The organism is Kitasatospora sp. Ki12, from assembly GCF_054601375.1.
This window is the reverse complement of sequence record NZ_BAAIHT010000002.1, coordinates 626,007-682,943: the sequence shown is the minus strand read 5'-3', so window position 1 is coordinate 682,943 and position 56,937 is coordinate 626,007. Positions and strand designations below refer to the sequence as shown.

Annotated in this window: 48 protein-coding genes and 1 pseudogene; 35 read left to right on the top strand and 14 right to left on the bottom strand. The window is 72.7% G+C overall.

Going from position 1 to position 56,937, the window contains the following annotated elements:
* Nucleotides 1-231: 231 nt before the first annotated feature.
* The 9 genes from ACYP53_RS20550 (at nt 232) to ACYP53_RS20510 (ending at nt 6,376) form a co-directional block, all read left to right on the top strand.
* On the top strand, nt 232-555 hold the full coding sequence (locus ACYP53_RS20550) for a plasmid stabilization protein (protein ID WP_459648429.1): 324 nt from the start codon (nt 232-234) through the stop codon (nt 553-555).
* A gap of 417 nt (nt 556-972) precedes the next feature.
* Entirely contained in the window at nt 973-1,446 is a 474-nt protein-coding gene (locus tag ACYP53_RS20545) for a hypothetical protein (RefSeq protein WP_189914376.1), read from the top strand.
* Nucleotides 1,443-1,733 (top strand): monovalent cation/H+ antiporter complex subunit F, encoded by a 291-nt coding sequence (locus tag ACYP53_RS20540; protein ID WP_189914375.1) that lies wholly within the window; start codon nt 1,443-1,445, stop codon nt 1,731-1,733. The genes ACYP53_RS20545 and ACYP53_RS20540 overlap by 4 nt, the downstream gene beginning before the upstream one ends.
* A 74-nt stretch (nt 1,734-1,807) precedes the next feature.
* Nucleotides 1,808-2,110: a cation:proton antiporter gene (locus tag ACYP53_RS20535; protein ID WP_189914374.1), complete on the top strand. Its 303-nt coding sequence runs from the start codon at nt 1,808-1,810 to the stop codon at nt 2,108-2,110.
* Nucleotides 2,107-2,415 carry a Na(+)/H(+) antiporter subunit B gene (locus tag ACYP53_RS20530; protein WP_189914373.1) on the top strand — a complete coding sequence of 103 codons (309 nt, stop codon included), beginning with the start codon at nt 2,107-2,109 and terminating at the stop codon, nt 2,413-2,415. Before ACYP53_RS20535 ends, ACYP53_RS20530 begins: the two co-directional genes overlap by 4 nt.
* Nucleotides 2,412-3,164, top strand: a complete 753-nt coding sequence (locus tag ACYP53_RS20525) for an MnhB domain-containing protein (RefSeq protein WP_189914372.1) — start codon at nt 2,412-2,414, stop codon at nt 3,162-3,164. The genes ACYP53_RS20530 and ACYP53_RS20525 overlap by 4 nt, the downstream gene beginning before the upstream one ends.
* Complete coding sequence (locus tag ACYP53_RS20520) at nt 3,164-3,511, top strand: sodium:proton antiporter (protein WP_459648428.1); 348 nt, start codon at nt 3,164-3,166, stop codon at nt 3,509-3,511. Before ACYP53_RS20525 ends, ACYP53_RS20520 begins: the two co-directional genes overlap by 1 nt.
* A 374-nt stretch (nt 3,512-3,885) precedes the next feature.
* Entirely contained in the window at nt 3,886-5,331 is a 1,446-nt protein-coding gene (locus ACYP53_RS20515; protein WP_459649798.1) for a complex I subunit 5 family protein, read from the top strand.
* A 250-nt stretch (nt 5,332-5,581) separates the two neighbouring features.
* Nucleotides 5,582-6,376 (top strand): SDR family NAD(P)-dependent oxidoreductase, encoded by a 795-nt coding sequence (locus ACYP53_RS20510; protein ID WP_459648427.1) that lies wholly within the window; start codon nt 5,582-5,584, stop codon nt 6,374-6,376.
* A 305-nt stretch (nt 6,377-6,681) separates the two neighbouring features.
* Here the strand turns inward: ACYP53_RS20510 and ACYP53_RS20505 are convergent, their stop codons facing one another.
* The 3 genes from ACYP53_RS20505 to ACYP53_RS20495 all read right to left on the bottom strand — a co-directional run bounded on the left by ACYP53_RS20505 (nt 6,682) and on the right by ACYP53_RS20495 (nt 9,466).
* Nucleotides 6,682-7,164 (bottom strand): hypothetical protein, encoded by a 483-nt coding sequence (locus ACYP53_RS20505; RefSeq protein ID WP_373313683.1) that lies wholly within the window; start codon nt 7,162-7,164, stop codon nt 6,682-6,684.
* A 176-nt stretch (nt 7,165-7,340) separates the two neighbouring features.
* Nucleotides 7,341-8,372 (bottom strand): FecCD family ABC transporter permease, encoded by a 1,032-nt coding sequence (locus tag ACYP53_RS20500; RefSeq protein WP_459648426.1) that lies wholly within the window; start codon nt 8,370-8,372, stop codon nt 7,341-7,343.
* Complete coding sequence (locus tag ACYP53_RS20495; RefSeq protein ID WP_459648425.1) at nt 8,369-9,466, bottom strand: FecCD family ABC transporter permease; 1,098 nt, start codon at nt 9,464-9,466, stop codon at nt 8,369-8,371. Before ACYP53_RS20495 ends, ACYP53_RS20500 begins: the two co-directional genes overlap by 4 nt.
* Nucleotides 9,467-9,664: 198 nt before the next feature.
* Between ACYP53_RS20495 and ACYP53_RS20490 the strand changes: the two genes are divergently transcribed.
* From ACYP53_RS20490 to ACYP53_RS20480, 3 genes are all read left to right on the top strand, one after another.
* Nucleotides 9,665-10,714, top strand: a complete 1,050-nt coding sequence (locus ACYP53_RS20490; protein ID WP_189914365.1) for an ABC transporter substrate-binding protein — start codon at nt 9,665-9,667, stop codon at nt 10,712-10,714.
* Between the two features lie 7 nt (nt 10,715-10,721).
* The gene (locus tag ACYP53_RS20485; RefSeq protein ID WP_459648424.1) at nt 10,722-11,639 is read left to right on the top strand and encodes a siderophore-interacting protein; all 918 of its coding nucleotides are present in this window, start codon (nt 10,722-10,724) and stop codon (nt 11,637-11,639) included.
* Nucleotides 11,640-11,933: 294 nt separating this feature from the next.
* Nucleotides 11,934-15,065, top strand: coding sequence for an SdiA-regulated/phytase-like domain-containing protein (locus tag ACYP53_RS20480; RefSeq protein ID WP_459648423.1), 3,132 nt, complete (start codon nt 11,934-11,936; stop codon nt 15,063-15,065).
* 164 nt (nt 15,066-15,229) lie between these two features.
* Here the strand turns inward: ACYP53_RS20480 and ACYP53_RS20475 are convergent, their stop codons facing one another.
* Nucleotides 15,230-16,219 carry a helix-turn-helix transcriptional regulator gene (locus ACYP53_RS20475; RefSeq protein ID WP_459648422.1) on the bottom strand — a complete coding sequence of 330 codons (990 nt, stop codon included), beginning with the start codon at nt 16,217-16,219 and terminating at the stop codon, nt 15,230-15,232.
* Nucleotides 16,220-16,313: 94 nt separating this feature from the next.
* On the opposite strand from ACYP53_RS20475, the gene ACYP53_RS20470 reads away from it, so the two are divergent.
* On the top strand, nt 16,314-16,712 hold the full coding sequence (locus tag ACYP53_RS20470; protein ID WP_189914362.1) for a VOC family protein: 399 nt from the start codon (nt 16,314-16,316) through the stop codon (nt 16,710-16,712).
* Between the two features lie 161 nt (nt 16,713-16,873).
* Complete coding sequence (locus ACYP53_RS20465) at nt 16,874-17,479, top strand: DUF1326 domain-containing protein (RefSeq protein ID WP_459648421.1); 606 nt, start codon at nt 16,874-16,876, stop codon at nt 17,477-17,479.
* 55 nt (nt 17,480-17,534) lie between these two features.
* Here ACYP53_RS20465 and ACYP53_RS20460 read toward each other — a convergent pair whose 3' ends face one another.
* On the bottom strand, nt 17,535-18,995 hold the full coding sequence (locus ACYP53_RS20460) for an MFS transporter (protein ID WP_459648420.1): 1,461 nt from the start codon (nt 18,993-18,995) through the stop codon (nt 17,535-17,537).
* 195 nt (nt 18,996-19,190) lie between these two features.
* On the opposite strand from ACYP53_RS20460, the gene ACYP53_RS20455 reads away from it, so the two are divergent.
* The 4 genes from ACYP53_RS20455 to ACYP53_RS20440 all read left to right on the top strand — a co-directional run bounded on the left by ACYP53_RS20455 (nt 19,191) and on the right by ACYP53_RS20440 (nt 22,643).
* Entirely contained in the window at nt 19,191-19,565 is a 375-nt protein-coding gene (locus ACYP53_RS20455) for a YciI family protein (RefSeq protein ID WP_459648419.1), read from the top strand.
* Nucleotides 19,566-19,645: 80 nt separating this feature from the next.
* Nucleotides 19,646-20,917, top strand: coding sequence for an RNA polymerase sigma factor (locus tag ACYP53_RS20450; protein ID WP_459648418.1), 1,272 nt, complete (start codon nt 19,646-19,648; stop codon nt 20,915-20,917).
* Nucleotides 20,918-21,007: 90 nt separating this feature from the next.
* Nucleotides 21,008-21,586, top strand: a complete 579-nt coding sequence (locus tag ACYP53_RS20445) for a TetR/AcrR family transcriptional regulator (protein ID WP_229928404.1) — start codon at nt 21,008-21,010, stop codon at nt 21,584-21,586.
* Nucleotides 21,587-21,761: 175 nt separating this feature from the next.
* Nucleotides 21,762-22,643, top strand: a complete 882-nt coding sequence (locus ACYP53_RS20440) for an SDR family NAD(P)-dependent oxidoreductase (protein WP_459648417.1) — start codon at nt 21,762-21,764, stop codon at nt 22,641-22,643.
* A gap of 87 nt (nt 22,644-22,730) precedes the next feature.
* On the opposite strand, the gene ACYP53_RS20435 is transcribed toward ACYP53_RS20440, so the two are convergent.
* Nucleotides 22,731-23,735 carry a LacI family DNA-binding transcriptional regulator gene (locus ACYP53_RS20435; protein ID WP_459648416.1) on the bottom strand — a complete coding sequence of 335 codons (1,005 nt, stop codon included), beginning with the start codon at nt 23,733-23,735 and terminating at the stop codon, nt 22,731-22,733.
* A 506-nt stretch (nt 23,736-24,241) separates the two neighbouring features.
* Here ACYP53_RS20435 and ACYP53_RS20430 point away from each other — a divergent pair.
* The 3 genes from ACYP53_RS20430 (at nt 24,242) to ACYP53_RS20420 (ending at nt 31,887) form a co-directional block, all read left to right on the top strand.
* A complete protein-coding gene (locus tag ACYP53_RS20430) occupies nt 24,242-27,229 on the top strand; it encodes a glycoside hydrolase family 48 protein (RefSeq protein WP_459648415.1) in 2,988 nt (995 codons plus the stop codon).
* Between the two features lie 463 nt (nt 27,230-27,692).
* Nucleotides 27,693-29,156, top strand: coding sequence for an arabinofuranosidase catalytic domain-containing protein (locus ACYP53_RS20425; RefSeq protein WP_459648414.1), 1,464 nt, complete (start codon nt 27,693-27,695; stop codon nt 29,154-29,156).
* Nucleotides 29,157-29,466: 310 nt separating this feature from the next.
* The gene (locus ACYP53_RS20420) at nt 29,467-31,887 is read left to right on the top strand and encodes a ricin-type beta-trefoil lectin domain protein (RefSeq protein WP_459648413.1); all 2,421 of its coding nucleotides are present in this window, start codon (nt 29,467-29,469) and stop codon (nt 31,885-31,887) included.
* Nucleotides 31,888-32,013: 126 nt separating this feature from the next.
* On the opposite strand, the gene ACYP53_RS20415 is transcribed toward ACYP53_RS20420, so the two are convergent.
* Complete coding sequence (locus ACYP53_RS20415) at nt 32,014-33,381, bottom strand: ricin-type beta-trefoil lectin domain protein (protein WP_459648412.1); 1,368 nt, start codon at nt 33,379-33,381, stop codon at nt 32,014-32,016.
* A 332-nt stretch (nt 33,382-33,713) separates the two neighbouring features.
* Nucleotides 33,714-34,667 carry an AraC family transcriptional regulator gene (locus ACYP53_RS20410; protein ID WP_459648411.1) on the bottom strand — a complete coding sequence of 318 codons (954 nt, stop codon included), beginning with the start codon at nt 34,665-34,667 and terminating at the stop codon, nt 33,714-33,716.
* Nucleotides 34,668-34,809: 142 nt separating this feature from the next.
* Between ACYP53_RS20410 and ACYP53_RS20405 the strand changes: the two genes are divergently transcribed.
* Nucleotides 34,810-35,526, top strand: a complete 717-nt coding sequence (locus tag ACYP53_RS20405) for an SDR family oxidoreductase (protein WP_189914354.1) — start codon at nt 34,810-34,812, stop codon at nt 35,524-35,526.
* 50 nt (nt 35,527-35,576) lie between these two features.
* Here ACYP53_RS20405 and ACYP53_RS20400 read toward each other — a convergent pair whose 3' ends face one another.
* From ACYP53_RS20400 to ACYP53_RS20390, 3 genes are all read right to left on the bottom strand, one after another.
* On the bottom strand, nt 35,577-36,281 hold the full coding sequence (locus ACYP53_RS20400; RefSeq protein ID WP_459648410.1) for an alpha/beta fold hydrolase: 705 nt from the start codon (nt 36,279-36,281) through the stop codon (nt 35,577-35,579).
* Nucleotides 36,278-36,925, bottom strand: a complete 648-nt coding sequence (locus ACYP53_RS20395; protein ID WP_229928399.1) for a TMEM175 family protein — start codon at nt 36,923-36,925, stop codon at nt 36,278-36,280. Before ACYP53_RS20395 ends, ACYP53_RS20400 begins: the two co-directional genes overlap by 4 nt.
* Nucleotides 36,926-37,040: 115 nt before the next feature.
* The gene (locus tag ACYP53_RS20390) at nt 37,041-37,823 is read right to left on the bottom strand and encodes a DUF6328 family protein (RefSeq protein WP_459648409.1); all 783 of its coding nucleotides are present in this window, start codon (nt 37,821-37,823) and stop codon (nt 37,041-37,043) included.
* Nucleotides 37,824-38,033: 210 nt separating this feature from the next.
* Here ACYP53_RS20390 and ACYP53_RS20385 point away from each other — a divergent pair, with 210 nt between their 5' ends.
* From ACYP53_RS20385 to ACYP53_RS20350, 8 genes are all read left to right on the top strand, one after another.
* The gene (locus tag ACYP53_RS20385; protein ID WP_459648408.1) at nt 38,034-38,177 is read left to right on the top strand and encodes a hypothetical protein; all 144 of its coding nucleotides are present in this window, start codon (nt 38,034-38,036) and stop codon (nt 38,175-38,177) included.
* 35 nt (nt 38,178-38,212) lie between these two features.
* Entirely contained in the window at nt 38,213-38,686 is a 474-nt protein-coding gene (locus ACYP53_RS20380) for an ATP-binding protein (RefSeq protein ID WP_459648407.1), read from the top strand.
* 228 nt (nt 38,687-38,914) lie between these two features.
* Nucleotides 38,915-39,886, top strand: a complete 972-nt coding sequence (locus tag ACYP53_RS20375) for a SigB/SigF/SigG family RNA polymerase sigma factor (RefSeq protein WP_459648406.1) — start codon at nt 38,915-38,917, stop codon at nt 39,884-39,886.
* Between the two features lie 73 nt (nt 39,887-39,959).
* The gene (locus ACYP53_RS20370; protein WP_189914349.1) at nt 39,960-40,316 is read left to right on the top strand and encodes an STAS domain-containing protein; all 357 of its coding nucleotides are present in this window, start codon (nt 39,960-39,962) and stop codon (nt 40,314-40,316) included.
* Between the two features lie 152 nt (nt 40,317-40,468).
* Nucleotides 40,469-44,302, top strand: a complete 3,834-nt coding sequence (locus tag ACYP53_RS20365; protein WP_459648405.1) for a HAMP domain-containing protein — start codon at nt 40,469-40,471, stop codon at nt 44,300-44,302.
* Nucleotides 44,299-46,620 carry a PP2C family protein-serine/threonine phosphatase gene (locus ACYP53_RS20360; RefSeq protein WP_459648404.1) on the top strand — a complete coding sequence of 774 codons (2,322 nt, stop codon included), beginning with the start codon at nt 44,299-44,301 and terminating at the stop codon, nt 46,618-46,620. Before ACYP53_RS20365 ends, ACYP53_RS20360 begins: the two co-directional genes overlap by 4 nt.
* A 143-nt stretch (nt 46,621-46,763) precedes the next feature.
* Nucleotides 46,764-47,540, top strand: coding sequence for a YhjD/YihY/BrkB family envelope integrity protein (locus ACYP53_RS20355; RefSeq protein ID WP_459648403.1), 777 nt, complete (start codon nt 46,764-46,766; stop codon nt 47,538-47,540).
* 171 nt (nt 47,541-47,711) lie between these two features.
* Nucleotides 47,712-48,134, top strand: coding sequence for an SsgA family sporulation/cell division regulator (locus tag ACYP53_RS20350; RefSeq protein ID WP_459648402.1), 423 nt, complete (start codon nt 47,712-47,714; stop codon nt 48,132-48,134).
* A gap of 13 nt (nt 48,135-48,147) precedes the next feature.
* On the opposite strand, the gene ACYP53_RS20345 is transcribed toward ACYP53_RS20350, so the two are convergent.
* Nucleotides 48,148-48,495, bottom strand: a complete 348-nt coding sequence (locus tag ACYP53_RS20345; protein WP_189914345.1) for a helix-turn-helix transcriptional regulator — start codon at nt 48,493-48,495, stop codon at nt 48,148-48,150.
* A gap of 119 nt (nt 48,496-48,614) precedes the next feature.
* Here ACYP53_RS20345 and ACYP53_RS20340 point away from each other — a divergent pair, with 119 nt between their 5' ends.
* Entirely contained in the window at nt 48,615-48,983 is a 369-nt protein-coding gene (locus tag ACYP53_RS20340; protein WP_459648401.1) for an STAS domain-containing protein, read from the top strand.
* A gap of 97 nt (nt 48,984-49,080) precedes the next feature.
* Nucleotides 49,081-49,614 (top strand): ATP-binding protein, encoded by a 534-nt coding sequence (locus tag ACYP53_RS20335; protein WP_459648400.1) that lies wholly within the window; start codon nt 49,081-49,083, stop codon nt 49,612-49,614.
* A 75-nt stretch (nt 49,615-49,689) separates the two neighbouring features.
* Here ACYP53_RS20335 and ACYP53_RS20330 read toward each other — a convergent pair whose 3' ends face one another.
* Nucleotides 49,690-50,238, bottom strand: coding sequence for a DUF1259 domain-containing protein (locus ACYP53_RS20330; RefSeq protein ID WP_459648399.1), 549 nt, complete (start codon nt 50,236-50,238; stop codon nt 49,690-49,692).
* Between the two features lie 173 nt (nt 50,239-50,411).
* Nucleotides 50,412-53,192 carry a tetratricopeptide repeat protein gene (locus ACYP53_RS20325; RefSeq protein WP_459648398.1) on the bottom strand — a complete coding sequence of 927 codons (2,781 nt, stop codon included), beginning with the start codon at nt 53,190-53,192 and terminating at the stop codon, nt 50,412-50,414.
* Nucleotides 53,193-53,585: 393 nt separating this feature from the next.
* Here ACYP53_RS20325 and ACYP53_RS20320 point away from each other — a divergent pair, with 393 nt between their 5' ends.
* From ACYP53_RS20320 to ACYP53_RS20310, 3 genes and pseudogenes are all read left to right on the top strand, one after another.
* A complete protein-coding gene (locus ACYP53_RS20320; RefSeq protein ID WP_459648397.1) occupies nt 53,586-54,650 on the top strand; it encodes a phophatidylserine decarboxylase associated domain-containing protein in 1,065 nt (354 codons plus the stop codon).
* Nucleotides 54,651-54,977: 327 nt separating this feature from the next.
* Nucleotides 54,978-55,304: pseudogene (locus tag ACYP53_RS20315) on the top strand (FAD-dependent oxidoreductase); the annotation flags it as partial.
* 35 nt (nt 55,305-55,339) lie between these two features.
* Nucleotides 55,340-56,914, top strand: coding sequence for an FAD-dependent oxidoreductase (locus tag ACYP53_RS20310; RefSeq protein ID WP_459648396.1), 1,575 nt, complete (start codon nt 55,340-55,342; stop codon nt 56,912-56,914).
* Nucleotides 56,915-56,937 lie beyond the last annotated feature (23 nt).

Here is a 56,937-nt window from a genome sequence, read left to right as displayed (position 1 = left end):
TGCCGCACCGTCGTCATCACCGGGGCCGGCGGCTGCATCGGCCGCGCCTGCGCCGAGGCGCTCGCCGCCCGCGGGGACCGGCTCGCGCTGATCGCCCGCGGCCGCGCAAGTCTGGAGGGCGCGGTGCGCGGCCGGACGGGTGCAAGCCGGTTTGCCCGGAGCGGGCAGCGGGTTCCTCTCACGGATGCGGGCGACACGGGTCCCGCAGTCATCGGACAGGAGTGTGTGATCATGCCTCGCGGATCGACTCCCAAGCGGGAGCGGCAGTACGAGCACATCAAGGAAAGCGCGCTGGAGCGCGGTGAGAGCGAGAAGCGCGCCAAGGAGATCGCGGCCCGCACCGTGAACAAGGAGCGGGCCCGGCACGGCGAGTCGAAGACCGCCAGCCGCAGCTCGGTGCAGGACATCTCCTCCTCCCGCCGCGGCGGGCTGCGCTCGCACAGCGGCGCCCAGGGGCCGACGAAGGAGCAGCTGTACAACGAGGCCAGGCAGCGCGACATCCACGGCCGTTCGAAGATGAACAAGAAGGAACTCGAACACGCCTTGGGCCGATAGGAGCTGGTGACCGTGGGTACCGTTCCCGTGCCGCCCGACCCCGACACCAACCCCCTGCCGCCGACCGAGCCGTCGCAGCCGCCCGGCCCGCCGGAGTCCGTACGGCCGCCCGGCCCGCCGGAGCCCGTACGGCCGCCCGCCCCGCCGGAGCCGGTGGAGCCCCCCCCTGTCGCCGGATCCGCCCGCGCCTCCCGGCTCGCCCGAACCGCCACCCGAACCGCCCGCCCCGCTCGGCCCGCGTGAGCCCACGGAGCCGGCCCCGCCGGAACCCGGGCACCCCCGCCCGCCGGAGCCTCCCGACTGAGCGGGGCCGGCGGCGCCACTGGGTCGTGGGTGAATCCCGGGCGGCGCCGGACGCACGGGGTGTCCGCGTACGGCCCCGAGGACGAGCAGGCAATCGGGACAGGAGGAGGCCGGGTGCTCGCCAGGACGGCTGAGATCGTGGTGTGGGGTGCTGTGCTGATCGGCCTGACGGTGGTCTTCATCGGCACGGTGTCGCCCGTCGAGATGCTGGTGGCCGGTGTGGCCGCGCTCGGCGGAGCTTTCGTGGCGCAGCGCATGCGCCTGGCCGCAGGCGTCCGCGTCGCGGGCGGCCGGGGCGCGGTGCGGGCGCTCGTCGCGCTCGCGCCCGCGGTCCTGCGGGGGCTCGCCGTACTGGCGGCCGCCGTGGCCGCCGGTCCGGCCGGGGCGGGTGTGCGGCGGGTTCGGATGCGGCGCGGGGCGGGAGCCGGGTGGGCCGGCGTGCTGATCGCCGCGTCACCGGACACCTGCGTGATCGACGTCCCGAACGATGACGAGGTGATCGTGCACGCCCTGCGTCCAGAAAGCGGTCCGGTCGAAGAGGCCGTGTCGCGCGAAGAGGCCGTGTCGCGAACGGACACGGCGCGGTGAACGCCTGGGCCGCGGCCTCGCTGGTCCTGCTGGCCGGAGCGGCACCCGCGTGCCTGTGGGTGGTGGCGCGCGGTCTGACGATCCGCCGCCTGGTGGGGGCGTCGCTGCTGTCGACCGTGGTCGGCGCGGTGTTCCTGCTGCTCCCGATGGCATACGAGCGGTCCTCCTACCAGGACCTCGCGCTGGTGCTGGCCGTACTGGCCCCCGCCGGCACCCTCGTCTTCACGCGCTTCGTCGCCGGTCAACGCCACGACGCCCACCCGCACGGTTCCACGCCCGAGACCTGACGAGACCTGACGAGACCTGACGAGACCGTGCCCCGCGCGGCCCGCCGGACCGGGGGCGCGGGAGGGAGTTCGGATTGACGCCACGCCATGTGATCGTGCTCGTCCTGCTGTGGGCCGGCACGGGCTGCGTGCTGCTGTCCGCGGCCGCGGTGCTGCGGCTGCGCGGAACGCTGATGCGCCTGCACGCGCTCGCACCGGCATCGGTGGCCGGGGTGCCGCTGATCGCCGCGGCCGTGGCCGTCGACCAGGGACCGGGCCGGGCGGCGGCCAAGACGCTGTTCATCGGCCTGGTCTTCGCCGTCGGCGGGACGGTCACCACGATCGCCGTCGGCCGAGCCGCGCGCCAGGCCGAGGCGGAAGAAGGGAACAGGGTGTGAACCAGTGGCTGATCGGCGTCGCCGTCGCCTTCGTCGTCCTCGCCGCCACCACGGCGGTCCTCACCCGTGACCCGGCCCGCCAGGCGGTCGTCCTGTCCGTGCTCGGCCTGAGCCTCGCGGTGGTGTTCGCGGTGCTGCAGGCCCCCGACGTGGCCCTCTCCCAGCTCGCGGTGGGCACCGCGCTGACCCCGCTGCTGATCCTGCTGACCGTCCGCAAGGTCACCCGCCGCCCCACCCGCAGCGACGACCGCGCCAGTGACGGCGACCGCGCCGGTACCGGCGACGACGGACGGGAGCAGAAGTGACGGCCCGTGCCCGGCTGGCGGTGTTCCTGGCAGCGGCCGCGGTGATCGCCGCGTTCTTCACGGCCGCGTGCACCGACCTGCCGCCGTTCGGGACGGACAGCCACCCCTACGGGGAGCGGGCGGTGGCGGCGGCCCTGGACCGGCGGACCGCCAACGTCGTCTCCGCCGTCAACTTCGACATCCGCGCCTTCGACACCCTCGGCGAGGAGTCCATCCTCTTCGGCACCGTCCTCGGCGCGACCCTGCTGCTGCGCCGGGCCCGCGACGAACGCCACCGCCGCGCCGAAGCGGACCGCGTCATGCCCACCACCCGCCTGTTCGGCGCGTTGCTCCTGCCCGTCACCCTGGTGGTGGGCGTGTACATCGTCGCGCACGGCCAGCTCAGCCCCGGCGGCGGCTTCCAGGGCGGCGTCGTCCTGGCCACCGCCCTCCACCTGGCCTACGTCGCCGCCGACTACAGGGCGCTGAAGAAGCTGCGCCCGCTGGCCGTCCTCGACGTCGCGGACTCGCTCGCCGCCGCGTCCTACAGCCTCATCGGCCTGGCCGGAATGATCGCCGGCGGCGCGTTCCTCAAGAACGTGCTGCCGCTGGGCACCTTCAACACCGTCACCTCCGGCGGCACCGTCCCGGTCCTCAACGCCGCGGTCGGCGTCGAGGTCGCCTGCGGCCTGATCGCCCTGCTCGCCCACTTCCTCGACCAGGCCGTCGAACTCACCGACCCCGACCAGCAGAGATACGGAGACACCTGATGGGAACGTGGGTCTTCCTGGCCGCCGGATGGGTCCTGCTCATCGCCCTGTACGGTCTGGTCACCAGCCGCAACCTCATCCACGCCATCGGCTGCCTGGCCGTCGCCCAGTCCTCCACCTACCTCCTGCTCCTGGCCGTCGGCTACCGCCGCGACGCGACCGCCCCCGTCTACTCCGACCTCACCCCCGGCACCCGCCCTGTGGTCGACCCCGTCGTACAGGCCCTGGCCCTGACCGACGTGGTCGTCGGCGCGACCGTCACCGCGCTGCTGCTCGCCCTCACCATCCAGCTGCGCAAACGCCACCACACCGTCGACCCGCGGGCCCTGACCGGGCTCAAGGGCTGACCGTGACCGAAGCCGCCCTGCTGCCGCTCGCGGTGGCCGTCCCCCTGCTCGGGGCGGCGCTGCTCGCCCTCGCCGGCCGGATCCTGCCCCGGACCGGCTGCGACATCCTGGCCACCGGCTGCGCCGGGGCGGAGGTGGTCTGCCTCGTCCTGCTGTGGACCCACAGCGGCGGGCGCCTCGCCACGGCGGACCTGGGCGGCTGGCCCGCCCGACTGGGCATCGTGCTCGCGGCCGACCCCATCGGCGCAGGACTCGCGCTCCTCGTCGCGGTCCTGGTGCTCGCGGTCGTGGTGTACGCCTGGCGGTACTTCGACGAACCCACCGGCGAGCACGCCGGCGCCTTCCCGGCCCTGATCCTGCTGTTCGAGGCCGGGATGGCCGGCTTCGCGCTCACCGGAGACCTGTTCAACGCCTTCGTCTTCTTCGAACTCATGGGAGCCGCCGCCTACGCTCTGACCGGCTACCACATCGAGGACCCCCGCCCCCTCCACGGGGCACTCACCTTCGGCATCGTCACCTCCTTCGCCGCCTACTGCTCCCTGCTCGGCATCGGCCTCCTCTACGCCCGCACCGGCGAACTGAACCTCGCCCGCCTCGGCGGACAGCTGGCCGCCCACCACACCGACGTGCTGACCGTGGCCGCGTTCGTCCTCATCGCCACCGCCCTGCTGGTCAAAGCCGCCGCCGTACCGTTCCACTTCTGGCTGCCCGACGCCCACGCCGTGGCCCCCACGCCGGTGTGCATGCTGATGTCCGGCGCGATGGTCGAACTCGGCGTCTACGGCATCGCCCGCGTCTACTGGACCGTCTTCTCCGGCCCCGGCGGCATCCCCCACCAGGCCTTCCGCACCACGTTCACCGCCCTCGGCCTCCTGACCGCCCTGCTCGGGGCCCTGATGTGCTGGCAGCAGCGCCACCTCAAGCGGCTCCTCGCCTTCTCCACCGTCAGCCACGTCGGCCTGTTCCTCGTCTCCGTCGCCCTGCTCACCTCCGACGGCGTGGTCGGGACGGCGGTGTACGTCGCGGCGCACGGCCTGGTCAAGGCCGCGCTCTTCGCCCTCAGCGGGGTACTGCTGGACCGTTTCGGGAGCGTCGACGAGCACGGCCTGCACGGCAGGGGGCGTGAACTGCGCACCGTCGGCGTGCTGTTCCTGGCCGGCGCCCTGGCACTGGCCGGACTGCCGCCCTTCGGCACCGGCCTCGGCAAGGCCCTGGGCGAGGACGCCGCGGGCCACTGGCAGCCGTGGCTGCCCGCCGTGTTCGTCGCCGCCTCCGCCGTCACCGGAGCCGCGGTACTGCGCGCGGCCCTGCGGATCTTCTGGGGCGCCGGCCCCGTCCCGCGCAACCGGCCGGGCGAGGAGGAAACCACCGGCGAGGGCGAGGAACCCGAGATCCGTTCCCCCCGGCGCACCCTGCCGCCCACCATGACCGTCGTCCCGGCCGCACTCCTCGCCCTCGCCGCGCTCGTCGGCGCCCTGCCCGACGTCGCCGCCGCCCTCGCCCGAGGGGCGGCCGTCTTCACCGACCCCGCCGGCTACACCGCGGCCGTCCTCACCCAGCCCGACGCACCGCCCGGACCCGTCCCGGCCGCCGACTGGACCGCAACCGGGGTGCTGCTCGGCCTGCTGTCCGCCGGCATCGCGGTCGCCCTGGCCGGTACGGCGGTCCACCGGGAAATCCCCGCACGTCGCTCCCGGCATCCCGCCGCCCGGGCCGTACGGGCGCTGCGGCGCCAGCACTCCGGGCACCTCGGCGACTACCTCGCCTGGCTCGCCCTCGGCGTCGCGGTGCTGTGCGTCGCCATCGCCGTCCAGATCTGAATCCCGAGACCGCGGCCGACCGGATCGGCAAGCCACCCTGGCCGGCGGCGGTGCCCGCCGTGGCCGGCCGGGGCGCTACCGCGGGTAGTCGCTCGCCCGGGCGCCGAGGACGGCCAGAAGAGCCAGAGCCTCGGCGCCGGGGGATCCCGGCGGCGCGGTGAAGAGCACGAGGTACTGGTCGCGTTCCGTGAGGGTGAGGGGGTACAGCCTGTGCCTGTATCCGGCCGGCGGCCGGCCGGACGCTGTTGCCATGACGAACAACACGAACTCCGCCGGCAGCGCGCCCGTCGGCCTGCTCGCCGGCAAGGTCATCCTCATCACCGGTGCCAGCCGCGGCGTCGGGGCGGCCGCGGCCCGGCTCTTCGCCTCCGAAGGCGCCGTCGTCGTGCTCGCCGCCCGCAGCACCGACGCCCTGGACCGCATCGTGAAGGAGATCCGCGCCGACGGCGGCGCCGCCGACGCCGTCACCCTGGACCTCGCCGACCCCGCGAGCATCCGCGCCGCCGTCGACCGCGTCGAGGAGCTGCACGGACGGCTCGACGGCGCCTTCAACAACGGCGGGATCGCCCAGCAGCGGCCCGGCCCGCTCGACACCACGAGCGACGCGGACATCGACGGGCAGTTCGCGGTGAACTTCCGCTCGCACTGGACCGCCATGACCGCCGAGGCCGCGCTCATGCGGCGGAACGACGGCGGGGCCATCGTCAACACCTCCGGCATCGGCAGCCGCCGCGCGGTACCGCCCCTGCCCGCGTACGGCGCGATGAAGCGCGCGCTCAACAGCCTCACCGAGACCGCTGCGGTGACCTGGGCCCCGGAGGGCATCCGGGTGAACGGCATCACTCCCGGCGGCACGGCCACGGAGATGACGGAGGAGTGGGAGGCGGCGACCCCCGGCGTCATCGAGGCCAGTGCCGCGGCGACACCGCTCGGCCGGATGGCCGAGCCCCGCGAGGTCGCCGAGGTGGCCGCGTGGCTGCTCAGCGACCGGGCCTCGTACGTGACCGGCGCGATCGTCCCGGTCGACGGCGGCGCCGGCGCCTGAACACGAACCGGGGGACGCCCCACCGCGACCTCGTACAGTGCGTGGAGGTGTGGGATCAGCCCCGCGCGCTCACGGTCTACTGCCCGGCGTCGCTCCGACCAACCGCGAGACCTGTGCGGTCACGGAACCTCCAACTGCTGCGAGCGGTAGCGGATCGCCGCGACTGCGATCGACGTGGTCCTCGACGAGACGGTCGCGGAGCATGCCCGTCCCCGGGCCTGATGCGGATCCGGTGTCGGCATACCGACTGACACGCTTCCGGGGTGCCGGCGCCCTTCGGGGTGCCGGCACCCGCGGTCGCGGCGTCAGTAGACGAGGATGTCCCAGTGGTTGCCCTCGTTGCAGTACAGGTTGCCCGACGCGGCCTTCCACTGCGGGTAGCCGTCGCCGCGGTAGCCGATGTAGGTGAAGCTGTTCTGGATGTAGCCGTCGATGCAGGAGTTGCGGGCGATGTCGACCTTGTAGCCGTTGTAGTGGCTGTAGGTGCCGGAGGCGTGGCCCACCTCCGTCCCGCCCGTGATGTTGATGGCACAGCCGCTGGCCCGCTTGAGGGTGATGATGGCGCTCACCGTGCCCGAGTTGATCTGCTCGAACGAGGTGCAGGTGGAGTTGGACCTGGTGGTGCAGCCTCCACTGGAGCTCCACGTGATGCCGGCGCTGCTGAACTGGCCGGCGGCCGCCGACTGCGACAGCTTGGTGCCGCTGGCGCCGGCCGTGGGCGCCGAGAAGGCGAGGCCGGCCACGGTCAGGGCGACGACGGTGGCTGCGGTGCGTGGCTTCATCTGCATCTCCCGGTGAGGACGGTGGGACGAAGGGGTCGTACGCAGGGCTGTGACGCGGCGGTGCTCCGGCGCGAGGGGCTTGGAGCACCGGCATCGCACCAGGATGGCCCACCGTTGTCTATGCGAGTAGACCCCAATCTGTGAATTTCCCGTGACGGGGAGCGGCCTTGAGCACGTCGAACTCATATCCGGCCCGCCCGGCGTTCGGCGGCCAGCAGCCAGACCAGGTAGCCGCCACCGAGGACGCCGGTCACCACGCCGACCGGCAATTGGTGGTCGGCGACCAGCCGTTGGCCTGCCCAGTCGGCGGTGACCAGCAGGGCGGCGCCGGTGAGCGTCGACGTCAGCAGGTTCGGCCCGGGGGCCCTGGTCAGCCGCTTGGCCAGCTGAGGGGCGGTCAGGGCCACGAAGGAGACCGGACCGGCGGCGGCCGCCGCCAGCGAGGCCAGCAGGACGGCCACGGCCAGCAGACCCAGGCGCAGCGGCTCGACCCGTACGCCCAGGGCAGCGGCGGTGTCGTCGCCGAGCTCCAGCGTCCGCAGTGCCCGGCCGCAGCCGAGCAGTACCAGTGGGCCGAGGACGGCCAGGGCGACCAGCAATGGGACGGCGTCCCGCCAGCCCCGTCCGTCCAGACTGCCCGTCAGCCACAGCATGGCGCGGGCCGCGTCCATCAGCTGGGCGCGGGTCAACAGGTAGCCGTTGACGCCGGTGAGGATCGCGGTGGTCCCGATGCCGACCAGCACCAGCCGGCCGCCGTGCAGGCCGTGCCGCCAGGAGAGGGCGCAGACCGCGGCGCCGGTGACCACGCCGCCGGCGACCGCTCCTCCGGCCAGCGCCAGGCTGCTGCCGCCGGCCACCACCACGAGCAGCGCGCCGGCCGCCGCGCCCTGGGTGAAGCCGAGGACGTCGGGGCTGCCCAGCGGGTTGCGCACCAACGACTGGAAGAGCGCGCCGGCCAGCGCCAGCGCGCCGCCGACCAGCAGGGCGGTGACCACCCGGGGCAGCCGCAGCTGGTTGACGACGAAGTCCTCGGCGGGGGTGCCGCCGCCGGTCAGTGCGCGCAGCACCTCGGCCGGGGTGAGCGGGTAGTCGCCGCTGCCGAAGGTGAGGACGGCGACCAGCAGGACCAGGAGCGCGCAGCTGGCGCCGGCGGCCAGCGCGCGCGGGCGGTAGGTCAGTGACCGCCTGTCGGTCCGGGAGCGGATCGTGCTCATACCCGGGCCACCTTTCCGCGGCGTGCGAAGGAGAGGAAGAACGGCCCGCCGAGTACGGCGGTGACCACGCCGACCTGGAGTTCACCGGGGCGGGCCAGCACCCGGCCGAGCACGTCGGCGCCGAGCAGCAGGACCGGGGCGAGCACCGCGCAGTAGGGGAGGAGCCAGCGCAGGTCGGGTCCGGTGAGGGCGCGGACCAGGTGCGGGACCATCAGCCCGACGAAGACGATCGGGCCGCAGGCCGCGGTGGCCGCGCCGCAGAGCAGGGTGACCGACAGGATGGCGGCGGCGCGCACGGGTGCGGGCCGGGTGCCGAGGGCTCGGGCCGTGTCGTCGCCGAGCGCGAGGGCGTTCAGCGGTCGGGGTAGCAGCAGGGCCAGCACGAGTCCGACGCCGATGAACGGCAGCACCGTGAGCACCGTCTCGGGCCGGGCGTCGGCGAGCGAGCCGACCGTCCAGAACCGCATGCGCTCCAGTGACTTGGTGTCCAGCAGCATCACGGCGCTGACGTAGGAGTAGAGCGTCGCGTTGAGCGCGGCCCCGGCCAGCGCGAGCCGGGCGGGGGTCGCCCCGCGTCCGCCGCCGACCGCGTACACCAGGACGGAGACGACCGCGGTGCCGGCCAGGGCGAACCAGACGTAGCCGTCGAAGGTGGCCACCCCCAGCAGGGAGGCGGCGGTGACGGCGGCGGCGGACGCGCCGGCGTTGATGCCGAGCAGTCCGGGGTCGGCGAGCGGGTTGCGCGTCACGGCCTGCATCACGCCGCCGGCCAGACCGAGCGCGGTGCCGGCCAGCAGGCCGAGCAGGGTGCGGGGTAGGCGCATCCGGTGGACGACGGCGTAGTCGGGCGAGGTGGGGTCCAGCAGCCCGTGCCAGACCTGGCCGGGCGTCAGCGACTTGGCGCCGACGCCGATGCTCAGCGCGAGCACGGCGAGCAGGACCAGGAGGGCGGCCAGGAGGCCGCCGGTGCGCAGCGCGGTGCGGGCCGTGGGCGGGCGGGCTGGGGTCGGGTGGGCCGGGGCCGTACCCGGGCCCGGGCCCGGCTCGGTGGCGGGGACGTCTCCTGTGACCTGCGGCGACGTTGGGACGGACACGGCGGTGGCTCCGGGCTCGGCGGTGAGGGCCGGGAGAGGATCTGGCACCCCTTCTCCGGACACGAACTTAGGTTAGGTTAACCTATGTTCCGGCGTGGCTCCGCTGCCACTGCCCGCGCCCTGCGCCCCCCTGCCTGAGCCCTGCGCTCCCCGACACGAAGCCCTCACCGGCCCTGTCATCGCGAGAGAGAAACCGCCATGCACTCCCGAACCGCCAGTCAACTGTCCCGTCGCGGCCTGCTCGCAGTCGGCGGTGCCACCACCCTCGGCGCGCTGCTGACCGCCTGCGGAAGCGGCGGTCCGAGGACCGACGCCCCGGACGCCGCGCCCGCCGGCGGAGCCAGGAACGGCTCGTGGGCCTTCACCGACGACCAGCCGAAGACGCTCACCGCCCCGAGCACCCCCAAGCGGATCGTCGCCTTCACCGGCACCGCGGCCGCCCTGGTCGACTTCGGTCTGGACAAGCAGATCGTCGGCGTCTTCGGCGAGACCAGGACCGCGGACGGCAAGGCCGACCCGCAGGCCGGCGACCTGAACGTCGACAAGGTCGAGATCCTGGGCAACTCCTGGGGCGAGTTCGGCATCGAGAAGTACGCGGCGCTCCGGCCGGACCTGCTGGTGACCCACATGTACGACCCGGGGGCCCTCTGGTACGTGCCGGACGAGAGCAAGGACAAGATCCTCCAGCTCAACCCGACCGTCGCGGCGATCACCGTGGCCCGGGTCCCGATGACCCAGCCGATCGAGCACTACGCCAAGCTCGCCGAGTCGCTCGGCGCCGACCTGGGGGCGAAGAAGGTCACCGACGCCAAGGCCCGCTTCGAAGCGGCCGCCGAGAGCGTACGGCAGGCCGCCAAGGCGGCCGGCGGCATCAAGGTGCTGGCCTGCTCCGGCAGCGCCGACCTCTTCTACGCCTCCAACCCGGGGATCAGCACCGACCTGATGTACTTCGCGCAGCTCGGCGTGGACATCATCGTCCCGGACAAGCTGGACCAGGGCGGCTACTTCGAGAGCCTCAGCTGGGAGAACGCGGGCAAGTACCAGGCCGACCTGCTCCTCCTGGACGACCGCGGCACCGCCCTCCAGCCCAAGGACCTGGCCGGAAAGCCGGCCTGGGCCCAGCTGCCCGCCGTGAAGGCCGGCCAGATCACCCCCTGGAGCTCGGTGCCGCGCTTCTCGTACGCCGGCGCCGCCCCGCTGCTGGAACGGCTGGCCAAGGCCGTTCAGTCCGCCAAGAAGGTCGGGTGACCGCCTGATGGCCACCGAACCAGCCACCGAGCCCGGCGCCGTAGCGGACGTCGGCGTCGGGAGCGCGGACGACCCGGGCATCGTGGCCGGGCAGTTCCGCTTCTTCGACGCCCACGTCGTACGGACCCACCGGCTCGGCCCCACCCTGACCCGGATCACCTTCGGCGGCGGTCAGTTGGCCGGCTTCGCCTCCGGCGGGCGGGACCAGAGCTTCTCGCTCTTCCTGCCGCAGCCGGGGCAGCCGGCCCCGCTGCTGCCGGACCGCACCGGCGACGGCTGGTTCCGGCGGTGGCGGTCGGTGCCGCCCGAGCAGCAGGCGGTGCTGCGCTCCTACACCGTCCGCGCCCAGCGCGCCGAACCCGCCGAGCTGGACGTGGACTTCGCGCTGCACGGGACCGGGCCCGACGACCCGGCCGGCGCCGCCGGGCCGGCCTCCCGGTGGGCCGCGCAGGCCTCGCCAGGAGACCGGGTGGTGCTGCTCGGCCCGGCGGTGGCGGACAACCGCAGTGTGGGCTTCCGGCCGCCGCCCGGCACCGACTGGGTGCTGGTGGCGGCCGACGAGACCGCGCTGCCCGCCCTCGGCGGCATCCTGGACTGGCTGCCGGCCGGCACCAAGGCCAAGGCCTGGATCGAGGTCCCGCACGCGCAGGACGTCCAGGACCTGGCGAGCGCGGCCGAGGTGGAGATCACCTGGCTGGTCCGCGGCGCGGAAGGCCCGTCCGGCGATGGTGCGCTGGCCGACGCGGTGCGCGCCGCCGAGTTGCCGCCGGGAGTGCCCTACGCCTGGATCGCGGGCGAGTCCGGCGCGGTCAAGGCGCTGCGGCGACACCTCGTCAGGGAACGCGGATTCCACCGCGGGAACATCGAGTTCTCGGGCTACTGGCGCCGTGGCGCCTCCGAGGAGCAGCTGCGCGCCGAGGCGTGACCGGTGTCGTCGGCAAGGTGTCGGCGGAGACCATCCGGGGCGAGCGCCCGGAGTGGGGGAGCGCAAACTCCCGTCATGGACGCGGGCGATCAACTCCCCGGAGTGGACGCCGCGTTGGGCCCGCTGAGTCGTGCACTGATTCTGGCCAAGTTCGGCAAAGTGTGTCGCTGCCGTGAACGGGCTGTGTAGTTTCGAGCGATCCGGAAGGCGCCGTTCGCCTCTATGGGCCAGGCACTCCACGTCCTGGCGGCGCTGTCGGCCGCTCCCTCACCCTCCTCGCAGACGGGAATCGTGATGACCACCCCGAGCACCGGAACACCTGCCGCCACGCCGGCCGCCACACCAGCGACGACCCCGGCGGCCCCGACGACCCCGGCAAGTACGTCGCCCAAGTTCGAAGTGGACAAGGCGATGCTCGACGGCGTGACGCCGAAGGACCTGCTGCCGACCACCGGCAACTACCCGACGGAGATCGTCCGGTACCGCTCGGTGGTGCTCACCGACATCCCCGGAGCGAAGCCGGCGCGCAAGCTGACCGGCGCCATCGACCTCGGCGAGGAGAACCTGCCGTTCTACGACCGCCCGGCCGAAGGCATGATCGTCACGACGGAGCAGAGCTGGTCGGCCCAGGGCGTCACGCTCGGCCGGCTGCTGCACAGCCTCGCGCTCGCGCCCGGCGAGAGCACCAAGGTCGCGGTCGTCGACTGGCAGCGCAGCACCAAGGCCACCGGCACCGAGGCGACGACCGAGAACGACACGCTGTCCGGCACCAGCGACCAGAGCCGGTCGATCAGCGAGGTCGCGAACGCGATCGCCCGCGAGGAGCAGTTCGGCACGTCCCGGGGGTCCCAGTCGAGCAGGTCCTCCAGCTCCGGCGGCAGCATCGGGGTCTCGGTCTTCGGCATCGGTGGCGGCGGCAACTGGGGCGAGTCGTCGAACTCGGGCTTCACGACCGCGGTGTCGCGCTCGACCGGCGTGAAGTCGGTCGCGGCCGAGGCGACGCAGCGCATCAGCGAGCGGACCCAGCAGCTGGCGACCGCGGCCCGCAGCCGGAACATGACGGTCGTGCGCGAGACGACGCAGTCGGAGAAGGACCAGGTCCTCACCCGGGTCGTGACCAACTACAACCACATGCACGCGATGTCGGTGCAGTACTACGAGGTCGTCCAGGTCTACGCCGTGACGACCAAGCCGACCAAGCTGGAGCGCTGCCTGTTCATCCCGCTGCAGGAGCTCACCTTCAACTACACCAGCCTGCAACGCTACAAGGAGGTGCTCGCGTCGGTGGCGCCGGCCGACTGGGCGGCGAAGATCCGGGCCGCCAATCCGTTCGACACCACCGTGCGCAAGCTCGACGCGTGCACGGCGCCGGAGACGCCGCCCACCGCCGGCTTCGACGGGGTGGAGCTGGCCGACATCGCCGCTTCGGCCATGGGCGTGTACGGGGTGCGCAGGTTCGACGGCAGTCCGGTCCGGTTCGATCCGGTGGCCCGGCAGTGGAACCCGCTGCCCACCACCGGACTGGACAGCGAGCTGATCCGCATCGCACCGGGCAAGAGCGTCGTGTGGGCGCTCAGGGCCGACAACGAACTCGTGCACTTCGACGGGACGGCCTGGCGGCGTGACGCGAACGGCTGGGCGGGGCGGAGCCTCGCCTGCGGCTCGGACGGCACGCTCTTCCTCATCGGCATGGACAGTTCGATCTACCAGCGCGACCCGAACGGCGTAGCGCAGAACCTGAACACCACGGCCGACGACATCGCCGTCGTCGGCAAGAACAAGGCCTGGTACTGCCGGCAGGGGCGGACCTGGGAGCGCACCGGCACCACCTGGACGGAGCGGACCCCGGCGCCGAACGTGCAGCGCCTGTCCGCCGGCCCGGACGGCGTGCTCTGGGGCGTCACCGCCGACGGCAAGGCCCTCGTGGTGGAGGCCGGCGCGACGACCTGGACCCCTCCCAAGAACGAGATCCTCGTCAAGCTCTCGGCGCTGACAGACCTCGTCTCATCCACCAGCGGGGACCACTGGGCACTTCTGAGCAACGGACTCATTCTCCGGCTCCTCACCGTGGACCGAGAGGCGCCGATACTCTTCGACGCCCCACCGAAGGCCGACTCCCCCTACGCGTCCAAGATCGACGTCTGGTACGACGAGGCCGGAATCCGCAGCATCCAGGTGGTCTTCCAGGGCCAGGTCTTCCGCTGGGGCGACACCCGCGGCTCCGGCGTGCAGCAACGCGCCTCCTACACCTTCGCGGCCGCCGACAAGCTGCTCTCCGTCGACGCCTGGTTCGGCACGGCCGCCCGTGGCAGCCTCTCCGGGCTGCGCCTGACGATGGACTCGGGCGTGGCCAACTTCGGGATCGCCGCGACCACCACGGCCGCGCCCGACATGACCGAGGACGCCGGCGGCGCGGCCATCTGCGGGCTGTTCGGTTCGACGGTGAAGTCCGGCTCCCGCACCTACGTCGCCTCGCTCGGTTTCCACGTGCGCGGCGGGAACGTGCCGCAGGCCGTCCTGGACCACCTGAACGACAACCGCCGCCACTACAGCCAGGCCGTCTGGGCCAACGCCGACGAGCTGACGCTCAGCCGCATCCTCGCCAACTACTCGTACACGCCCGCGGGTTCGAACGCCGCGCCGGTCCTGCTCGGCACGCTGCTGGACCCCAAGCCGATCGCCGCCACCGGCAACTACCTCGGCTTCCGGTGGAACTTCGGCAGTGAGCAGGAACGAGAGGCGTGGACCAAGACCCGCCAGGCGGGCGACGCCACGTTCGGGGCGCCGGTGACCAACACGATCGCCATCGCCACCAAGGGCGTCTTCGCCGAGGCCGTACTCGGCCGGGCCAACTCGGCCGAGAAGATCGACCTCACCCGGTTCTGGAACTGGAAGGACTCGCCCATCCAGATCACGCCGGCCGACATCGCGCCGGTCGCCACCGGAACGCGCGCCAAGGACCTCGACCTCACGGTGGCCGCCCTCGGAGCCACCCAGGCGAAGTTCTCGCAGCTCTCGGCGATGCCCGACCCGACCGGCCTGCAGGCGGCGCAGGCCATGGCCACCGCGAGCCTGTTCCGCGACATGAGCGGCCTCAGCAATATGAGCGAGGTGCTCACCAAGGGCATCGAAGCCGCCTCCGGCAACGACAAGGCCGCCGGTGAACGCGCCCAGGAGGCCTTCAAGACCGCCACCGAACACCAGCAGAAGATGGCCCAGATCGCCGTCGACCTCTTCGGCAAGGTGGCTCCGGCCGTGACCGGCGTCCCCAACCTGAGCGCCATCGGCGGCGCGCTGAACCAGGGCGACAAGGCCGAGTCGGACACCAAGGCCGAGTCGGACGCCAAGCCCGAGTCGGACGCCAAGCCCGAGTCGGACGCCAAGGCCAAGGCTTCGTCCAAGAGCGGTTCCACAGCCAAAGCCTGATCACCGCACGGTGCGGGCCCGGGCCGCCGCCCGGGCCCGCACCGCGCGAACGCCGACAGTGGAAGCCCGTGAGGGACGGTGCCGGCTGGCGTTCCACCGACACCGTCCCCCAGGCCCTTCACCTCCCTCGGACCGGCCCGGGGTTCTCGCAGCGGACGGCGGCGTCAGGCTCGGCGGGCGGAGGCCGTGAGCCGGTCGGCGAGCGCGATGACGAGGTCTCGGAGTTCGTCCGGTCGCTCGATGACGAACGGCCGGTCGAGCGAGGCGAGTACCGGGGGCAGCCAGTCGAGCCGCTCCGCCCGCAGCTCGACGTGGATCCAACGCTCGGCATGCGGATCCGCGCCGTCCTCGGGCGGGGGCTCATCCAGGCTCGCGACGCTGGCGGGGAGTCGGGCCCGGATCTGTTCGACCGTCCCGTGGATCCGCAGGGTCACCTCGTGCCGGTAGGCGGCCTTGGCGAGCCCTGACAGGACGCGCTGTGCCGGATCGAGTCCGGCGGGCGGCTCGAAGGAGCCGGGCAGGGGCCTCGCGTCCGCGATGCGGTCGAGCCGGAAGGTCCGGTCCTCGCCGATGCCGGGGTCGGTGCCCGTGACGTACCAGCGGCCCGCGTGGGTGACGATCCCGTACGGGTGCAACGTGCGTTCGCTTCGTCGGCCGTCCCCGGCGGTGTACCTGATCGAGACCGGGTGGCGCCGGCGGACCGCATCGGCGACGGCGAGCAGGACCCCGGTCTCCGGGGTGGCCGACTCGCCGGGCGGAGCCGTGAAGGCGAGGGATTCCATGACCGCGTCGAGCCGACGGGCCAGACGCTCGGGCAGTGCCCGGCGGATCTTGGCCGCCGCCGTCTCACCCGCGGTCCCGGTCGCCGTCAGCAGCCCGGTCCTGCGGCCGGCGACGAGGCCGAGCAGCACGGCGAGCGCCTCGTCGTCGTTGAGCATGAGCGGCGGCAGGCGGTACCCGGGGGCGAGCCGGTACCCGCCGTAGCGGCCGCGGACCGCCTCGACGGGGATGTCGAGATCGACCAGGTGGTCCACGTACCGCCGCACGGTGCGCCCGTCGACGCCGAGCCGGTCGGCGAGTTCGGCCACCGTTCTGATGCCGCCGGACTGCAGGAGTTCCAGGAGGGCGAGCACGCGGCCAGTAGGTCGAGCCATGTCCACGAGCCTAGCGCTGATACCGGACCGATTCTGTCCACTATCTGCTCTAGCGTTCGAGGTGCAACGACTCCACCGACCTCAGGAGAGCACCATGGACTTCGTTTCGACCCGGATCATCACGGGCGACGTCGCGCGCCTCGTCGACTTCTACGAGCGGGCCACCGGAGTGCGGGCGGACTGGTCCACCGAGGACTTCGCCGAACTGCGGACCGCCGGCGCGACCCTCGCGATCGGCAGCACCCGCACCGTGGCACTCTTCGCACCCGGCTCCGCCCGTCCGGCCGACAACCACACCGTGATCATCGAATTCCTCGTCGACGACGTGGACGACGTGCACCGGAACCTGGCCGGTCTCGTCGCCGACTTCGTGACCGAGCCCACCACGATGCCCTGGGGCAACCGCTCGCTCCTGCTCCGCGACCCCGACGGCAACCTCGTCAACTTCTTCACCCCCGTCACACCGGCGGCCATCGCGAGGCTCGCCCGCTGACGACAGCGCGCCCGCCCGGGCAGGGGCCGATCGCGGCGCGCTCGTGGACGAGGCGGGACAGGCGAGCACGTCGGCACCGGTCGGCGCCGTTGCCGGGTGATCCGAGGGGGCGGAAAATGGGGTATGGGACGTTTGTCTCAGCCGCGGGAAGGGAGCTTCCGATGGCCTGGCGTATCGAGGGGACGTATTTCGAGAACTGCAATTGCGACATGGTGTGCCCCTGCTCCACCTCCGGCCTCTCGGCTCCGGCGGACTACGACCGCTGTCGGGTGGTCCTGGCCTTCCACGTCGACGCCGGCCAGGTCGACGACGTCGACGTGAGCGGTCTGACGGTCGCCGTGGTGGGTGACGCCCCGCCGCTCATGAGCGACGGCAATTGGCGGCTGGGCATGATCATGGACGAGGCGGCCTCGCCGGAGCAGGCCGAAGCGCTCGGGGCGGTCTTCTCCGGACAGCGCGGCGGCCCGATGGGGGACCTCGTACCGCTGGTCGGCGAGATGCTCGGGCTGGAGGTCGCCCGGATCGACTACGTCGACGACGGCCGGCGCCACCGGGTGCACATCGGCGACGCGGTCGACATCGAGGTCGAGGACTTCGTCTCCCCGCTCGACGCGACCGGAAAGGGCGTACGGGTCAGCGGGGTGGGATTCCCCGCGGACACCCTGGCGGCCGGCGTCGCGACGAGGTCGCGGGTGAACGCCTTCGGCCTCGACTTCGGGAACGAAGGGAAGAACAGCTTCTCGGCACCGTTCGCCTGGGCGGCCTGAGCGATTGCGGGAGGCGGCGGGCAGCCAGGGATGCTGCCCGCCGGTCCGGATGCCGTCAGGAGGTCGACCGCACCGTCTCGGGCTCCGCGGCCGGCGAAGCCGCGTCCTCCTCGGGCGGTGGAACGTGGCGTCGCGGGGCGAGGAGGGCGGAGACGATGCCGCCCGCCGCCAGCCCGGCGCCGACCCAGAGCGCGGGCTTGAAGGCGTCGATGAAGGAGTCCGGTGACCCGTAGACCGCCGGGCCGGTGAAGACGGCGGCCAGGAGCGCGATGCCGAAGACGCCGCCGAGTTCCCGCATCGCGCTGTTGGCCCCGGACGCGATCCCGGCCTCCTGCCGGGGCACCGATCCCATCACCGCGTTGGCCACCGTCGGGAAGCACATCGAGGTCCCGATCCCGGCCACGGTCAGGGCGATGCTCAGCTCCAGGTACCCCATCCCCGGCCGGGCGATCGCGGCGACCCAGCCGAGCCCGACCGCCTGCAGCGCCAGGCCCGTCACCATGAACGGCCGGTTGCCCCAGCGGTCCGCCAGGGCGCCCGCGACCGGTGCGATCAGCATCGGCGTCGCCGTCCAGGGCAGGATCCGCAGACCCGCTTCGAGCGGCGAGTTGCCGAGCCCGATCTGCAGGAACTGCGACATCAGGAAGAGGGCGCCGAAGAGCGAGGCGTACATGAAGAAGCTCACGCCGTTGGCGGTGGCGAAGCCGCGCAGGCGGAACAGGCCGAGGGGCAGCATCGGGTCACGGGCCCGCTGCTGCCAGCGGACGAAGCAGGCGACGAGGGCCGCACCGAGCGTCAGCGAGCCGATCACCTCGCCGCTGGTCCAGCCCACCGTGTTGGCGCGCACCAGCCCGAACGTCAGGCCCAGGAAGCCGGCGCCGGCCAGCACCAGGCCGTACGGGTCGAGTCGCGGCCGTGGTCCGTAGCTCTCGGTCAGCCGGAGCAGGGCGAGCGGGACCAGAGCGAGCCCGATCGGGACGTTCAGCCAGAAGATCCACTGCCAGTCGAGGCCACCGGTGATCGCCCCGCCGACCACCGGACCCATCGCGACGGCCGCACCCGCGATCCCGCCCCACATCCCGATCGCCATCCCGCGCTTCTCGGCCGGGAAGGCCTGGCTGATCAGGGTCAGCGTCAGCGGCATGACGATCGCCGCGAACCCGCCCTGGACGGCACGGGCCGCGACCAGCGCGTCGACCGAGGACGACAGCGCGGCCGCGCCCGAGGCGACCGCGAAGCCGAGCAGCCCGATCGCGTACATCCGCCGCCTGCCGAACCGGTCGCCCAGCGCGGCGCCGGTCAGCAGCAGGCAGGCGAAGCTGAGGTTGTAGGCGTTCACCGTCCATTCCAGGTCGGTGAGCGACGCGTGCAGGTCGGTCCGCAGCACCGGCAGGGCGGTCGCCACCACCAGCGTGTCGAGGGCGACCATGAACAGCCCGAGCGAGGCCAGGGCCAGGGTCCAGCCCCGCCGCGGCAGGGCCGTCGCGGGGGCACGAGGGGAGAGTTCGGAAGACATGGCGTCCGCTCCGTTCCGCAGGTCGCGTTCTTCACCGGTCGGAGTCCGGTCTCACTCCTTCGACGGGTGGGATCCGGCCGGATCGACACCGCCGCAGGAAGATGGCCGAGTGGGTGCTGTCGATCCAGCCGGGTGCCGCACGTCGGTTGTACGGAGGGTCCGGTCCGCGGGCCCGAGTGAGAAGGGGAGCGCGTCATGGCGCAGTACCTGATCCTGATCTACGGGGACGAGACCTCGTGGGCCGCCGCCCCGCCCGAGGTGGTGGAGCGGGTCCACGCCGAGCACCGGGCCTTCCAGGCCCGCAACGCGGGAGCCGTCCTCGGCGGCAACGCCCTGCACCGCACCGACACGGCGACCAGTCTCCGCAGCGACGGCAACGGCGGCAGCGGCGGCGGCAACGGCGCCGGTGGCCCGACCGTCACCGACGGGCCGTTCGCCGAGACCAAGGAGGCACTCGGCGGCTACTACCTGGTGGAGGCCACCGACCTGGACGAGGCCATCGCCGTGGCCCGGCAGGTCCCGGCCCCCTTCGGCGGCGTCGAGGTCCGCCCGATCCGGGTGATCGACTGACTCCTGAGGATCGGCCGAAGACACCTGACACCGGCCGGAACGACTGACACCGGCCGGGACGATGCCTTGACGGAGCCGTGATGACCACCGATCCCGCGGTCGCCGCAGCGGTCGCCGACGCGCACCGCCGCGAGTGGGCCTTCGTGCTCGCCGCGACGGCGCGCGTCACCCGCGACCTCGACCTCGCCGAGGAGTGCGTCCAGGACGCCTACGCCAAGGCCCTGACGGTCTGGGGCGAACGCGGCATCCCCCACCGCCCCGGCGCCTGGCTCACCACCACGGCGCGCAACCGGGCACTGGACGAGCTGCGCCGCAACGCCACCCTCCGCCGGACCCTGCCGCGGCTCCTCGCCACCGACGACACCTCGCCCGAACCCGGCCCCGGAGCCGACGAGGACGCGACCGACGACTACCCGGACGACCGGCTCCGGCTGATCTTCACCTGCTGCCACCCCGCCCTCACCGAAGAGGCCCGGATCGCCCTCACCCTGCGACTGCTCTGCGGCCTCACCACGGCCGAGGTGGCCCACGCCTTCCTGACCGGCGAGACGGCGATGGCCGCCAGGATCACCCGTGCCAAGCGGAAGATCAGCACCGCCCGGATCCCCTACCGGGTACCGCCCGCCGAGGAGCTCCCCGAGCGGATCGACGCCGTCCTCACGGTCGTCCACCTGCTCTTCACCACCGGCCACACCGCCCCCGCCGGAGACGACCTCATCCGCCGCGACCTGGTCGAGCGCGCCCTCGACCTGGCCCGGATGCTGCGCACCCTGCTCCCCGAGGACGCCGGTGTCGCCGGACTGCTGGCCCTCGTCCTGCTCACCGACGCCCGCCGCGAGACCCGGTCGGGCGAGGACGGCCGGATGGTGCTGCTCGCCGAGCAGGACCGCACGCGCTGGGACAAGGCCGCCATCGCGGAGGGCCTCGCGCTGGTCCGCGAAGCCCTGGTGCGACGTCCGCCGGGGCGCTTCGCCCTGATGGCGGCCATCGCCGCCGTCCACGCCGAGGCGCCGAGCTGGCAGGAGACCGACTGGCGGGAAGTGGTCGCGCTCTACGACCTCCTGGTGCAGATCTGGCCCTCGCCGGTGGTGGCCCTCAACCGGGCGGTGGCGGTGGGCTTCGCCGACGGCCCCGCCACCGGGCTCGCGGAACTCGACGCGCTCGCCGCCGAGCCACAGCTCGCGGGCTACGGCTACCTGGCCGCCACCCGCGCCGACTTCCTGCGCCGGCTCGGGCGGGTGGCCGACGCCCGCCTGGCGTACGAAGAGGCGCTGCTGCTCACCGAGAACACCGTGGAACGCGACTTCCTGACCGGCCGGTTGCGGGAGTTGGGGCCGCCCGACGCGCGCTGAGCGCCGGAGCGCCTGAGCACCGGATCGCCGCGGACAAACCCGCCCGCACACCGGCGCTCACGGGTCGTTCGCGCTGCGTATGCTGGGACCGTGACGACGAACGGGGGACGGGGAGCGACGCTGCGGGCAGACGCCGCGCGGAACCGGGCCCAGGTGCTGCGCGTCGCCCGGGAGCAACTGGCCGCGGGGGACGAGTCACTGCAGCTCAACGTCATCGCCCGGCTGGCCGGGGTCGGTGTGGGAACCGTCTACCGGCACTTCCCCAACCCGCAGGCGCTGCGCGAGGCGCTCCTGGTGGAGCGGTGCCGGGAACTGGTCGACGAGGCCCGCGCCGCCGCTGACCTGGAGGACTCTTCCGAGGGCCTCCGCCGGCTGCTGCGCTTCACGCTCGTCAAGGCGTTGGACGACGACGGTCTGGGCGCCGTGCTCGAGTCCGCCAGCGACGCCGAGGCGCAGACCTCGGCCCTGAAGGCCGAACTGGACGAGGCCGTCGCGAGCCTGCTCGACCGGGCTCGGCTGAACGGCGCGGTCCGCGGTGACATCGGGCCCGGCGATGTGCGCCGACTGCTCTGCGGGATCGAACACGCACTGCGAAGCGGGGACCACGGTCCCGCGCGGGTCGAGATCTACCTCGGTGTCCTCCTCGAGGGGTTGCGTCCTCCGCGCTGACGCGGCTCGGAGATCGGAGGCCGGGCGCGCGGCGTCCGGATCCCACGTAATTCGAACATCTGCACCTGGGGGCGCGACACGAGGCTAACCGGATAGCTATCCGATCGTGCTAGCGTGTCGACTCCAAACGGATAGCTATCCGTTTGCTCTGCTCGGCCGAGAAGGGGCGAAGCTGATGGAACGCCAGGCAGTGGTGACCGCCGGGACCGGCGGTATCGGACTGGAGACGGCGCTGGGCCTCGCGGAGCGGGGGTACACCGTCACCGTGACCGGCCGCGACGCGGAACGCGGCGCCCGTGCCATGGAGCGGATCGCGGCCGTGGCCACCGGGGGCCGGCCCCGGTTCCTCGCGGCCGACCTGTCGTCACTCGGCGAAGTACGAGGCCTCGCCCTCGACCTGGCCGCCCTGGGCACGCTGACCGTCCTGGTCAACAACGTCGGGGCGATGTTCGCCGAGCGGCAGCAGACCGTGGACGGAATCGAGGCGTCCTTCGCCGTCAACCACCTCTCGCCGTACCTGCTCACCGAACTGCTCCTGGACCAGCTCCGGGCCGGCGGACCGAGCCGGATCGTGAACGTGAGCTCCGCCGCGGTCAAGGCTGCCAAGCGCACCTTCGACGCCGTCGAGCCGCCGGGCGGCTACTACGGCTTCCACTGGTACGGCCGGGCCAAGCTGGCCAATCTCGCCTACACCCTGGACCTGGCCGAGCGCCTGCGCGGCACCGACGTCACCGTCTTCGCGGCCGACCCCGGCGGTGCCGCCACCCGCATGACCGACGGCACCCTGACCTCGCCGAGCATCGTCTCCCCGGGCCTGCGCCTGCTGTGGCCGCTGGTCCGTCGGCGCTTCGAGCGCTCGACCGCCGGCCCCGCCGCCACGGCCGCCCGCTCCTCGGTGTTCGCCGCCACCGACCCGTCGCTGGACGGACGGACCGGCCTGCTCATCGGCCCGCAGGCCCAGCCCGCCCCCGTCCCCCCGGCGAGCGCCGACCCCAGGATCGCCGCCGACGTCATCCGGCTCAGCAGGGAGCACACCCGCCGATGGGCGCTCGCGTGACCCCGTACTCCGTGCCGCCGGCGCCGGTGTCCCTCCTCCGTCCGGTCCGTCCGGTCCGTTCAGGACCTCGGCGGGTGCGGGGCGCGTTCAGCCGGAGGCCCGGACGACCAGGCGGGTGGGGAGCACCAGGGATTCGCCGGGGGTCGGGTCGCGGAGCAGCAACTCCATGGCGCGGGAGCCGAGTTCCTCCACCGGCTGGCGGACGGTGGTCAGCCCCGGCCGGCACCGGGCCGCGACCGGTGCGTCGTCGAAGCCGATCAGCGCCACGTCCTCGGGCACCCGCAGGCCGTGCCGCCGCAGGGTCCGGAGCGCTCCGGCGGCCATCTGGTCGGAGGCGGCGAACACCGCGTCCAGCTCGGGGTGCTGGTCCAGCAGCCACCGCATCGCGTGTTCACCGGAGACGCTGCTGAAGTCGCCGTACGCCACCGCGGGCCGGACCGCGGCGATCGGGGCGACCGCCTGGTGGTACCCGGCCAGCCGGTCCGCGCCGGCGGCGGTGTCCGGCGGCCCGGCGATGGTGGCCACCGAGCGGCGCCCGGAGGCGCAGAGCCGGTGCACCGCGTCCCTGGCGCCGGCGAGGTTGTCGGCGTCCACGAACGCCACCGTGTCCGGCTCCGGCGGCCGGCCCAGCGACACCACGGGTACCCTGGCCGCGTGCAGCAGCCGGGTGAGCGCGGTGTCCCCCCAGGGGCCGACCAGCAGCACGCCGTCGACGTGACCGCCGCACAGGTAGCGCACCAGCGGCGGCCGCCGGGAGCGTCTGGGGACGGTGAAGACGGCCAACTCCCGTTCGGCGCCCGGCGGGGAGCGCCGCAGCCCGGAGAGCAGCCGGACCGGGAAGGTGTCCGCGTGGTACTGCAGCGGATCGGCGAAGACGACGACGGCCACCACGCCGGTTCCCCGGGCACTGGGCGCCCGGCGGCGGACGTACGCCAACTCGTGCGCCGCCCGTTCGACGCGGGCCGCCGCGTCGGTGGAGACCGGGGCGGAACGGTTCAGCACTCGGGAGGCGGTCGCGGTGGAGACGCCGGCGCGACGGGCGACCTCGGCGAGCGTCGGAGCGGGATCGTTGCTGCGCATGGGCTGGGGCATGGGGGCCGTCCTGAATCGGTCCTCGCTACGGGAGTTGCACCCTCGGCTCGCCACCCCTGCCGGCCCGCCACCCCTGCCGGGTCACCACCCCTGCCGGGTCACCACCCGGGCCGGTCCGCCACCCGTGCCGGGCCACCACCCCTGCCAGCGTGATCGGTTGAGCGATCAGCGTCAAGGGATCCGACAGCCCCACCGCGCGCGGCGATCCCGTGCGCGTCGAGCCGGGGCCCGGGATCGCCGCGTCAGCTGTGGGAGCGCTCCCAGGGGGCGCTCCCGGAGGCGCTGTAACTTACACGCCACCGCGCCGAGCCGGCCGCCGCCCCCGGATCCGGCTCCGGGCTGGTCGCGGCCGTGGTCCCGACCCGGCGGGCCCGTCGGTCGACACCGCCGAGCCCCGCGGGCGCTTCCCAAGCCGGGCGCGCCGCCCCACGATCGCACGCAACACCTCCGTCCGCCGCGCATCCCCCCACCCGCGTGGCGGTACCCCACCCATCTGGAGGACGCGCATGCGACGCAAGGCCCTGCGTGCCAGGGGAAACCGGCTCACCGTCACCGCGACGGCCACCGCTCTCGCCCTGGTCGCCGCGGCGGGCGGCACCCTCACGGTGCCCTCCGCGGCGGCGGCCACCGGCCTGTCCTGCGGCGTGAGTTACGCCGTCGGCAATGACTGGGGCAGCGGCTTCACCGCCAACGTCACCATCACGGACACCGGTACCGCCGCCATCAACGGCTGGACCCTCGGCTACACCTTCTCCGGCAACCAGACCCTCCAGAACGGCTGGAACGGTATCTGGAGCCAGACCGGACAGGCCGTCACCGCCACCAACCCGAGCTACGCCCCGACCATCAGCCCCGGCGCCGCCTACACCACCAGCGCCAACTTCTCCTACAGCGGCGCCAACACCGCCCCCACCGCCTTCACCGTCAACGGCACGCCCTGCCGCGGTGCCAACCAGCCCCCCACCGTCGCGCTCACCTCGCCGGCCGCCGGGCAGACCTTCACCCCGGGCTCCACCGTGACGGTTTCCGCCGACGCGGCCGACGCCGACGGGACCGTCGCGAAGGTCGACTTCTACGCCTCGACCTCGGCCGGTACCAACACCCTGATCGGCAGCGACACCACCGCGCCGTACACCGTCAACTGGGCGAGCGTGGCGGCGGGCGACTACTCGGTCACCGCCGTCGCCACCGACAACGCCGGTGCCACCACGACCTCCAGCCCGGTCGCGATCAAGGTGGCCGGGCCGAGCGTCCTGGTCAGCCCGGCCTCGCTCGCCGTCCAGCAGGGGAGCACGGGCACCTTCACCGTCGCGCTCTCCCAGGCGCCGGCCGCCAACACCACGGTGACGGTGGTCCGTTCGGGCAGCGACCCGGACCTGAGCGTCACCTCCGGCGCCACCCTCAGCTTCACCCCGGTCAACTGGAACGTCCCGCAGACCGTCACCATCGCGGCCGGTACCGACGCCGGCCAGGTCGGCGGCACCGCCACCTTCACGGCCTCCGCGACCGGCTTCGGCTCCGCCGCCGTCACGGTGACCGAGGCGGCGAAGACCTCGGGCTACGACCAGTACTTCCTGGACCTCTACAGCAAGATGAAGAATCCGGCTAACGGGTACTTCAGTCCCCAGGGCATCCCGTACCACTCGGTGGAGACCCTGATCGTGGAGGCTCCCGACTACGGCCACGAGACCACCTCCGAGACCTACAGCTACTGGCTGTGGCTGGAGGCCGACTACGGGCGGATCACCGGCGACTGGAATCCCTTCAACAACGCCTGGACCAGCCTGGAGACCAACCTGATCCCCAGCCACACCCAGCAGCCCGGCCAGAGCACCTACAACCCGGCCAAGCCCGCCACCTACGGCCCCGAGAAGGCCCAACCCGACCAGTACCCGATCAAGTTGAACAGCAGCGCGCCGGTCGGCACCGACCCGCTCTCCGGCGAGCTGAAGAGCACCTACGGCAGCCCGGACGTGTACGCCCCGGCCTGGCTGCTGGACACCGACAACAAGTACGGCTTCGGGCAGTGCGAGGACGGCACCAGCAAGCCCAGCCTGATCAACACCTTCCAGCGCGGCCCGGAGGAGTCGGTCTGGGAGACCGTGCCGCAGCCCGACTGCGACGTGTTCAAGTACGGCAACAGCAACTCCGGCTTCCTCAGCCTGTACAACGACGGCGGCGGGAACTACAGCAAGCAGTACAAGTTCACCGACGCGCCCGACGCCGACGCCCGACTGGTACAGGCCGCCTACTGGGCGGAGCAGTTCGCCAAGTCGCAGGGCAAGAGCGCGGCCATCACCGGGACCCTCGCCAAGGCCGCCAAACTCGGCGACTACCTGCGCTACTCGCTCTACGACAAGTACTTCAAGAAGGCCGGCAACTGCCTCGGCGCCACCACCTGCCCGGGCGGCACCTCCAAGGCGGACGAGCAACTCGGCCTGCTCACCTGGTACTTCGCCTGGGGCGGGTCGACCGAGGGCACCTGGTCCTGGCGGATCTCCGGTTCCGCCGCCCACCAGGGCTACCAGAACCCGATGGCCGCCTGGGTGCTCGCCAACGACCCCGGCCTGAAACCGCTCTCGCCGAGCGGTGCCACCGACTGGGCGGGCAGCCTGGACAAGCAGCTCCAGTTCTTCCAGTGGCTGCAGTCCAGCGAGGGCGGCATCGCCGGCGGTGCCACCAACAGCTGGGGCGGCAACTACGGCGACGACGCGGCCCCGCCGGCCGGCGACCCGACCTTCTACGGCCTGTACTACGACTGGCAGCCCGAGTACCACGACCCGGCCTCCAACCAGTGGTTCGGGTTCCAGACCTGGTCGATGGAGCGGTTCGCCGAGTACTACTACGCCACCGGCGACACCCGGGCCAAGGCCATCCTCGACAAGTGGGTCCCGTGGGCCATGTCGGTGTCCAAGGCCGACCCCGCCACCGGCACCCTGATCACGCCCGACAAGCTCACCTGGACCGGTGCGCCCGACACCTGGAGCGCCACCAGCCCCGGCGGCAACACGGGTCTGCACGTCACCGCGAGCGGTACCGCCACCGACGTCGGGGTGGCCGGCTCGCTCGCCAAGACCGTCGCGTACTACGCGGCCAAGTCCGGCAACAGCGGCGCCCAGAAGTTCGCCCAGAACATCCTGGACACCCTGCACGCCAAGTACACCGACGGCCTGGGCTACTCGGCCGCCGAGACCCGCACCGACTACAGCCGCTTCACCCAGGCGTACTCGCCCGCCACCCACACGGGCCTGTTCGTCCCCTCCGGCTGGAGCGGCACCTACCCGGACGGCACCAAGGTCAGCTCGGCCAGCAACACCTTCCTGTCCATCCGCCCCTGGTACACCAATGACCCGCAGTGGTCCAAGGTGCAGAGCTACCTCGACGGGGGCGCCGCGCCGAGCTTCAACTACCACCGGTTCTGGGCCGAGGCGGACATCGCCACCGCCTTCGACACCTTCGCCCAGCTGTTCCCGACGGTGAACCCGGGCAGCTGAACGGCCCGTCACCCGACCCGGCCCCGACCCGGCCCCGGCTCCGCGCACCCGTGCGGAGCCGGGGTCGAACCAGGAGCGGGGTCCGTACCGACCGCTGCACGTCTCTTGAAGTACGGCCGACGTATGTGTCAGTCTCATTTCGCCGCACCGGGTGTCTTCCGGCGGCGAGGCATTGCGTACCGGCGATGCCTCCCCCTTCATTGTTAGCGCTAACAATGAAGGGGTTGCTGCTTTTCTCCCCTGAGAGAAGCGCGGCCCGGCAAACGGGACGTCATCGCGTCGCCGGTGAACCGAACCACTCTGCGTCAGATGTGTCGTACTCATTGCGGGCTTTGGTGACGGCGACCCCTGCCATCGGCCGGCAGCCGCCGCCCCGTGCTCGCGTCCCCACTCGAAGGAGGCTCCGATGCACCACCGCACGTCCTCCGTCTCCACCAGCTCACGCCCAGTCAGTACGCCCGCCGTGTTGTTACTGGTCCTCGTGCTGGCGACGGCCGTCCTCGGCGGCCGGGCCGCCGCGAGCGGTCCCGCCTCGGGGGTGACCTCCGCCGCGGCCGCCCCCGCGGCGGAAGCGTCGCTGCCCTGTGACCTCTACGCGGCCGGCGGCACGCCCTGCATCGCGGCCCACGCGACCACCCGGGCGCTGTTCGCGGGCTACAACGGCCCGCTGTACCAGGTCCAACGCGGATCCGACCACGCCTACCGCGACGTCGGCCTGCTCTCCGCCGGCGGCTACGCCGACGCGTCGGCCCAGACGTCCTTCTGCGCCGGAACCTCGTGCACCATCACCAAGATCTACGACCAGAGCACCCATCACAACGACCTGGGCATCTCGTGGGGCGGCTACTGGAAGGGGCCGGGCCCCAACGGCGCCGACATCGGCGCGGACGCCTCGGCGCTGCCCGTCATGGCGGGCGGACACCCGGTCTTCGGCGTCAAGGTCACGCAGGGCGTGGGCTACCGCATCGACCACGCGGACGGAGCTCCCACCGGCTCCCAGCCCGAGGGCATCTACATGGTGACCTCGTCCGAGTTCACCAACCAGTGGTGCTGCTTCGACTACGGCAGCGGCGAGAACAGCCACACCGACACCGGCAACGCCACCATGAACGCCATCTACTGGGGCAACGCCTGCTGGTTCGGCGGCTGCACCGGCTCAGGCCCGTGGGTCGAGGCCGACCTGGAGAACGGGATGTTCCACACCAACACCGGCTCCAACAAGGACCCGAACAACCAGGGCATCCACTTCCCCTTCGTCACCGCCCTGGAGAAGAACAACGGGACCAGCAACTTCACCCTGAAGTACGGAAACGCCGCGAGCGGCGGGCTGACCACCACCTACTCCGGCGCACTGCCCAACGGCTACTCGCCGATGAAGACCGACAGCTCCCTGCTGCTCGGGACCGGCGGCGACAACAGCGTCTCCGGCCAGGGCGAGTTCTTCGAGGGCGCCATCACCGCGGGCTTCCCCACGGACGCCACCGAGAACTCGGTGCAGGCGGGCGTCACCGCCGCCGGCTACGGCAAGACCGGTGGCGCCGCGGCCGCCCCGCTGCGCAGCACCAGCGCCAACCGCTGCCTGGACGTCCCGAACAGCAACCAGGCCAACGGCACCCAGACGCAGCTGTGGGACTGCCACACCGGCGGCAACCAGCAGTGGACCCAGACCGGCGCCAAGGAGCTGCGGGTCCTCGGCGGCAAGTGCCTGGACGCCGAGGCCAAGGGCACGGCGAACGGCACCCGGGCGATCATCTGGGACTGCAACGGGCAGACCAACCAGCAGTGGAACGTCAACGCCGACGGCACCGTCACCAGCGTCCAGTCCGGCCTGTGCCTGGACGTCAGCGCCTTCGGAACCGCCAACGGGACCCTGGTCCAGTTGTGGCAGTGCACCGGTGCCGGCAACCAGAAGTGGGCCCGCAGTTGAGCCGGGACGCGACCGGCGTTCCGGCCCGCCCTCGTCCCGGCGCGGGACGACCGCCGGGGCGTAGGACGACGACCGTCCGGGTGTCGGCACGAGGGCCGGCGTAGGACAACCGTCCCGGCGCAGGCACCCGGCCCGGCCTAGGAGGACCGGCCCGGCACAGGACGACCGCCCCGGCCGGCCACGGCCCGACCGGGCGCCTGCCCGCGAACACCACCCCGTCCCCAGCCGGCACCGGCCGGGGACGGCTCCATGAGGGCGGTGTCCCAGCCGCCCCGCACCGCCCACCACCGTGCGAGGAGAGAGCGAACCCATGAAACCCACCCACCTGAAACCCACCCACCGCAGAATCCCGGTCTTCGGCCTCACGAGAGGGGCCCTCGCCGCGGCCCTGGCCGTCGGCGCCGCCGTCATCGCGCCCGCCACGGTCTCCCAGGCGGCGACGATGACCACCCTGTACGTCTCGCCGAGCGGCAGCGGAACCGCGTGCTCCTCCTCGGCCCCGTGCTCCCTGACCCAGGCGAAGACCTCCGTGGAGGCCGTCAACGGGAGCATGACCGGCGACATCGTGGTGCAGCTCGCGGGGGGAACCTACCGGCTGACTGCACCGCTCACGCTCGGCAGCGCCGACTCGGGCAACAACGGCCACCGGGTGCTCTGGCAGGCCGCCCCGGGCGCGAGCCCGGTGCTGTCGGGCGGGCAGCAGGTGACGGGCTGGACCCTGAAGGACTCCGCGAACAACATCTACGCGGCGCCGGTCCCGACCGGTGCCGACTCGCGGCAGCTGTTCGTCGACGGGATGCTGGCGCCGCGGGCGGCGATCCCGATCTCGCGCAACGACGTGAACATCACCGCCGGCGGGATGACCATCGTCAACCCGGCGCTGAACTATCTCGCCACGCTGCCGCAGCAGAACCGGATCGAGCTGGAGAGCCAGAACTCCTTCACCGACCGCTACGCCCCGGTGCAGTCCATCAGCGGGACCACCGTCACCATGCAGCAGCCGGCCTGGAACAACAACAACTGGGGCTACGACACCCTGTTCAAGCCCTTCGCCGGCGGCTCGCTGCAGCTGCAGAACTCCTACGCGTTCCTGAAGTCCACCGGACAGTGGTACCTGGACCCGCAGGCGGGCCAGCTGTACTACAAGGCCCCGGCGGGCTGGCAGGCCACGGCCCACGACATCGAACTGCCCCGGTTGACCTCCCTGGTGCAGATCGGCGGCAGCTACACCAACCCCGCGCACGACATCACCTTCCAGGGCATCGCCTTCAACCACACCACCTGGCTGCAGCCCAGCACCAACGTCGGCTACGCCGACCAGCAGAGCGGGGCGTTCCTGGGGGGCACCTTCACCCAGCCCTCGGACTTCATGACCTCCTGCCAGTCGGGGTGCCAGCTCTTCGAGGCCGCCCGCAACAGCTGGAACCAGGTGCCGGCGGCCGTGCAGGTCTCGGCGGCCTCCGCCATCACCTTCTCCGGGAACTCCTTCTCCCACCTGGGCCAGGTGGGCCTCGGCATCGGCAACGACAGCAACGCCCATGGCTCCGGCGTCGGCCTGGGAGCCTCGGGCATCACGGTCTCGGGCAACACGTTCACCGACGACTCCGGGGCCGGCATCGTGGTCGGCGGTGTGCAGCCCGACGCCCACCACCCGTCCAACGCCGCGATGACGAACCAGGACATCACCATCCAGGACAACCGGATCAGTGATGTCGCCAAGGACTACAAGGACATGGCCGGGATCCTCTCGACCTACGTCACCCACGCCGTCATCACCCACAACGAGGTCTCGGACCTCGCCTACGACGGCATCGACGTCGGCTGGGGCTGGGGCGCCAACGACATCGGCGGCAGCCAGGACTACCGCAACCGCGGCCTCTACAACTACCAGCCCGTGTACACCACGGCGACGACCCTGAAGAACACCGTCATCAGCTACAACAAGGTGCACGGCACCAAGAAGGTGTTCCACGACGGCGGCAGCATCTACACCCTGTCCGCCAACCCGGGCACGAGCATCGACCACAACTACGTCTACGACAACCGGAACACCGTCGGCCTCTACCTCGACGAGGGCTCCCGCTCCGAGAGCCTGAGCAGCAACGTGGTCCAGGACTCGGGCGTGTGGGCCTTCACCAACGCGAGCGGCAGCAACAACACCAACGACAGCACCTTCTCCGGCAACTGGTACAACGGCGGCGCCACCCAAGTCGCCACCGGCGCCCCGCACAACAACGTCCTCACCGGGAACGTCCAGGTCAGCGGTACCAACTGGCCGTCCGGGGCGCAGCAGGTGATCACCCAGGCGGGCGTGACGGGCGGCCCCGGCACCGGCACCACCGGAGCCATGCACGCCGTGGGCGCGGGCAAGTGCCTGGACGTACCGAACGCGTCGACCACCCTCGGCACCCAGACCCAGATCTGGGACTGCAGCGGTGCGGCCAACCAGACCTTCACCCGCACCCCGAGCGGTGAGTTGACGGTCTACGGCGGCACGAGCCGACTCTGCCTGGACGCCTACGGAAAGGGCACGAGCAACGGCACCCAGGTCGCCGTCTGGACGTGCAACGGCCAGAGCAACCAGCAGTGGACCTTCAACTCCGACGGCACCGTCACCGGAGTCCAGTCCGGACTCTGCCTGGACGTGACCGGCGTCTCCACGAGCAACGGCGCCCTCGTCCAACTCTGGTCCTGCAACGGGCAGTCCAACCAGAAGTGGAACCTCTCCTGAGGGTGTGCCCGTACGCCTGAGGGTGTCCCCGTACTCCTGACGGTGTCCCCGTACTCCTGACGGTGCCCTCGGCGGATGTGCTCCGGGGCCGGTCCCGCAACCGCGGGACCGGCCCCGGAGCCGTATTCAACTACGCAGGCTCCACTGCTGGTTGCCCGCGCCCGAGCAGGCCCAGAGCTGGACCTTCGTCCCGTTCGCCGTACCCGTGCCGCTGGCGTCCAGGCACAGGCCCGACTGCACTCCGGTGATCGTGCCGTCGGAGTTGACGTTCCACTGCTGGTTGGTCTGCCCGTTGCAGTCCCAGATCACCGCCGCGGTGCCGTTGGCGGTTCCCTTGCCCGAGGCGTCCAGGCACTTGTTGCCGTAGACCATGAGCTGCTTGCCCGTCGTGTAGGTCCACCGCTGGTTGGTTCCGCCGTGGCAGTCCCACAGTTGGGCCTGGGTGCCGTTGGTCGTGGCGGAGTTGCCGATGTCCACGCAGCGACCCGAGGCCTGGCCCACGAGTTGCTGGTTGCCGCCGCCGGGCGGGGGAGTGCTGGAGCCGAACTGGCTGAAGAACTTCCACACCTCACCGGACGTCCAGGTGCGCCAGCCGTCGCAGGTGCACCCGTCGATCGGGCCGGGGTCGTGGCCCGCTCCGTCGAACGCGGCCCAGACGACCGGATACCCGGACTTGCACCCGGAGTATGTGGTGACGACGTGAGTCAGGCTGCCGGACGCCGGCTCGGGCGGGTTCTGCGCGGTGCAGCCGTTGTTCCTGACGAACTGGTCACGCAGGTCCCGTCCCGAGGAGATGGGCAGGACGTTGTCCCGCAGGCCGTGGAGCCCCATGTACGCGATCGGCTGCGTGCCGCCGGCGCAGCCGCTGAGGTTCGCTCCGGAGTACACCGCGACCGCGCGGAAGACCGTCGGCCGGGCGCAGGCCAGCGCGTAGCTCATCGCGCCGCCGTAGCTGAAGCCGGTGGAGAAGAGCTGCGTCGAGTCGACGCACAGACCGGCTTCGAGCTGCCTGACCATGTCGTCGACGAAGGTGAGGTCCTGGCCGTTGGAGTTGGCCCAGCCGTTGTCGAAGCCCTGCGGTGCGACGAAGATGGTGCCGTTGTTGTCGGCGTCCGCCAGTCGCCTGAGCCCGTAGTAGGACCAGTTGTACCCGTCGGTGCCGCCGGAGTCGACGTCACTGGCGGTGCCGCCCCGCCAGTGGAACCCGAAGACCAGCCGGTAGGGGTGGTTCTGGTCGTAGTTGGCGGGGACCCGCAGGATGTAGCCGCGGTTCTGGCCGCTGCTGGTGATCGTGTGGGAGCCGCTCGCCAGCGACGGTGCCTTGCCGCAGCCACCGGTGCCCGCGGCGGCGTTGGCCGGAGAGGCCTTGACCGGAGCGGCGGCCCCGGCCGGAGCGGCGGTCGCGCTGAAGCCGCCGGCCAGCGCCATGCTGATCGCGGCCACGATGACGACCATCGAGGACAGCAGGGGGGTGAATAAGGATCTGCGTTTCATGAGCTCTTCCTTCGCTGTGGGTGGACAGGAGGTCAGGGCGCCGGCCGGCGGATGTTCCGCCGTCCGGTTGAAACGGTGCGATCGAGCGGGGCGGGCCCTCGGCGATGCGCGCGGGTGGGGCGTCGCCTGAGACGCGCGGGTGGGGGTCCGCCGAATGTGAGCGCTAACAAATTGCGGATGGTTCGTCCCTCCACCATGCGGCGGGACGATTGGAGGCGACGGCGGCAGCGTGCATCACTTCGCACGCGCCGTCAACCTTTCTCACAAGCACCCCGGCGTCCGTGCGGCGAGCGGCGAGCGAGGCGCTGACGCCGGGTCGAACGTCCCGGCCCTCACCGCCGGTCGTCTCCGCGTGGTTCGTCGCCCGCCGTCCTGACCCGCTTGCGGAAGGTCCCCGGCGGCGATCCGAAGTGTCGTTTGAAAGCCTTGGCGAAGGCGAACTCCGAGGTGTACCCCGTGTGCTGCGCGATGGTGCTCAGCGGGGCCGCCGAGCGGTGCAGCAACCGCGCCGCGGTGGCCATCCGCCAGTTGGTCAGGTAGGTCAACGGCGGCTCGCCGACCACCGAGGCGAAGCGGCGGGCGAACGCCGCGCGGGACAGCCCGGCGCGGGTGCCCAGCGACTCCACGGTCCAGGGGCGGCCGGGATCGTCGTGGATCGCCTTCAGGGCCGGGGCGACTGCGGGGTCGGTCAGCGCGGCCGTCCAACCCCGGGTCCGCTCCGTCGGCAGTTCGGCGTACCAGGACCGGAGGATGTACAGCAGCAGCAGATCGATGAGCGCCGTGACGACCGCGTCCGAGCCCGGCTGCGGCGCGTGGAACTCGGCGCACAGCTGATCGACCGCCGAGCGCAGCACCGGGTGGCGGCCGGGAACCGCGGGGAGGTGGATGACCTCCGGCAGATCGCTGAACAGCGGATGCGGGCGATCGACGTCGATCGCGTACGCGCCGCACACCAGCACCGTGCGCGGCCCCGGCCCGTCCACAGTGGCCTGGCCGATCGGCGAGGAACGGTCCACGCGCTCCGGTACGAAGTCCACCGGATCGCGGCCCGGCACGTCGGACAGGGTGTGCCCGCTGCCGCGCCGCAGGAACACGATGTCGCCGGGGCCGAGCGCGAGCGGTTGGCCGTGCGGTGGCAGCAGGTGGCAGTGCCCTTCCACGACCACATGGAACCCGGCTCCCGAGATCGGTTGGAACTTCAGGGCCCACGGGGCGTGCGCGTCGGTGCGCGTCACCATCGGGCGCCCCGTGCGCAGGACTTCGAGGGTGTCGCTCAGGATGTCCATGGCGCCACTCTAGTGCCCGCACGGCGAGACGATATGACAGGGAATCGAGATCTTCAGTCATTCATCGTCTCGATGAGGAGGCGTACGTTCGTGCCATGGCGGTGCCGAGCCCCGGCACCGCGTCGACGAAGGAACGGATCCCATGTCTCTGGCCGGCAAGAAGATCGTGATCATCGGTGGAACCTCCGGCATCGGCTTCGCGGTGGCCCGACAGGCCGCGGCGGCCGGCGCGCACGTCGTGGTCGCCTCCAGCAACCAGGACCGCGTGGACGCCGCGACGAAGCGGTTGGGCGAACCGGCCGAAGGCCGCCGCCTGGACGTCGCCGACGGGGAGGCCATTGCCGCGTTCTTCGAGCAGGTCGGGGAGTTCGACCACCTCGTCTACACCGCGGGCGAATCCCTGCTGATCAAGCCGCTGGTCGACACCACCCCGCAGGAGGCCAGGGCCGTCTTCGAGCGCCGGTTCTGGGGCGCGTTCCTCTCCGCCAAGTACGCCGCACCGCGACTGCGCGACGGCGGCTCGATCACTTTCAGCTCCGGCGTCCTCGCGATCCGCCCCCTGTCCGGGACCGCGCTCACGGCAGGTATCACCGGCGGCATCGAGGCCCTGGCCCGGGCACTCGCCGTCGAACTCGCCCCTCTGCGCGTCAACGTGATCCAGCCCGGCGTGATCCGTACCGAGCTGTGGGACGGCAGCGTCCCGGACCCGGAGGCCTTCCTCCGGGGCGCCGGAGCCGAGCTGCTCACGCGGCGTGTCGGTACTGCCGAGGAAGCCGCGGCGGCCTATCTCTTCGTCCTGGCCAACGCCTACGTCACCGGCACCACGCTCGCGATAGACGGCGGCGCGGCACTGGTGTGACCTGGGGCCCGGGGCGCCTGCTCATCCTCCGTGCGCGGGCTGACGGTTGGTCAGCCCGCCGAGTCGACCTCGGCCCAGTAGGCCTCCAGGCGGTCGGTGACGGCGGTCGGCCGGCTGAGCGGGGCCAGGTGCCCGCCGGGGATCTCCTGCGGGGTGATGCCGAGGCGCTCGCGGGTGATCCGGCGCTGGAAGTCGGCGGGGAAGAGGCGGTCGTCCCGGGTGATCAGCACCCGGGTGGGGACCTCGGGCCAGGCCGGCAGGTTCCAGGGGGTGGCGAACACCGCGTCGGACTCGGGCCGGTCGTGCGCCCGCGCCCCGGCGAGCAGGTCCTCCGGCAGGTCGTGCAGGAAGTACGTCTCCAGGTCGAACGGGGCGTCGGCCGGCCGGCCCTCCCGGACGTCGTTGGCGCGCATGGCCGCGCCCTGGCCGGTGTTCTCCCACCACGCGCCCGCCGTCTCGCCCGGCGCGGGGATCATCGGGTTGAAGAGCACCAGCAGCGAGGCCGGGAGCCGGGCGCAGGCCAGCGAGGCGGTGAACGCTCCCAGGGAGAAGCCGACCAGCACCAGACCGGTGCGGTCGCCGGCCGCCTGCGCGACCGCTTCGGTGTATTCGGGGAGCCCCGCCGAACCGTCGTCACCGGGCAGGTCGACCGCGATCCCCTCGCGCCCCCGGGCGCGCAGCTCGTCCACGACGCGGTGCCAGTACCAGGCCTCGCCGCCGGCGCCGGGTACCAGGACGTAGGTCGGTTCGGTCATGGCCGGCTTCCGGGGTCTCGGGTGGGGACGGGCGTCTGGTTGAAGGCGTAGTAGACGGCCAGGGCGCCGTGGACGGCGAGGGCGAGCGCCGCGGAGACGAAGGCCAGGCCGACGGTGGCGGGGTAGATGACCAGGCCGAGGCTGAAGCGGGCACGGGTGGCGCGGGCGGCCCGGACGTCGACGCGTTCGTCGAAGCAGTGGCCGGTCCGGGTCACGTGGTACCAGAACAGGGTGAAGGTGACGGCATGGGCCACCATCACCGCCCCGTACACGGCGGCGGCGACGTTCGAGGCGTCGGGGACGCGCAGGTTGTCGGCGACCAGCGCGGTGGGGAAGGGGAGCGCCGCGACCACCAGGAGGAGCAGCAGGTTGAGGAAGACCAGGGTGCGGTCGACGCGGGCGATGTAGGTGAACACGGTGTGGTGGTTGACCCACATCACGCCGATCACCAGGAAGCTGACCACGTAGGCGCAGTACGAGGGCCACTGCGCGCCGAGGGCGTGCCACAGTTCGCTCCCGCTGTGGGCCTCCGGCACCTTGATCTCGAGGATCAGCAGGGTGATCGCGATGGCGAACACGCCGTCGCTGAAGGCCTCCACCCGTCCCGAGTCGGTCGTCCCGGCCGTAGCCCGATCCGTCGCCACCCGGTGAGGATGGCAGAACTCGGGCTACGGACCGAGGAGCGACGCTCCGTCAGCGGACGCGTCGGGCGTCGGGCGTCGGGCGTCCTGCGTCGGGCGTCGTGCGTCGTGCGTCGGTTCAGGCCTTCCCCGCGTCCTTGATCTTCTCCATGGCCTGCTTCACGTCGCTCTTCGCCTGCTGGGCGCGGCCCTTCGCCTCGATCGTCCGGTCCCCCGTGGCCCGCCCGGCGGCCTCCTTGACCTTTCCCGTGGCCTTCTCGGCGGCGTTGCGCAGCTTGTTCTCGGTACCCATGGCACGGACTCCTCTCGTGACGGGGGCGGTCCCGTCCGCCCCGGGCGGCGTCTGCCCAGGAAGCGTCACTTCATGCCCGGCTGCCGGCGGCGGCCGGTCGGAGTGCCCGTCGTGGCGGCGCACGTGCTGGACGGGGAGGACCAGCCAGCAGGAGAGGAACCAGAGCATGACGGCAGCGGCGATCCAGCCCGCGGCCGCCGAACCCGTCGCCACCCGCAGCAGGAGCAGCAGCGCGGAGCCGATCGTCAGGGCCAGCAGGACCAGGCCGGTGGCGACCAGCCGTGCGGCGGCGTCGACCAGCTGGGGCTTGAGGTGGCGGCCGGCGAAGATCCGGTGATAGGCCACCGGGGCGGTGAGCGCGCCGGTGGCGAGCGCGCCGAGGACCACCGTGGCGACGTACAGGCCCCGGTCGAAGCCGCCGAGCTGGGCGAAGCGGGGCATGAAGACCACGCTCAGCAGGAAGCCGAAGAGCACCTGGGCGCCGGTCTGGGCGACCCGCACCTCCTGGAGCAGGTCGACCCAGCACCGGTCCGCCCGCTCCTCGGGGGACTCCCTGCGGCCGGTCCGGAGCCTGCCGGGGCCGCCGCGTCCGGTCTCGGGCGTGGTCATGGTGATCGCCTCCTGCCCCCTCAGGCGTGTAGCCGCCGTGCAGCCGGGCAAACGCGGGGCGTGGACGGCGTGGACGAGGAGCAGTTGCTGAGCCCGGCCCTGCCAGGGGCCGCGTTCCGCTCGGCGGTGCGCGTCCGGGCGACCAGGTGGGGCGCGCGGCATGATGGTCGGGACGCCACGACGCCGCCACGACCGGACCGGGAGCACGCCATGGCACGGCCAGCGGACGAGCCCAGCTCGGGGGAGCGGGAACGGGCGGGCCTGCGCGTCACCGGGGCCGACCGGGTGCCGCGTCTCCACCCCGATCTCGGCGCCGCCGATTTCGGCGCCGCGCGGGAGGCGGGCCCGGCATGAAGCGTCCCGAGGAAGGTCCCGCGCAGGAAGGCCCGATGCAGGAAAGTCCCGTGCCGGGCGACGCCGACCGGACCAGGCGGCTCGTGCTGGCGGGCAGCGAGGGCGCGGTGCAGCGCTCCCGGGACTTCAGCCGCCGGGCCCTGGCGTCCTGGGACTGGCTCCCGGCCTTCACCGGCGAGCGGTCGGCCGTGACGGACGACGTCCTGCTGATGGTCTCGGAGCTGGTCACCAACGCGTGCATGCACGCCCCCGGCGGCCCGCGGGAGCTGCGGCTGAGCTGGAACGGCGTGCGGCTGCGGGTGGAGGTCACGGACGCGAGCCCGGTCCCGCCGCGGTTGCGCCCGTTCACCGACCCCGGGCGGCCGGGCGGCCACGGCCTGCGGGTCGTGGACCGGCTCGCCCGGGCCTGGGGCTCGCTGCCCGAGGGCGAGGGGAAGCTGGTCTGGCTGGAGGTCCCCTCCCCGTTGGAGCCGCTGGAGCCGCTGGAGCGAGCCGTCCGTCCGGACTGAGTTGTGCCCCGGGACTCGGACCTCGCGCTCTCCACGCCTGTGCCCGGAGAAAGGTCGGTAGACCGCCCGAAACATGAATCAAATGTCGTGTTTCGGGTAAAAACCCCCTGAAGCGGCCACGGCACGCAGCCGGCCGCATCCGCACCCTCGCCGGGTGTCACCGGGGCCGCGGCCCGACGAAGCCGGGCACGGTCCTTCGGAAAGCCCCGAAGCCAGGAGAAGCCACCCGTGTGCACCACACTGGAAACCGTTCGCCCGGCCGAGCGGGCGGCCGCCCCACCGTCCGGTCTCCCGCCCGACCTGCCGCCGCGCCCGACCGACGCGCAGCTGCGCGCGATGGGAAAGTCCGAGGCGCGTGAACTCAGCGACGCGCTGTTCGAGCGCCTGGCCGGGCTCGCCCGCGAGAGCCACGCCTACAGCTACGTGCGCGGCACCGTCATCGAGCTCAACATGCCGCTGGTGCGCTTCATCGCCGCCCGCTTCCGCCACCGGGCCGAGGACATGGACGACATCCTCCAGGTCGGCACGATCGGCCTGATCAAGGCCGTCGACGGCTACGACCCGCGGCGCGGCGTCGAGTTCATCACCTACGCCATCCCCACCATCGCCGGCGAGATCAAGCGGTTCTTCCGCGACACCTCCTGGCCGGTACGGGTCCCGCGCAGCATGCAGGAGCTGTACCTGACCGTGGCCCGCGGCTCGGACCGGCTGGAGCAGGAGCTCGGCCGCCTCCCGCACCCCGACGAGATCGCCGAGGCCCTCGACCTCACCGAGGACCAGGTCGTCGAGGGCCTGATCGCCGGCCGTGTCTACCGCCCCGACTCCCTGGACGCGCTGCGCGACCAGGACAGCGACGAGAGCGGCAGCGCGATCCTCGACCGACTGGGCTCCTGCGACCCCGGCATCGACCTCGCCGACTTCCGCACCGCCGTCCGGCCGCTGCTCGCCCATCTGCCGCGCCGCGAGCAGACCGTGCTCAAGCTCCGCTTCTGGGACGGGTGGACCCAGTCCCAGATCGCCGAACGCATCGGCGTCTCCCAGATGCACGTCTCCCGGCTGCTCACCGCCATGCTCACCCGGCTGCGCGAGCAGTTGGAGGACCGCGACGCCCCCGGCTGGGCGGACGAGGCCGAGGGGTCGGACGAGGCCGAGCGAACGGGCGAGGCCGAGGGAACGGGCGACGGCGGGGCACCCGCCTGAATTTCCGGCCCACCGGACGTTTCCGGCCCGCCGCAGTGGATAGCCGTGCCGGGGACGAAAGGAGCGCGCGACCATGACCCACCAGCCGCCGAAGACCCGGCACCAGGAGGGCTTCACCGTCCAGGCCGAGCCGTGGGCGGAAGGCACCGTGCTCGCCCCGTACGGGGAGCTCGACCTGGACACGGTCGCCGGGTTCGAAGCGGCCCTCGGCCGGGCGCTCGCCGGGCCGGCGACGGTGGTGGTGATCGACTGCGCCGGGCTGGAGTTCTGCGACTCCACCGGACTCAACGCCCTGCTCCGCGCCCGGGACCGCGCGGCGGTCGAGGGCAGTCGCATCGAACTCGCCCGTCCGCAGCCCCTGGTGCTGCGGATGCTCGAACTGACCGGCGTGACGGACGCGTTTCCGATCCGCGACACCGTGCCGGGCTGACACCCGTCCTGCCTGCCGCCCTCTGCCGCCGTCTGCCACCCGCTGCGATCCGGTGGCACAGTGGAACAGGGCGGCGGCCCGCCGCCGCCCTCGGGGTCGGGGCGCCCGGTCGGGGCACCCCGGCCGTGTGATCGATTCGGGTGGTGGGACGGATGGACGAGCAGTCGGCGCCCGGTGCTCAGCCGGCCAATCCGGCCATTCCGGCCGACCCACCGCGCCCGGCCGACCCGGCCGACCCGGCGGGCCCGGCCGACCCGGCCGAGCAGGCCCTGCGGCGGCTGCTCGTCGGGCTGACGGCGGTGCGTGACGGCGACTTCCGCACCCGGCTCACCCTCGACCAGCCCGGCGTGCTCGGGGAGATCGTCACGGTCTTCAACGGGATGGCGGACCAGCTGGCGCGGGTCACCTCCGAGGTGACCAGGGTGGCACGGGAGGTCGGCACGGACGGCCTGCTCGGCGGTCAGGCCCAGGTGCCGGGCGCGGCCGGGACGTGGCTGGAGCTGACCGACGCGGTGAACGCGATGGCGGGCAACCTGACCTGGCAGGTGCGCAACATCGCGCAGGTGACCACGGCGGTGGCGAAGGGCGATCTCACCCAGAAGATCGAGGTGGACGCGCGGGGCGAGATCCTGGAGCTCAAGAACACCGTGAACACGATGGTCGACCAGCTGTCCGCGTTCGCCGACGAGGTGACCCGGGTGGCCCGGGAGGTCGGCACCGAGGGGCGCCTGGGCGGCCAGGCGCGCGTCCCCGGCGTGGCCGGCACCTGGCGGGACCTCACCGACTCGGTGAACTTCATGGCCGGCAACCTGACCTCCCAGGTCCGCGCCATCGCCCAGGTCGCCACGGCGGTGGCCGAGGGCGATCTCACCCAGAAGGTCTCGGTGGTCGCCCGGGGCGAGATCCTGGAACTGAAGACGACCATCAACACCATGGTCGACCAGCTGGGTTCGTTCGCCGCCGAGGTGACCAGGGTGGCCCGCGAGGTCGGCACCGAGGGCCGGCTCGGCGGGCAGGCGGACGTCCGGGACGTCTCCGGGACGTGGCGCGACCTCACCGAATCCGTCAACGTCATGGCGGACAACCTCACCCGGCAGGTCCGCGCGATCGCCGAGGTGACCACCGCGGTCGCGGAGGGGGACCTCACCCAGAAGATCCGGGTGGACGCGCGCGGCGAGATCCTGGAGCTGAAGGAGACCATCAACACGATGGTCGACCAGCTCTGCGCGTTCGCCGACGAGGTGACCCGGGTGGCCCGGGAGGTCGGCACGGCCGGGAACCTGGGCGGCCAGGCCAGGGTCCGCGGCGTCTCCGGGACGTGGAAGGACCTCACGGACAACGTCAACGTGATGGCCTCCAACCTCACCGGCCAGGTCCGCTCGATGTCCGAGGTGGCCACCGCGGTGGCGCGCGGCGACCTGTCCCGGAAGATCACCGTGGAGGCCAAGGGCGAGGTCGCGGCGCTCGCCGACGCGATCAACACCATGGTGGACACCCTGTCGGTCTTCGCCGACGAGGTCACCCGGGTGGCCCGCGAGGTCGGTACCGAGGGCATCCTCGGTGGCCAGGCCCGCGTCCCCAACGTCGCCGGGACGTGGAAGGACCTCACCGACAACGTCAACTTCATGGCGCACAACCTCACCAGTCAGGTGCGCAACATCGCCCAGGTCACCACCGCCGTCGCCGAGGGCGACCTCAGCCGCAAGATCGACGTGGACGCGCGCGGCGAGATCCTGAAGCTGAAGACGACCGTCAACACCATGGTGGAGCAGCTGGGTTCGTTCGCCGCCGAGGTGACCAGGGTGGCCCGGGAGGTCGGCAGCGAGGGGCGGCTCGGCGGCCAGGCCCGGGTGGAGGGCGTCTCCGGCACCTGGAAGCGGCTCACCGAGAACGTCAACGAACTGGCCGGCAACCTCACCCGGCAGGTCCGCGCGATCGCCGAGGTCACCAGCGCCGTCGCGGCCGGCGACCTCACCCGCTCGATCAGCGTGGACGCCTCCGGCGAGGTCGCCGACCTCAAGGACAACATCAACGCCATGGTGGAATCGCTGCGCGAGACCACCCTGGCCAACCAGGAGCAGGACTGGCTCAAGACCAACCTCGCCCACTTCTCCGCCGCCATCCAGGGCCGGCGGGACATCCGGGCCGTCGCCGAGATGATCACCGACGAGCTGACCCCGCTGATCGGCGCCCAGTACGGCGCCTTCTTCCTCGCCGAGGAGACCGCCGACGGCCCCGAACTCGCCCTGATCAGCGCCTACGGCCGCCCGGCCGGAGAGACCCGACGGCTGCGGCCGGGGGAGTCCCTGGTCGGCCAGGCCGCCCGCACCCGGCGCACCGTCGTCGTCGACGACCTGCCGCCCGGCTACGCCACCCTCGCCTCCGGCTCCGGGGCCGCCGACGCCCGCTCGCTCGTCATCCTGCCCATCGCCCTGGAGGAATGGCTGCTCGGCGTCCTGGAGTTCGCCTCCGTCCACCCCTTCACCCAGGTCCACCGCGACTTCCTGGAGCAGTTCACCGAGGCCTGCGGCGTCAACATCGGCACCCTGCTCGCCAACGCCCGTACCGACGAACTGCTCGGCGAGTCCCGGCGCCTCACCGCGGAACTCCAGGCCCGCTCCGAGGAGTTGCAGGCCGGACAGGAGGAACTGCGGCGCTCCAACGCCGAACTGGAGGAGAAGGCCGCCCTGCTCGCCCAGCGCAACCGCGACATCGAGGCCAAGAACCTGGAGATCGAACAGGCCCGTCAGGAACTGGAGGAACGCGCCCGGCAGTTGAGCCTCGCCTCGATGTACAAGTCCGAGTTCCTGGCCAACATGAGCCACGAACTGCGCACCCCGCTCAACAGCCTGCTCATCCTCGCCCAGCTGCTCGCCCAGAACTCCACCGGCAACCTCACGCCCAAGCAGGTCGAGTACGCGGGCGTCATCCACTCCGCCGGCACCGACCTGCTCCAGCTCATCAACGACATCCTCGACCTCTCCAAGGTCGAGGCCGGAAAGATGGAGCTGACCCCCGAACGCTTCGCCGTGCGCGAGCTGCTGGAGTACGTCGAGTCGACCTTCAAGCCCCTCGCCGACCAGAAGGGCCTCGCCTTCGGGGTCGACGTCGACCGCTCGGTGCCGGAGGAGCTCGTCACCGACCAGGCCAGGCTGCGCCAGGTGCTGCGCAACCTGCTCTCCAACGCCGTCAAGTTCACCGACACCGGCCGGGTCGAGCTGCGGATCGAGCGCGCCGCGGGCCCGGATCTGCCGCCCGAACTCGGACGGGTGGCCTCAGCGGTGGCGTTCCACGTCGAGGACAGCGGCATCGGCATCGACCCCGCCCACCTGGACACCATCTTCGGCGCCTTCCGGCAGGCCGACGGCACCACCAGCCGCCGCTACGGCGGCACCGGCCTCGGGCTGTCGATCAGCCGCGAACTCGCCAGGCTCCTCGGCGGCACCCTCACCGTGCGCTCCACCGCGGGGAAGGGCAGCCGGTTCACCCTCCACCTTCCGGTCGGCGGGCCCGGACACCCGGACGGCGAAGCGGAACCCGAGCCGCGGATCGTGGTCTCCCCGGACCCGGTGGGGCCGGCCCCGGTGGCTCCGGGGCCCGGCGACCCGCTCGCCGGGCGGACCGTCCTGATCGTCGACGACGACGTCCGCAACGTCTTCGCCCTGGCCGCCGCGCTCGAACCGTACGGCCTGACCGTCCTGCACGCCCCCGACGGCCGTGCCGGGCTCGACCTGCTCCGCGCCCACCCCGAGACCGACCTGGTCCTGATGGACGTGATGATGCCCGGCCTCGACGGCTACGCCGCGATCGCCGCCATCCGCGCCGACGAAGGCCTCGCCCGCCTGCCGGTCATCGCCGTCACCGCCAAGGCCATGCCCGGGGACCACGACAAGAGCCTGGCGGCGGGCGCCGACGATCACGTCACCAAACCCGTCGACACCCGCGACCTGCTCGACCGGATGCGGCACGTGCTGGACACGCCGTGACCGCCGGGCACGAGCCCGGTGACGGTACGGCCCGGGCCCTCGCCGAAACCGTCCGCCGGCTCCAGGACGCCGCCGCCCGGACGCGGGCCGGGGAGCGCGGCCGGGCCGTCGTGGACCTCGCCACCGGGATGCTGGCCGAGCGCCTCGGCGTGCTCCCCGCCGAGGCCGCCGCCCACCTCGCCCGGCTCGCCCGGGAGGCCGGCGTACCGGTCGTCGCCCTGGCCGCCGACATCGCCGGCGTGGCGGGGCCAGCGCCCGAGCCACCACCCGGCCCAGCGCCCGAGCCACTTGCAGCGGAGCCCGGTCCGCCGCCGCTCGTGACCCCCGCGCTCGCCGCCCTCCCCGACCCGGGACGCGCCGCCGAAGCCGTCCTGGAGCAGACGGGACGCGCGCTCGGCGTCCACGCCGTCGCCCTGTGGCAGCGCCTGCCGGGCGGCGCGCTCGCCCTCGCCGCGCACGCCGGGCTGCTCGCCGCCGAGGCCGCCGCCTGGAGCCGCGTCCCGCCCGGCGTCCCCACCCCGGCCCAGCGCGTCGTCGGGGGCGGGCCGGAGCTGTGGCCCGGCGACCCGGGGAGCGACGGCCCCTCGGTGGGAGCCGGTTCGGCCAGGGTCGTCCTCCCCCTCCTCGTCGGGGGCCGCCGGCAGGGCGCGCTGGAGCTGCTGTGGCCCGTGCCCGGCCCCGCCCCGGCGCTCGGCGGGCTCCAGCGCCGCCGGCTCCACGCCCTCGCCGACCTCTGTGCGACCCTCCTGGCCGAGGCCCGGACCCCTGTCCCGTCCGACGAGGACACCGCTCTCCTCGAAGGCCTGCCCACCCCGGCCCTGCTGCTGGAGCCGGTCGTCCGCCGGGGTCAGGTCGACGACTTCACGATCGTGCGGGCCAACGCGCACTTCCACGATCCGCTGGGCCGCCCGCAGGACGCGCTGGAGGGCACCTCGCTGCTGGAGGCCTATCCGGTCGCCTGTGCCGCCGGCCTCTTCGAACGGCTGCTCAGGGTGCACGAGACCGGGGCCCCACTGCCCGGCGAGCGGGTGCGACTGGTCTTCCGGCGGGACGCCCTCGCCCAGCGGGACGTCCTCGCCGTTCCCGCCACCGTCCTGCTCACCGCCGCCCCGTACGGTGACCGGCTGCTGGTCGGCTGGCAGCCCGAGCCCGGGCAGGGCGACGCGGAGGAGGAGACCGACCTGCTGCGGCAGGCCCAGCGGCTCGCCCGGGTCGCGGGCTTCGAGGAGCGGCTCGACACCGGCCGGGTCCGCTGGAGCGACGGCCTGCGCGAGATCTACGGGCTGCCGCCCGACGCCGCCCCCGTTCCGCTGGCCCGGCTCGCCCGGCACACCCACCCCGACGACGAGCCCGCGATCCGGCGCCTGCTGGACACCGTCCGCCACCGGCACCGGACCGCGTCCGCCGTCTTCCGGCTGGTCCGCCCGGACGGCGCCCACCGCTACACCCGCGTGATCGCCGAGCCCGTCCTCGACGACCAGGGCCGGCTGAGCGCCGTCCGCGGCGCCTTCCACGACGTGTCCGCCCAGCACCGGACGGAGGTCGCGCTCGGCGCCACCCGGGCGCGTCTCGCCGACTCCGAACAGGAGGCGGCCGAGGGCGAGCGGCTCGCCCTGCGGCTCCAGCAGGCCATCCTGCCCGCGGCACCGCCCCCGCTCGGCGCCACCGGCCTGCGCGCCGCCGTCCGCTACCGCCCGGCCGCGAAGCGGGACCGGGTCGGCGGCGACTGGTACGACGTACTGCCGCTGCCCGACCAGCGCGTGCTGCTCGCCGTCGGGGACGTCGCCGGGCACGGCGTGTTCGCCGCCACCGGCATGGTCGCGCTGCGGCACGCGCTGCGCGGCCTCGCGGTCACCGGGGCCGGCCCGGCCCGGCTGCTGGAGTGGGTCAACACGATCGCCCTGCGCGAACCGGGCCATGTCACCGCCACGGCCGTCTGCGTGATGCTCGACCAGGCCGACGGCGGGCTGCGCTGGGCGCGGGCCGGCCACCTGCCGCCGATCCTGGTCGGACCGGACGGCGCCCACGTGCTGCCGCTGCCGCACGGCATCCTCCTCGGCGCCCTGGAGGACGCCCGGTACGAGGAGCACACCGCCCACCTGCCCCCGGGCGACGTCCTGCTGCTCTACACCGACGGTCTGGTGGAGCGCCGGGACCGCCCGGTCGAGGAGTCCGTCGACCAGCTGATCCGCGCCGCCGGCGCGCCCGGCCCCGACCTGGAGCGGTACCTCGACCGCCTGCTGGAACTCAGCCCGGCCGACACCGACGACGACACCTGCCTGGTCGCCGTTCAGCTGGCAAAGCCCGTGCTGGAGTAGCCCTCACACCGCGCCGCCGGGTCGTCGCGTGCGGCCCCCGGTGGCATCCTGAGGGCTCAGTTCCGGCAACGGGCACCCGGCGCAGTGAGGATCCAGTGACCATGAACCGACCGTCGCCGCACGGCGCACCCGGGTGAGCGGCCGTGCGTACGTGGCGGATCCTGCGGGCGACGGTCAAGGGTGTGTGGGGGCAGGGCCGCACCATCGAACTGCTCCAGCGTTCGATGGCGTTCGCGGCGCTGTTCTTCGTGACGCTCGTCCCGCTGCTGATCGTCATCGCGGCCGCCTTCCCCTCGCGCGGCAGCGGCATCGCCGAGTGGATCACCGACGGCCTCGGCCTCACCGGAGAGGGCGCCACCGCCGTCCACCGGCTCTTCGTCTCCCGTGGCCAGGTACTCAGCACCACCACGGGCGTCGGCCTGGCCGCGCTGGCCGTCTTCGGGGTCTCCCTGATGTCCGCGGTCCAAGGCGTGTACGAGCGCATCTGGCAGCTCGACCGCGGGCCGTGGCACGCGATCTGGCGCCAGGCCCTCGGCCTGGCCGGGCTGACCGGCTACATCGTGCTGGCGGCCTGGAGCGGTACGTTCTGGCGCCACTCGACCGTCCAGCCGACCTTCCGGATCGTCGCGACGACCGTCGGCGGCGTCCTGCTGTTCTGGTGGCTCCAGCGGCTGCTGCTCGCCGGCCGCGTCCCGCCGCGGGACCTGCTGCCGGGAGCCGTCGCGACGATGGCGGCGCTGGCCGGCCTCCGGCTGTTCTCCCGGGTGGTCTTCGCGCCGCTGCTGGTGTCCAACGCCATCTCCTACGGCACCGTCGGCACGGTGCTGGTCGTCCAGACGTGGCTGATCGGCGTCGGCTACACCGTCTACGGCGGCGCGCTGGTCGGGAGCGCCGCCGTCCGGGCCCGCCAGGAGCCCTGACCGGCGGACCGGGCCGGACGGCGCGGGTGTGGCGGGCAACGTGCGCCGGACGCATGGGAGTTGTGGAGATTCCGGAACCGCCGACTGGCATGCGCGGCGACGGGTAGGCGCCGTTGACACACGTCGGTCCGCCCGGGCCGGCGCGCACCACCGCCACAGGAGGGCGACCCGATGCAGAAGTCCGCTGTCCGCCCGATGCCCGTCACGTTCCCCGACAGCCCGCTGCCCGATCTGCCGGTGGACGTGGAACTCCGCTTCGACACCGCCCTTCCCTACGCGGCGTGTCTGGTGTTTCCGCTGACCCCGTGCGGCTGCACCGGCCCCGACGCCGAGGTGTGCTGGTACTTCAGCCGCGACCTGCTGAACGAGGGCCGCCACGCCCCGGCCGGCAACGGCGACGTCAAGGTCAGGCCGGGAACCGCCGGTGAAGTCCTCATCACCCTGCGGAGCCCGGACGGCCAGGCCGTGCTCAGCGCCCCGGAGGCCGCCGTCACCGCCTTCCTCACGGACGCCTTCACGCTGGTGCCCGCCGGATCGGAGCCCGACCACCTCGACATCGACACCGCCCTCGCCTGGTTCCGCGACACGGACTGACCGCGCGCCCGGTTCAGGCCGCGTCGCCCGGCCCGGCCGCCGGGGCAGCGGCAGTGCCGTCGGTCGACGAGCGCAGCAGGGTGGCGAGGAGTTCGGCGATCGTGGGGCCGCTGTCGGCCGGGTGCCGCAGCTGCTTGCCGTCGATGACGTGGTAGTGGTTCGCGCGTCCACGGCGTTCGTGGGAGAGGTACTCGGCCTCTTCGAGATCCGCGATGATGCGCTGGACGGCCCGCTCGGTGAGCAGGCAGCGCGCGGCGATGTCGCGGACCCGGATGCCGGGGTCGCGCGCGATCTGGACGAGCACGCGGGCGTGGTTGGTCAGGAAGGTCCACGACCCACCCGGAGCGGTGCCGTTCTCCACGTCTCTCAGCGTACGACCGCCGGTTCACGGTGTCGAAAACACGACATTCGATTCACGCAAATCTTGACATATGCGGTGGGCGGGTGAGGATGGAAACGGTACGTGAAGGAGACCTTCCCATGTCCGTCCGTCTCAAGAGTGACACCGTGGCCATCGGGGACGCGCTCGTCTGCGTCCTGGCGGGTGACGTGACCATGGACAGCGAACCGATCGCCGCACACGCGCTGAACGCCGCCCTCGACCGGGCACCCTCCGTCCTCGCGGTCGACCTCTCCCGGGTGGAACTGTTCACCTCCACCGGCCTCAACCTCCTGCTCACGCTGCGACAACGGACACTCGGCCGACCGACCGCACTGGTCCTGGTGGCGCCGAGCGACATGGTGCGCCGGGTCCTGGAGATCACCGAGACCGCCCCGCTCTTCCCGGTCCGTGCCACCGCCGAACAGGCCGTCCGCCACAGCCTGCGGCCGCCCGCCGCGCCGCGCTGAAGCTCCGCACCGAACCCTCCGCACGGAACGGTTTGGGCGGATCGGAGCGGGGCACACGCCCGACCACGAAGAAGCTCCGGACAGGCCGGGTCCTTCCATGTGTCCCACCCCCGCCCCTGCGGCCTCCCACCACCAGCGCCGGCTCACCCTCGACACCGACGGCAATCCGTACTGCGTCAGCGACGCCATCGCCTTCACCCGCCGGTTCGTACGGGACCGGCACCTCGCCGACCCGCCCGCCGCATCCGACGACGTCCTGCTGGTCACGGCCGAACTCGTCACCAACGCCGTACGCCACGCCGGCGGCCCCTGCGACCTCGGCCTCACCCAGCACGGCGCCCGGCTGCGCGTCACGGTCACCGACCCGAGCCCCGAGCCGCCGCGCCGCGCCGGACACCGGCCGGCCGGGCACGGCGGCTACGGGCTGATGATCGTGGAACGCCTGGCCGTGCGCTGGGGGCACTACCCCCTCGACGGAGGCAAGGCCGTGTGGGCGGACCTGTCACTGCCGCCCGGCCGGCTCACGGATCGCGCGGTCCGGGGACGCGCGGAGGTTCGTCCGGGCGAGCCGGACCCGACGGTGGCTGGGGGAGCGTGGGCCAGGGGTTCTGGTAGGGGGCGGGGCGATTGAGGACGGGTAGGTCGGCCTCGGTGGCGATGCCGCACTGGTTGCGGCCGGCGGACGGCCGGTGCGGATGACGCCCGGTCAGGCGGCGGGGGTGGTGTCGGTGGCGTCCAGTGCCGCGCGCAGGGTGCGGGCCAGGGCCGAGGGGGCGAGGGCGTGTCCGTGGAAGTGGACCCACCACATGGCCGGCTCGTGGGCGAGCAGGTGCTTGTGGACCGCGGTCATGTCCAGCCCGCCCTCGTGCAGCGCGTCGACGGCGGGCTGCAGTTCGGCCTCGGTGACCGACAGGCTGCCCATCAGCAGTGTCCGGCCGTCGCCGTAGCGGGTGAAGGCGGCGTAGGAGCCCACGAACAGCCGGACGCCGTAGGTGGTCACCGGCAGGTCCTGCCGGGTGAAGCGCACCCGGTAGACCGAGCCGTCCGCCATCGTGCCCGGCCGGCCCAGGACTTCGGCCACCTCGCCCCAGTCCGCCTCCACGGTCGGCACCGGCATCACCGTCTGCCGCCGGGCCGGTTCCACCGCGCCCGCCCTCGGGGCGGACCCGACCAGCACCGGCACCGTCGCCGCCACGGCCAGCAGCCGCCGGCGCGACGGGTGCACCTGGATGTCCTCCGCACCCCGTGCCGACATGCCGCTCACCACATCAGCCCCTCAGCCGCTCAGTCCTCGGCCCCGCCGGACGGCCGGTCGGGACCATGAAACCGAGCGGGGCCGTCGAAGCGCTGAAGCGCCACGCCGTACCGGCGATCCGGTGTGCGCGGGGTCAAGGACGCGTTCACACACTGACCGTCCTGCCGCGAGGGTCAGGGACGTGCGAGGGTGTCCGGGGACCCGCCGGTATCGCCGGCTCGGCCCTCGCCCCCGCCCCCGGGGGCACCCTCGCGCGCCCGGAGCGCGGCGCGGGCCGCCTCGGCGAGGCGGCGGGCGTCTTCCAGCGCCTCGTCGAGGGCCGGCAGCCGGGGTTCGACGTGCGGGCCGACGGCCTCGATGGCCAGCTCGGCGTCCTTCGCGGCCCGTGCCGGATCCTCGGCGAGGACGGACTCGCCCCGGAGGACGCGTAGCAGTGCCACGGCGTGGCGCCCCGCCAGCGTGCTGTCGTCGTGCGGGCCGAAGACGCGTTCCTGGTGGGGGCGCAGGGCCTCGGCGAGTTTCAGGGCCCGCCCCGGTCGGCCTGCCGTGGCGTAGGCGTTGACCAGGTTGGCGGCGGAGATCAGGGTGTCCGGGTGGTCCCGTCCGAGGACTCGCGACCGGAGCGGTAGTACCCGCTCCGCGATCTCGACGGCCTCGTCGTGGCGCCCCGTCCTCCGGCAGGACACCGAGAGGTCGGCGAGGGCTTTGAGGGTGTCGGGATGCTCCGGGCCCTGGACCCGTGTCTGGTCGGCCACGGCCTGCCGTCGCAGGGCGAGGGCCTCCTCGCCCCGGCCCGTCGCGGCGTACGAGGAGGCGAGGGAGACCCGGACGGCCATGGTGTCGGGGTGGTCGGGCCCGAGGATGCGCTCGGAGGCCTCCAGCACGTTCTCCTCGATCTCCATCGCGTCCGCCAGCCGGCCGGCCTGGGCGTAGCTGGAGGCGAGGCTCGCCAGGGCGATGAGCATCCGGGGATGCTCCTGCGCGCCGAGCAGGTTCGCGAGTTCGACGACCACCTGTTCCTTCAGGGCCAGCGCTTCCTCGTACCGCCCGTTGATCTCGTAGGTGAGCGCGAGGTTGTTCCGCGAGTTCACGGTGTCGGAGTGGAGCGGGCCGAGCACCCGTTCCCGGGCGGCCAGGACGTGCTCCTTGAGCGTCACCGCGTCGCTCTCGAAGCCGATCTGGGTGTAGGAGGCGGCGAGGGAGCCGAGGATGTCGAGGGTCTCGGGGGAGTCGGCTCCGAAGAGGCGCTCATGTTCGACCGCGACCCGTTTCCGGAGCACGACGGCGTCCGTGGCACGGCCGGCCTGCTCGTAGGCGGCGGCCAGGTTGGCCTGGGAGATGAGGGTGCGTTGGTCCTCGGGACCGAGTTCGGCCAGGTTGGCCTCGACCTCCTCCTCCCAGTGGTCGACGGCTTCGGTGTGCAGGCCGGCGGCGAGGAGGCTCAGCCCTGCTCTGTCCCGTAGCGCGAATCCCGGGAAGAGCCGGAGGACCTCGCTGCCGACCGTGTCGCGCAGGGTCGCGGTGTTGGCCCGGAGGCTGGCGGCGAGGCGGTGGTCGAGGTGGTCCTCCGCCGGCCAGAGCTGGTACATCGCGAACATCACCGCGGACTGGGTGGGGGTCGGTTCCGGGGTGGTGTCCCGGGCGGCGCGGGCGGTGAGGGCGTGGATGGAGACCTCCCGGTGGGCGGCCACCGCGCCCCGGTGCGGGAGGTCGACCCCGGCCGGGTAGCTGCTGATCAGGTTGTAGGTGTGCAGGACGGCGAGGGCGGTGAGCGCTTCGTCGGCGCTGACCGGCGGAGGTTCCCCCGGTTCGGCCGGCTCCGCGTCCGGGCCGCCGGCGCGTGGCGGGGAGTCCGGTCCGGTCGCTCCGGCGGCGCGCTGCTTCGCGAGGTACTCGGTCACCGCGTCGGTGGTCCAGAGCTCGCGGGGGTGTCCGGCGGGGTCGAGCAGGGCCGCCAGCCGGACGGCCGGGACGGCGAGGCCCTTGGGTTCGGTCTGCTGGGCGGCGTCCAGCGAGATCAGCAGCGCCGCGGCGACGGGCCGCCCGTACAGTTCGGTGTCCGCCTCGGGCGGCAGCACGGCGTCCAGGGTGCGGGTGCGCTCCCGGAAGAGGTCCAGGTAGGCCGTGCAGGTGCGCTGCTGGTTGACCATGTAGGCGGCGGCGTGGGCGAGGGCGAGCGGCAGCCGTCCGAGCGCCTCGGCGAGGTCCTCGGCCCGGGGGTCGAGCAGGTAGGGGTAGCCGGCGCCGGTGAGGCGTTCGCGCAGGTAGGCGACGGCCTCGGCCGTGTCGTAGACGTCGACCGGGACGACGGCCCGCCCGCCGCCGGAGGCGTGGGCGCCGCGCTGGCGGGTGGTGGCGAGGACCCGGCCGTTGCCACGGCGTGACCGCCCGGGCCACAGCGGCCTGGTGGCGGTGAAGTCGGTGACGTCGTCGAGGACCACCAGCCAGCTGCGCTCGGTGCTGCTGAGCCAGTTCAGGAAGCGCCGGGCGTCCTGGTCGACGCGGTCGGCGGCGTTGGTGGCACCGGGCAGCTGAACGGCGGCCGCGGCCTCGGCGTACGCGAGGAGGACGGAGACCGGGTCGGCGGCGGCCGCCCAGACCACCACGTCGACGCCGTCCTCCAGGGCCTGCCAGGCGTAGTGGGCCGCCAGCTGGCTCTTTCCGACTCCGCCGCCCCCGGCGAGGACCTGGGAGAGCACCACCGTCTCGTTCCCGGCCCGCACCTGGTCGATCGCCTCGCGTACGGCGGTGCGCGGCTGGAAGGCGCTGGCCAGGATCGGGATGACGCCGATGGACACCGGCCATTCCGGTGGTGGGGGCGGCGGCAGGTGGACGGTGCCGCCTTGGACGACCGAGCCGTGGACCGTCGAGTTGGTGATCACGTTGACGACGTTCGTCCCGCTTTCCGCTCCCGCGCCGTCCCCCGGCCGCTGCGGCGGCATCACTTCGTTCATGATCTGATCCTCCGTCAATCATTCGACGGCGCACATCCTTGCGCGGTACACCGTCGATCGGTACGGGTTCGGCCGAACTCGCCTCCGGTGGCAGTCGGCCACCGTTGATCGTCCACTCGCCACGTGTGGGTGGTGGGTTGCGGGCCCCTGCCCTGTGGTGGAAACCCGACCGATGTGACTCCGCGTGATGAGCCGGATGGACACCCAGTAGATCGTGTGCGGATAATTCTATCGGGGTGGGCGGAATCAAGATCGTTTCGAAGGGCCTCGTCCGGGTCGTGCGGCACCCCGCGGGGCACCCCGCGCCGCGGGTCGAGGTCGTGCTGCCGAACGTGGACGCGGAGTCAGGACTTCCCTGTCGCGTTCAGTTCACCAGTCAGGTGAGGGAGCCCGATGACGTACAGCAACGGTAACCAGTACAGCGAGCAGGCCGTCGAGGCCCGCTACCGGAACTCGTTCGGCCGGGCGGGCGGGTACCTGCCGGAGGACCGGTCCGTCGTCCACGCCTGGCTGGAGGAGGTCGGCGGGTACGTCGAGCGGCAGCAGGCGCGGAACGCGATCGTGCGGCACGACATGATGTTCACGCCGGCCGGGGAGGCGGTCTTCCGCAACAGGGACCTCAACAGGGCGCTCGTGGGGATCATGCGGGAGTGGTGCGGGTACCTGGACAGCCCCGCCAGCCGTGAGGTGCTGACCACCGACCAATGGCTGTCACCGGCGGCTCGGCAGCAGCTCAAGCTCGACGACTTCGAGATCGACTTCGGGCGGCCCTACGGCGGGCTGGCCTCGTTCAACGACTTCTTCCACCGGGAGATCAGGCCCGAGAAGCGGCCGGTCGCGGGTGGCACGGATCCCAAGGTCATCGTCGCCCCCAACGACGGCAGGGTGGTCAGGATCCAGGGGAACGTGCAGCGCACCGACGAGTTCTGGGTCAAGGGCCAGCGCTACTCCCTCTACGACATGCTGGACGGCAGCGATCTGACGGAGGGCTTCGCGGGCGGCGACGTCTACCAGTCGTTCCTCTCCGGCGGTGACTACCACCGCTGGCACGCACCGGTCGGCGGTACGGTCATCAGCGCCCGGGTGGTCGAGGGGCTGACGTTCACCGAACTCGAATCGGCGGGCCACGACGAGGACGCCGGAGTGCAGTCGCAGATCTACGAGGCCTCGGTCAATGCCCGTGCCCTGGTCTTCATCAAGAGCGCCGACCCCGTCGGCGTCGTCTGCGTGATGCCCGTCGGCATCACCGAGATCTCCTCGCTCACCATCGGGGTCACGCCGGGGCAGACGGTCGAAAAGGGCGACGAGCTGGGGTACTTCAGCTACGGCGGCTCCAGCATGGTCGTGGTCTTCCAGCCGGGTGCGGTGGCCGCCTTCGACGTGCCGGACAACACGACCGGAGACATGGCGAAGGGCCAGTGGTGCGCGGTCAACTCGCAGATCGCCCACACCCGCTGAGGGACGTCTTCCCGCCGCAGACAGATCGCCGACAGATCGCCGACCGCGATCACTCATGAGGGCCCGCCGACGTGTCGGCGGACCCTTCGTGGTGAGTGCTGGCAGACCGAGCAGCCCCCCGTCACCGCCGTACGGGCGTGTCAGCCGCATGTGAGCCGCTGTCAGTGCCGTGTGTGCGCCGTGTGAGCGGCCCGGGTCAGTCTCTGAGTGCCTGACATTCCGCAGGCGGCCGGCCCGAGCTCACCGGGCGGCCTCGATCCCGAAGGAGACACCGGCATGAACACGCCTGTCACGATCATCGGCGCCGGGCTCAGCGGCCTCGTCCTCGCCCGCGTCCTGCGCCCCCACTACACCCTGCCGATCGGGCACCGGTGGGACCGGGTGCCGGGGGTGACCCTGGTCGGCGACGCCGCCCACCTCGTGGCCCCGAACGGCGAAGGCGCCAACCTGGCCATGCTCGACGGCGCCGAACTCGGCACGGCCCTCGCCGCACACCCCGACGACGTCGAGGCCGCGCTCACCGCGTACGAGCAGGCCATGTTCGCCCGCCCCACCGAGGACGTCGTCTTCGAAGGCGCCCAGGTCCAGGGAGCCGACTCCGGCGACAACACGGCCCGGCGCCTGGCCGACATGATCACCGAGTACGGCCGATGAGCCGTTCGACCCCCGCTTCGGAACGAGGAGTTCCTATGCATGACGTAGCGATCGTGGGCGCCGGCCCGGTCGGCCTGTTCCTCGCCTGCGAGCTGCGCCTCGCGGGCTGTTCCGTCCTGGTGCTGGAGCGGGAGCCGGAGCCGCGCTCCCCGTGGAAGGCGGAACCGCTCGGGATGCGAGGCCTGTCCGCCGCGTCGGTCGAGGCGTTCCACCGCCGGGGGCTGCTGCGCCCGCTGCTGACGGCCTCGGGCGCCCTCGACGACGCGGAGGGGGACTCCGGTGCGGACCCCGGTGCGGACCTCGACGCGGACGAGCCGTCACCCCCGCGCGGCGCGGGCCACTTCGCCGGCATGATGCTCGACCCGGCCAAGGTCGACCTCACCGCCCTGCCGTTCCGGCTGTCCGGCCCGGCGGCCGAGGGTGCGGTGACGAACCTCGAAGCGGTCGAGACGGTGCTCGCCGAGCGGGCGTCCGAGCTCGGCGTGGAGATCAGGCGCGGCGTCACGGTCACGGCCGTCGACCAGCACGACGGGAGTGTGGTCGCGCGGGGCGGCGAGCACGAGTACCCGGCGCGCTGGCTCGTCGGCTGCGACGGCGGGCGCAGCGCGGTGCGCCGGCACGCGGGCTTCGAATTCGTCGGCACCGAGCCGCAGTTCACCGGCTACGTCATGCACGCCACGGTCGCCGACCCGGAGAAGCTGCGCCCCGGGTTCAACCTGACGCCGATGGGCCTGTACCTCCGGACGCACCTGGACGGGCACATCGGCGTGATGGATTTCGACGGCGGCGCCTTCGACCGCTCGCAGCCACCGACCCGCGACCAGCTCCAGGAGGTCCTGCGCCGGGTCTCCGGCACCGACGTGACCCTGAGCGACGTCCGGCTCGCCTCGACCTTCACCGATCGGGCGATGCAGGCGACGACCTACCGCCAGGGGCGGGTGCTGCTCGCGGGCGACGCCGCCCACATCCACTCCCCGCTCGGCGGGCAGGGACTCAACCTCGGCCTCGGCGACGCCGTGAACCTGGGATGGAAGCTCGCGGCGACCGTGCGGGGGCACGCGCCGGACGGGCTTCTCGACACCTACACCGGTGAGCGCCATCCGATCGGCGCGGCGGTGCTCGACTGGTCACGCGCCCAGGTGGAGGTCATGAGGCCGGACCCGCACGCCCGGGCGATCCAGGGAGTGGTCCGGGACCTGCTCGGGACCCGGGACGGGACGACCTACGTCTTCGAGCGGACGTCGGGCTCGGCCAACCGCTACGACCTCGGCGGCGAACACCCGTTGACCGGCCGCAGCGCCCCGGACCTCCGCCTCGCGGACGGCACCCGCCTCGGTGACCTGATGCACGACGGGCGAGGGGTCCTGCTCGACCTCACCGCCGACCGGGCCCTGCACGGTTCGGCGATGGGCTGGGAGGGCCGGATCCGGTACGCGGCCGGGACGGCGAGGAACGACCTCGGCCTGGGCGCCGTGCTCGTCCGGCCCGACGGCACGGTCGCCTGGGCGGGCGATCGCGAACCCGATGGTGCGGCCTTCGAGCGTTCGGCCCTCGATCGTGCGGCCTTCGAGCGGGCCGCCGGCCGGTGGTTCGGTGGTCCGGAGCGCTGAGGCGGCCACCCCGTTCCTGAGGG

Excerpts from the sequence above, each read along its gene's own strand:
- ACYP53_RS20550 (WP_459648429.1), top strand. The coding sequence starts at position 232 with ATGCCTCGCGGATCGACTCCCAAGCGGGAGCGGCAGTACGAGCACATC.
- ACYP53_RS20520 (WP_459648428.1), top strand. The coding sequence starts at position 3,164 with ATGGGAACGTGGGTCTTCCTGGCCGCCGGATGGGTCCTGCTCATCGCC.
- ACYP53_RS20515 (WP_459649798.1), top strand. The coding sequence starts at position 3,886 with ATGGCCGGCTTCGCGCTCACCGGAGACCTGTTCAACGCCTTCGTCTTC.
- ACYP53_RS20510 (WP_459648427.1), top strand. The coding sequence starts at position 5,582 with ATGACGAACAACACGAACTCCGCCGGCAGCGCGCCCGTCGGCCTGCTC.
- ACYP53_RS20505 (WP_373313683.1), bottom strand. The coding sequence starts at position 7,164 with ATGCAGATGAAGCCACGCACCGCAGCCACCGTCGTCGCCCTGACCGTG.
- ACYP53_RS20500 (WP_459648426.1), bottom strand. The coding sequence starts at position 8,372 with ATGAGCACGATCCGCTCCCGGACCGACAGGCGGTCACTGACCTACCGC.
- ACYP53_RS20490 (WP_189914365.1), top strand. The coding sequence starts at position 9,665 with ATGCACTCCCGAACCGCCAGTCAACTGTCCCGTCGCGGCCTGCTCGCA.
- ACYP53_RS20485 (WP_459648424.1), top strand. The coding sequence starts at position 10,722 with ATGGCCACCGAACCAGCCACCGAGCCCGGCGCCGTAGCGGACGTCGGC.
- ACYP53_RS20480 (WP_459648423.1), top strand. The coding sequence starts at position 11,934 with ATGACCACCCCGAGCACCGGAACACCTGCCGCCACGCCGGCCGCCACA.
- ACYP53_RS20475 (WP_459648422.1), bottom strand. The coding sequence starts at position 16,219 with ATGGCTCGACCTACTGGCCGCGTGCTCGCCCTCCTGGAACTCCTGCAG.
- ACYP53_RS20470 (WP_189914362.1), top strand. The coding sequence starts at position 16,314 with ATGGACTTCGTTTCGACCCGGATCATCACGGGCGACGTCGCGCGCCTC.
- ACYP53_RS20465 (WP_459648421.1), top strand. The coding sequence starts at position 16,874 with ATGGCCTGGCGTATCGAGGGGACGTATTTCGAGAACTGCAATTGCGAC.
- ACYP53_RS20460 (WP_459648420.1), bottom strand. The coding sequence starts at position 18,995 with ATGTCTTCCGAACTCTCCCCTCGTGCCCCCGCGACGGCCCTGCCGCGG.
- ACYP53_RS20455 (WP_459648419.1), top strand. The coding sequence starts at position 19,191 with ATGGCGCAGTACCTGATCCTGATCTACGGGGACGAGACCTCGTGGGCC.
- ACYP53_RS20450 (WP_459648418.1), top strand. The coding sequence starts at position 19,646 with ATGACCACCGATCCCGCGGTCGCCGCAGCGGTCGCCGACGCGCACCGC.
- ACYP53_RS20440 (WP_459648417.1), top strand. The coding sequence starts at position 21,762 with ATGGAACGCCAGGCAGTGGTGACCGCCGGGACCGGCGGTATCGGACTG.
- ACYP53_RS20435 (WP_459648416.1), bottom strand. The coding sequence starts at position 23,735 with ATGCCCCAGCCCATGCGCAGCAACGATCCCGCTCCGACGCTCGCCGAG.
- ACYP53_RS20430 (WP_459648415.1), top strand. The coding sequence starts at position 24,242 with ATGCGACGCAAGGCCCTGCGTGCCAGGGGAAACCGGCTCACCGTCACC.
- ACYP53_RS20420 (WP_459648413.1), top strand. The coding sequence starts at position 29,467 with ATGAAACCCACCCACCTGAAACCCACCCACCGCAGAATCCCGGTCTTC.
- ACYP53_RS20415 (WP_459648412.1), bottom strand. The coding sequence starts at position 33,381 with ATGAAACGCAGATCCTTATTCACCCCCCTGCTGTCCTCGATGGTCGTC.
- ACYP53_RS20410 (WP_459648411.1), bottom strand. The coding sequence starts at position 34,667 with ATGGACATCCTGAGCGACACCCTCGAAGTCCTGCGCACGGGGCGCCCG.
- ACYP53_RS20405 (WP_189914354.1), top strand. The coding sequence starts at position 34,810 with ATGTCTCTGGCCGGCAAGAAGATCGTGATCATCGGTGGAACCTCCGGC.
- ACYP53_RS20400 (WP_459648410.1), bottom strand. The coding sequence starts at position 36,281 with ATGACCGAACCGACCTACGTCCTGGTACCCGGCGCCGGCGGCGAGGCC.
- ACYP53_RS20390 (WP_459648409.1), bottom strand. The coding sequence starts at position 37,823 with ATGACCACGCCCGAGACCGGACGCGGCGGCCCCGGCAGGCTCCGGACC.
- ACYP53_RS20385 (WP_459648408.1), top strand. The coding sequence starts at position 38,034 with ATGGCACGGCCAGCGGACGAGCCCAGCTCGGGGGAGCGGGAACGGGCG.
- ACYP53_RS20380 (WP_459648407.1), top strand. The coding sequence starts at position 38,213 with ATGCAGGAAAGTCCCGTGCCGGGCGACGCCGACCGGACCAGGCGGCTC.
- ACYP53_RS20370 (WP_189914349.1), top strand. The coding sequence starts at position 39,960 with ATGACCCACCAGCCGCCGAAGACCCGGCACCAGGAGGGCTTCACCGTC.
- ACYP53_RS20365 (WP_459648405.1), top strand. The coding sequence starts at position 40,469 with ATGGACGAGCAGTCGGCGCCCGGTGCTCAGCCGGCCAATCCGGCCATT.
- ACYP53_RS20350 (WP_459648402.1), top strand. The coding sequence starts at position 47,712 with ATGCAGAAGTCCGCTGTCCGCCCGATGCCCGTCACGTTCCCCGACAGC.
- ACYP53_RS20340 (WP_459648401.1), top strand. The coding sequence starts at position 48,615 with ATGTCCGTCCGTCTCAAGAGTGACACCGTGGCCATCGGGGACGCGCTC.
- ACYP53_RS20335 (WP_459648400.1), top strand. The coding sequence starts at position 49,081 with ATGTGTCCCACCCCCGCCCCTGCGGCCTCCCACCACCAGCGCCGGCTC.
- ACYP53_RS20330 (WP_459648399.1), bottom strand. The coding sequence starts at position 50,238 with ATGTCGGCACGGGGTGCGGAGGACATCCAGGTGCACCCGTCGCGCCGG.
- ACYP53_RS20325 (WP_459648398.1), bottom strand. The coding sequence starts at position 53,192 with ATGAACGAAGTGATGCCGCCGCAGCGGCCGGGGGACGGCGCGGGAGCG.
- ACYP53_RS20320 (WP_459648397.1), top strand. The coding sequence starts at position 53,586 with ATGACGTACAGCAACGGTAACCAGTACAGCGAGCAGGCCGTCGAGGCC.
- ACYP53_RS20310 (WP_459648396.1), top strand. The coding sequence starts at position 55,340 with ATGCATGACGTAGCGATCGTGGGCGCCGGCCCGGTCGGCCTGTTCCTC.